The organism is Chryseobacterium joostei, from assembly GCF_003815775.1.
Classification (GTDB): domain Bacteria; phylum Bacteroidota; class Bacteroidia; order Flavobacteriales; family Weeksellaceae; genus Chryseobacterium; species Chryseobacterium joostei.
In genome coordinates this window covers 1,557,127-1,614,797 of the sequence record NZ_CP033926.1, presented here as the reverse complement: position 1 = coordinate 1,614,797, position 57,671 = coordinate 1,557,127, and the positions used below count along the sequence as shown (strand labels likewise).

Here is a 57,671-nt window from a genome sequence, read left to right as displayed (position 1 = left end):
AGCTGGATTTTCACCTTGATGAATTGAGGGTACTGAATAATAAGGAAAAGGATAACTATTACTTTAATGAGATGATCTGGCATCACTTTTCTCTGGTTATTTATGAAATAGATAATTACTTTAAAAAGATTGAAAAGCCGCATGTGGTTACCCATAGAGAGGATGAACTTACTACCAGTTTCTTTAAGCTGGTTCAGGAGCATTTCAAGGAAGAGCACAATGTACAGTTCTATGCTGACAGGTTATTTATTAGCCGAAAATATCTTACCAAGGTCATTAATAAAACAATGCTGAAAAGTCCGCGGGATATTATTCATCAGGTGTTGGCTGTAGAAGCAAGGTTGTTGCTTAAAAATCCCAATCTCAACGTCAATGAAGTTGCTGCACAACTTAAGTTCTCAGATCAGGCGTCTTTCAGTAAGTTTTTTAAAAAACATACCGGGAGATCACCTTTAGAATACAGGAAAGATGATTTGTATTGATTGTGAGGTTTTTATATTTTTAAGATGTCTTTTTGCTAAATTCATGCTATAATTTTGATTTAAAATATTGAATATTGTCATTTATATTGTCTATGAATGATATTTCTCATGTTTTTGGAAATAAGGAGTCTTTTTGACAAAACAAGGAGTTTTTTGAATAATTCTATTGAATTTTTTTCGTTCGAATTTTGTGCGGAAATTTAAAAGGACTATTGTTATGCAAAGATTTTTTATTCAGAAATCAACCATACTTTTCCTCTCGCTCATTGTCTTGGCGGGATGTAGGAAAAATAACCAAAACCAATCTTATCAACAGCAGGCACCAGAGCTTCCTGTAGACATAGTAAAACAGGGAGATGCTTCTGTTTCCAGAGAATATGCTGCATCTATTGAAGGGATTTCCAATGTGGAAATAAGACCTCAGATAACCGGATATCTAAGCAAGATTTTTGTAGATGAAGGTGATTATGTAAGAGCAGGCCAACCCCTGTTCAAAATTGAGGACCAGATATTCGGGGAACAGTTGAAGAGCGCTCAGGCAGCCTTAATTACAGCACAGGCAAATCTTTCAACTTCTAAGATTGACTTGGATAGGAAAAAGGAGCTTTTTAGGAATAAAATGGTTTCCGATATTCAGGTAAAAGAGGCTGAGGCAGCATATAATGCAGCAAGAGGAGCCGTAAGCCAGTCATCATCTGCTATTGAATCCGCAAAAATTAATCTTAATTTTTCTACGATTAAAGCTCCGGTAAGCGGGTTTATCGGAAGATTCAACTATCGTTTGGGAAGCTTGATGACTCCCGGTAATCAGGAGCCGATTACTTTATTGTCAGATATTCATCAGGTGTATACCTACTTCAGCTTAAGTGAAAATGACTTTAATAATTTTCAGAAGCAATATGTAGGTAGCAATATTGATGAGGTAATTAAAAATACACCTGCAGTATCTCTGTTGCTTTCCAGTGGTGAAAAATATGCTGAAACAGGAAGGATTGATGCGGTGGAAGGACAATTCAACAAAACGACAGGTTCCATTACCCTAAGGGCAAAATTCAATAATCCAAACAATCTTTTGAGAAGCGGAAATACAGGAAAGATCTTACTGGATCAGTTCTACAGCAATGTTGTATTACTTCCGATTGCTTCTACCAGAACCATTCAGGATAAAGTTTTTGTGTTCACCATCAAAGATGGAAAAGCAGCAATGCTACCCGTGGAAATTAACGGAAAAGCAGGAGATAACTTCATCGTATCCAAAGGGCTTAAAGCTGGTGATCAATACATTGTTTCCGGCTTCGACAGATTACAGCCTGGAACTCCTGTAGTGGCACAAAAGAAGAATGCTCAACAGAAAAAATCGTAAGAAGAAATCATGTTAAAGAAAATTATAAAAAGACCCGTACTGGCAACGGTTATTTCCGTGTTGCTGGTTATTCTCGGGATTGTCGGCATGGTCAGTCTGCCGATTACAAAATTTCCGGACATTGCGCCGCCTACCGTTATGGTAACAGCTGCGTATCCGGGTGCTAATGCTGAAACAATTGCAAGATCTGTGGCACCACCATTGGAAAACGCAATTAATGGAGTGGAAAATATGGATTACATCACTTCTACAGCAAGTAACGATGGTACATTAAGCATCACCGTGATCTTTAAGCTGGGAACTGATCCCGATCAGGCAGCCATTAACGTTCAGAACAGGGTAGCGCAGGTGACCAATCAGCTTCCTGCTGAGGTTATTCAGGCAGGAATTACCACCGTGAAGAGGCAGAATAGTATGATTGCGATGGTTTCCCTGACCAGTAAAGACGGTTCAATGAATGATCTTTTCCTTGAAAACTATGCAAAGATCAATATTGTACCAGAGCTGAAAAGGGTGAAGGGAGTAGGAGATGCCATGGTTTACGGAAACAAGGACTATTCAATGCGTATCTGGCTGGATCCGAATAAACTGACTTCATATAACCTTACGCCATCCGATGTTTCCCGTGCGATTCAGACTCAAAACCTTGAAGCGGCACCCGGAAGATTAGGAGAAAGAAGTAAGGAGGTAATGGAGTATGTTCTTCGATACAAAGGAAAGTTTACCGAACCTGAACAGTATGAAAATATTACCATTAAAGCACTGAACGATGGTTCTGTTTTAAAATTAAAAGATATTGCAAAGGTAGAATTTGGAGCTTACAGTTATACGGTTTCTTCCAATTTCAATAAAAAAGCTTCAGTAACGATGGCAATATTTCAGATGGCAGGATCAAATGCCAATGAAGTACAGATTGCTCTTCAGGAAAGAATGAAGGAGCTTGAAAAATCGTTTCCGGAAGGAATGAGCTATGAAATTCCGTATGCAACGAAAGAAGCATTGGATCAATCCATAGAACAGGTAATTCATACCCTGATAGAAGCATTTATTCTTGTATTCATCGTGGTATATATCTTCCTTCAGGATTTCCGTTCAACGTTAATTCCGGCCATTGCAGTTCCCGTATCTATTGTAGGAACATTCTTTTTTATGAAGATTTTCGGATTCTCGATCAATATTTTGACATTGTTTGCATTGGTACTGGCCATTGGTATTGTGGTGGATGATGCCATTGTAGTGGTAGAAGCAGTTCATGCTAAGATGGAGCACAAAAAACTGAATGCAAGGGCCGCAACTATGTCAGCGATGAGTGAGATTACAGGAGCTATTGTTTCAATTACCCTGATTATGTCTGCGGTATTCGTTCCCGTAGCCTTTATGAGTGGTTCCACAGGATTGTTCTATCAACAGTTTGCGTTAACATTGGCTATTGCCATTGTGATTTCAGCCATCAATGCATTGACTCTAAGCCCTGCTTTGTGTGCCTTGTTCTTAAAGCAAAACCATGGTAGTACTCATGAAAAGATGAACTTTAAGGACCGTTTCTTTGCCGGATTCAATGCGAGCTTTAATAAGCTGACATTCCGTTACGGGAAAGCAGTACTGTTTCTTTTAAAGAAAAAATGGATTGCATTGGCTATCATTGTAGCTTTCGGAGGATTGTTTGCATGGATGTCTATGACAACCCCCAAAGGATTTATTCCGGATGAAGATCAGAGTTTTATCATTGTTACAGCAAACCTTGCTCCCGGAGCATCAAAGGATAGAACTTCAAAAGTAGTTTCTGATACGGAAGACCTTTTGATGAAAAATCCGGCAGTGGATAAAGTAATTTCGGTAGACGGGTTGAACCTATTCAGTGGTTCCATGTCATCTTCAGCAGCTTCTATTTTCGTTAAACTGAAAAAATCAGGAGCCAGAGGAGCGGTTAACAATATTAATGACATTATCGGGCAAACGCAGGGAATGCTTTCTCAGGATAAAAGAGCCAATTTCCTTGTCATCAATACCCCAACGGTTGATGGTTTCGGAAATACCAGCGGGATGGAGCTTGTACTTCAGGACCGTACCAATGGTGAACTTCAGAACCTTGGGAATATTTCCTACGGAATGATGGGTGCTTTGATGCAGAGACCCGAAGTTGCAGTGGCTTTTACCACTTTCGATGTTACTTATCCGCAATTTGAAGTGCTTGTAGATGAAGTAAAATCTGCCCAGCTTGGAGTAAACGTTTCTGATGTTTTAGGAGTAATGCAAGGGTATTACGGAAGTATTCAGGCTTCGGATTTCAACAGATTCGGAAAATATTACAGAGTATTGGTACAGTCTACTCCGGAAACCAGACAGGATAAAGAATCCTTGAACGGAATTTTCGTGAAAAATAATTTAGGCCAGATGGTGCCTGTCAACACCTTGGTAAGCTTAAAGCAGGTAACAGGTGCTGAAGTGGTAGACCGTTTCAACCTTTTCAACTCATCTAACTTAACGGTAATGGCTGCTCCTGGTTACAGTACAGGTCAGGCCATGGCAGCAGTGGAAGAAGTCAGCAAGCAGGTACTTCCTCCGGGATATACTTATGATTATAAAGGGATGAGCCGTGAAGAAGCAGGTTCCAGCTCACAGTCAGTAATGATTTTCGGGTTGTGTATCGTATTCGTATTCTTCCTATTATCAGCTCAGTATGAAAGTTATATTCTTCCATTCGCTGTATTAATCGCTATTCCGGTAGGTTTATCAGGGGTGTTCGTGGGAATTACTTTCGCAGAGCTATCCAATAATATCTACGTTCAGATTGCTTTAGTCATGTTGATCGGACTTTTGGCGAAGAACGGTATTTTGATTGTAGAATTTGCCATTCAGAGACGTAGAGCAGGAAAAAGCCTTATCGCATCTGCAGTTGAAGGTGCTAAAGCCCGTCTACGTCCTATCCTTATGACTTCCCTTGCGTTTATTACCGGATTATTACCATTGATATTTGTGGTAGGTCCGTCAGCAATGGGTAACCATTCCATTGGATATGCTGCCATTTCAGGGATGCTTTTTGGAACCATCTTAGGAATTTTTGTTGTTCCCGTTCTTTTTGTGGTATTCCAGGCTTTACATGAAAAAATAAATGGAAGCGTGGTAACAGATGCGGATTGGGAATATTAATTCAAATGATTTTAAAAATGAAAATTAAAAATATAGCATATATCGCATTCATTTCAGGGACGGCCATTTCCTGCAAAGTTCAGAAGTATGAACAGCCTGAAGTGAAGATGCCTGAAGCTTTCAGAAGTGACAGTATTGTTGTAGAGCAAAACGAAAACATAGCCAAGATCAGCTACAAGGATTTTTTCAAGGATCCGGTTTTAGTTGGTTTGATTGATAAAGCTATGGTGCAGAATAATGATCTGCAGGTAGCCTTAAAGCAGATAGAATTTGCCTCATTGGCCTACACTCAAAGCAAGTGGGGGAATGTACCCACCATTAGTGCTTCTGCAAACGGAAATATCAACCGTCCTTCGGATAATAGTATGAACGGGATGATGGCAGGACAATTTATGGGTAAAAGGTATATGGAAGATTATACCGCAGCCCTCAATTTTTCATGGGAAGCAGATATCTGGGGCAAAATTAAAGGAAGAAAGGAGCAGGCATTAGCAGAGTATCTTAAAACCCAGGAAGCCGCAAAGGCGGTAAAAACACAAGTAGTGGCGGCTGTAGTTCAGGGATATTATAACCTATTGATGCTGGATACTCAATTAGAAATTACAAAATCCAACCTGGCTTACGCTGATAATACATTGAAATTTTTGGTAAAGCAGCAAGAATTGGGGATGACAACTGCCTTGGCGGTACAACAACAGGAAATTGTAAAAGATCAGATCCTGAAATCTATTCCGGCTATTGAAAGTTCGGTTACAACACAGGAAAACGCGTTGAGTCTACTAACCGGATCTATGCCCGGAAAAATTGAAAGAAGTGCCAGTCTGAATAATGTTCAGTCTTCGGATCATATTTCAGCGGGAGTTCCTTTGGAATTATTAAGCTACAGACCTGATGTGAAAACTGCTGAGCTTGAGGTAAGAAAAAGTGTTGCTGCCATTCATGTTGCAAAAATGAATATGTATCCGTCATTGAATATCACGGCACAAGGAGGAGTAAATGCTTTCCAGATCAGTAAATGGTTCAGTGTTCCGGGATCTCTTTTCGGGATGGTGGCCGGAGCAGTTGCTCAGCCAATTTTAAATGGAAAACAACTGAAAACCCAGTATGAACAGTCTAAGGTAATGGCTGATCAGGCTGAAATAGGCTTTAAACAATCTGTCTTAAAAGCTGTAGGAGAGGTCTCTGATGCATTGGTACAAATCCAAAAGCTGGAAGAGCAACAGAAAATTGCAGAAGGATTGGTTGTAAAGTCTAATGATGCTGTAAAGAAAGCTGATTTGTTATTCAAATATAATTCAGCAACATACGTGGAGGTAATCATTGCTCAAACCAATAAGCTTCAGATTGAACTGGAGCTTGCTTCCCTGAAAGCTCAACGATTGAATGCCATAACAGCGCTTTATCGTTCTGTAGGGGGCGGATGGCAATAAAGTAAAATTAAACCTGCTTCGTCTGTAAGGATGCAGCAGGTTTTTAATCCATAATCATTATGAAGAATACAAATATACAAGAGGGTATCATTCTAATTCCGGACTTTAGCGGATTTACCGAGTTTGTGTTCAATACAAAATTGTATACAGGAGAATATATTGTAAGACAACTACTTTCTACACTGATTGATATGAATGATCAGTATTTTGAGATTTCAGAAATTGAAGGAGATGCTATTTTATTTTATCGATACGATGAAAATCCGTCGTACCAGAGTATTTCAAAGATGCTTTGGAAAATGAGAAATGCATTCAATAAAAAAATAAAGGAACTAAGTAAAAGCTTAAGTACAACCATTGATTTGTCTCTGAAGTTTATTGTTCATTATGGGGCGTTTTCACAATACAATATCGGAAATTTCAGAAAATTATATGGAAAACCAATTGTGGAGGCCCATCAGCTTTTGAAAAACGGTTGGGCAGAACAGCCGTCCTATGCATTATTCAGTAATTCCTTTTTGGAAAGCAGCAAAAATCAGGAACCTGATTTTAATAAGGATAAGCTTCATCTGCCGGAAGTAGGTGTTATCCAATATTTTGAGAGTGTAAACTAGCATATTTTTTAATTTTTAATCCTTGTAAATTTGCTATTGCTAGCGGCCCGGGTGAGATCCGGGCTTTTTTTATGGGTAAAATGAAAAGAAATATGTTAAAGTTTGACTAACGAAAATTATTGTTTTAGTTGATTTTTTTATCTATGTTTTTAATATAAGGGTGTTTGATTGCTTATTTTGTCTTAATGATTATTGTTTTTTTAAATTATTCCTAAATGTAAAATTTGTAAACTGTTAAAACATAGATATTTATTTCCGTTCTTTAATTTTTTCGATGTAACAAATATTAGGATACAGTGGTCTTATAGATAAAACTAAGATTTCCCATGAAAGTAATATTATTTCCAATTGCATTATTAACAGGTTCTTTGTCTTTTGCACAGTCTCAGGCTCCGGCTGTGAAGGATACTACAAAAGGTAATGCAAAAGAGATTGAAGCGGTAACCATTGTGGCGAGAAAACCTACAGTAGAGTCTAAAGTAGACCGAACTGTCTTTAATGTGGCCAACAGTGCCATTGTAGCCGGAAATACAACATGGGATGTTCTGAGAATGACACCTCTGGTAAGCATTGATAACAGTGATGCTGTAAAGGCGGAAGGGCAGTCGGTAACGGTTTATATTAATGACAGAAAATCTGTTTTTACAGGAAAAGAATTAAAGGAATATCTTAAAACCATTCCCGCGGATAATCTATTGAAGATTGAAGTGATTACTAGCCCGTCTTCACGATATGAAGCTACGGGTTCCGTTATTAATATTGTTTTGAAGAAACGTGATGATGAAGGATTAAAAGGAAGTATTTCACTAAGCAACAGACAAAGTACAAAAAATACACAGTATTCTAACTTTAACCTGAATTATCATAAGAAGAAATTTACTCAGACTCTGATTGGAAGTTATGCCCATAATAATTACGTACAAAAAGGCTCCAGTAACCTTGTGTTTTATGCAGACAATACTTTGAACAGAGATTTAAGTTATGAAACCATTTCAAAAAGTGAAACCCCATCACTTTCCTCAACTTCTGAATTTGCATTGAATGATAAAAATAATATAGGGCTTGTTCTGGAATATAATCAGAGCAGAAACTTGTCATGGTCCAATACTGACGGAAGAGAGTATGATTATGATAAAAAAGACTTTGTAAATTATCATCAGGCTCAAACTGCTAATGGTTTTTATCGTAATCTGGGTACCAATGCTTTTTATAAGTATTATGATAAAGAGAAAAATAGAATTCTGGATGTAAATCTAGGGACCAATTATTCAGGAAATGATAATAATGATCTCATCAATAAAACAATAGTGAACGATCCTAAGGTTAAAGAAATAGGATCCATAAACAATGCCCAGATGCGTAATTATTACCTGAAAGTGGATTATACCCAACCTTTAGGGAAATCCTGGGGAACTATTGAGGTAGGAGCAAAAACAGAATTCAACAACCATGTTATTCCTAATAACCTTTATGGATACAGTCTTGGGACTTCTGGGTATGAAGGGCTTTCTACAGGGGATAAGTTCCATTATGAAGATAATATTACTTCTGTATATGCTAATTATAGTAGAACATTTTTCAAGAAGTTGGAAACCAGAATTGGACTTCGATATGAATATATTGATTTTAAGACAAGACAAGATGTAGCAGGAGCTGAAAGAAAAGACCGCTATGGTACTTTTCTTCCTAATTTATTGCTGAAATACAGCTTCTCAGATAAATATGATTTGAGTCTTACTTACGACCGCAAAATCTGGAGACCCTGGTATTCGGAATTCAATCCTTTTTTAACGCCATCCATTGACGGGACGTATTCCAGAGGAAATATGGACTTGAACCCTAACCCTAATGACAGGCTTTACCTGAAGTTTGGAATCCTGAAAAAGTATTTTATTTCTGCAAGATATATGTATACCAATCAGGATTACTGGACCACTTATACCAGTGAAGGCGGAAGAAATGTGTCTTATCCCGGAAACTTCAACGGAAGAGTTGAGAAATATTACATTTTTGCCAATACCAATCAGAATTTTCTTAAAAATAAGCTGAATTTAAATGTCGGATTTGGATGGTATTATATTGATAATCATGATTTCAATTTGAAGAATGATATTGATGGAAAAGCTTATATCAATTATTGGGGCGGTTCTGCCAACCTTTCTTATACCAACCTTTTCAATAAGAACATCAACCTGAGCGCTTGGATGGAAATTTCCAATCAGAACAATGGAAATACCCAGGCTAATAACACCAACGTATTCCATAATATCTCCATCACCAAAATATTTCCAAAAACACAAATGGAAGCCAGTATACAGTTGATGAATATTTTTAAACGACCTTATTCTGATGATATCACTTACAATCAGGGAGGAACAGTAAGAAGATATGAATTGTGGGATTGGTACGGAGTGAATGTTACCTTTGTAAAGCGTTTCGGAAACCAGAAAGTAAAAGAAAACACCAAAACAGATGTAGAGAAAAATGCTGGGGGAGCGAAATAGAATAAATGCTAGATCAATTAAATATAAAAAGCAGGTTTCAGTTTGAGACCTGCTTTTTACTTATTTCAATGCTCCAATTTTTATAATGATAAAATATGCACTCAAAAAAAATCTGCGTCATCAGCTTGATCTGCGAGATATTTTATAAAATTTGAACCATTAAGAGTTTTGAATAGTTAAGGAAATGGTTTAATAATTTAAGCTTACGCCAATTATGTAGATTCATGTGAAAAATCCGTGCTATCTGTATGGTCAGCGAGAGAAACAAAAAAGCAGGTCCTAAAAATGAAACCTGCTTTACAACATTTCTACAAATTAATTTCCGTCTTCATGATATCAACTTCTTGTTTAGATTATTTCAACGTAAACTTCACTTTTGTTTTAATGGCATCTGAAGAATTTCCGATCAATGCTTCAAAATCTCCAGGTTCTGCAATCCAATCGTGTTTTCCGGCATCAAAATAACTTAATGCTGTTTTATCGATTTTAAAAGTTACTTCTTTCTGTTCACCGGGGTTTAAATATACTTTTTCAAACCCTTTCAGTTCCTTTGCAGGACGGGGAACGGATGATTTTAAATCACTGATATAAAGTTGAGCAACTTCAGCACCGGCTTTCTTTCCTGTATTTTTAACCGTCACGGTAAAGGTGATGGTGTCATTTTGTGACAAGGTTACTTTATTCGCTTTTGCTTTCCCAAATTCAAAGGTTGTATAGCTCAAACCGTGTCCGAAACTGAAAAGAGGCTTAATGTTTTTGGTATCATGCCAACGGTATCCTACAAAAACACCTTCATTATAGGTGATATTGATTGGGTTTTTCTGATCTTTTCCTTTTCCTGCAGCAAATTCTTCTTTATTTCCCGGGTATTCCCCAAGTTGATGAGCTGAATTGTCTTCCAGTTTTACCGGAAATGTAAACGGAAGCTTTCCTGATGGATTGGCATCTCCTGCTAAAACAGAAGCGATGGAGTTTCCGGCCTCAGAACCCAGATACCAAGATTGTAAAACAGTTGGAACTTCTTTGATCCAAGGCATAGCTACAGCATTTCCTGAAACTAAAACCACTGCAAGGTTTTTATTCGCTTTTGCAAGAGCTGTAATAACGTTATCCTGATTGTAAGGTAAACCATAGCTTTTTCTGTCGTTCCCTTCGCTGTCCTGGAAGTCTGCCTTGTTGAGTCCACCCACAAAAATTACATAGTCAGATTTTTTTGCTAATTCTACAGCCTCATTCAATAGTTCAGCTTCAGAACGGGTGTCTTTTAGATCCTGTCCGGATTTTACCCCGTTATATTCTCCTCCAATATCTCCTACATAGCCTCTTGCATATTGTACATCGGCTTGTTTTCCGAATCTGGATTTAATGCCGTCTAAAGGAAGCGTTTCATATTTTACTTTCAATGATGATGAACCACCACCTACAGTCATTATTTTAATGGCATTTTCACCAATAACGGCAATTTTTTTAGCCTTGTTGATGTCTATAGGAAGTACATTTCCCTGATTTTTAAGCAAAACAATTCCCTCTTCTCCAATTTCCTTTGCTACTGCCTTATGTTCTTCAGAAGCTACATTCCCGAAAGGTTTGTTTCTGTTCATTGTGGTTTTGTAGGCAAGACGGAGTAATCGTGTTACTTTATCGTCCAATTCTGTAGTTCCTACTTTTCCTGCTTTAATTAAATCGAGATAAGGTTTTGCCAGATAATAATTATCGTAGGCATTTTTTGTTCCGGCAGAAAGACCGTTTGTCCAGCTTCCAAATTCAAGATCCAACCCGTTATGAATAGCTTGTTCGGTATTATTTACAGCACCCCAGTCGGAAACCACTACGCCTTTGTAATTCCATTCTTTCTTTAAGATATCATTCAAAAGATATTGGTTCTGGCTGGCATATTGACCTTTATAAAGATCATAAGCTCCCATGATTGTCCAGGAATCGCCTTCAGTTACTGCTGCTTTGAAAGGTGGAAGATAAATTTCATAAAGCGTTCTGTCATCCACATTTACATTGCTGGTATGGCGGAACATTTCCTGATTATTTAATGCAAAATGCTTTACAGAAGTTGCCACCCCGTTAGATTGTACCCCTTTGATGTAAGGAACTACCATTTTTGAGGTCAAATAAGGATCTTCACCCATGTATTCGAAGTTTCTTCCGTTTAAAGGAGTTCTGTAGATGTTAACTCCAGGTCCTAAAAGAATATCTTTTTTTCTATAACGGGCTTCTTCTCCTAATGCCTTACCGTAGTTCCATGACATGTTCTTATTCCATGTAGCGGATAGAGCGGTTAGGGCAGGGTAGGCGATAATGGAGTCATTAGTCCATCCGGCTTGGTCCCATTCGTCCCACATTACTTCAGGGCGCACCCCATGAGGCCCATCTGTAGTCCAGAATTCAGGAATTCCTAATCTTGGAACACCTGGCGAGCTGAACTTTGATTGTGCATGAAGCATAGCTACTTTCTCTTCCAGTGTCATTCTGGAAAGGGCATCTTGAATACGCTGTTCTACCGGTTTAGATTCATCTAAATAAACGGGTAAAGTATTGTTCTGGGCCATATAAGAAACAGAAATAAAGGTGAATAAACTTACAATGGCGGTTTTCTTTAACATATTGCCTTTTTATTGGATTAAAGCAAAAATAAAGAAAATTTTTATATTATCTCAAATTGAGAAAATAAATTTTTACCGTAAAAAAAACTGTCTACAGATTTGTTGACAGTTTATTTTTATTAGAAATGAAGAAATTACTTTTTAATATTTAAGTTTTTAATTCTAAAACTTAAATTCCCTCGCACTTTAATTCCATCCTTTTACAGCACCTCCTTTAAATACTTCCAGTGCTTTCTTTTCTACTTCTTCTGACTGAAAAGCTTTTACAAAGGTCTTTACTTTCTGGCTGTTTTTATTATCCTGTCTCGTCACAATAAGATTTACATAGGGAGAGTCTTTATCCTCTTTAAAAATACCCTGTTTTTCCGAATCCAATCCAGCCTGGGCAGCGAAATTATTGTTGATAATACCTACCACAACATCTCTGTCATCCAAAACTCTAGGGATCTGTGCCCCCTCAATCTCCATGATTTTCAATTGCCTTGGGTTCTCTGTGATATCAGTAACTTTTGGCAGTAATCCAATACCGTCTTTTAATTTCAGTAAACCATTTTTCTGCAATAAAAGCAATGAACGTCCACCATTGGTAGGGTCGTTGGGAATAACGATGGTGCTTCCGTTCTGCAATTGGCTGATATTTTGAATTTTTTTCGAATAGGCAACGATAGGGTATACAAAGGTATTTCCTACAACAGCAAGATTATATCCTCTTTGCTTGGACTGCTCTGTCAAATAAGGAAGATGCTGGAAAGCATTGGCATCAATATCACCATTGGTTAAGGCTTCATTAGGAACCACATAATCATTGAAGGGAATAAGTTCCACTTCAAGGTTATATTTTTCCTTGGCTACTTTTTTAGCAACCTCAGCTACTTCCTGCTCTGGTCCGTAGGTAATTCCTACTCTGATAAAGTTAGGATCATCCTTTCTTCCTGAACAGGCACTAAAAAGTAATGCTCCGGCTGCTAATAATCCTATGATTTTTATTTTTTTCATTCTGAATTTTATTTTAAAGGTGAAAATGCTAAAAAGCAACTTGGTAAATAAGTAGAATTTATCTTATTTATACACACAGTTTCAAAGCTCTTCTCTCAAGAATTTTCAAACTTATCTATGGTCAAATTTCTTAGACAATCGGTCTCCCATAAACTGGATGATAAATACCAAAAGAACCAGTAATACCAAGACAGTGTTCATAATCACAATATCATACCCAATGTAACCATATTGATATCCAACCTGTCCCAATCCACCGGCTCCTACAGCACCACCCATTGCAGAATAGCCTACCAAAGTGATTAAAGTGATGGTGGCATTATTAATTAATGATGGGAGCGCTTCCGGAAGCAATACCTTTTTGATAATCTGAAATGGTGAAGCACCCAAGGCTCTGGCTGTTTCTATCAGCCCATGAGGAACCTCAATAAGACTGTTTTCTACCAATCTTGCAATAAAAGGAGCTGCTCCCACACTTAATGGAACCAATGCCGCATTTACCCCAATGGACGTTCCTGCCAAAATCCTTGTAAAAGGAATCATCCATACAATTAAGATAATGAATGGGATGGCACGAAAAATATTAACCAAAATAGATAAAGTCCTGTGATAGGCTACATTTTCAAGCAGTTGTCCTTTTCTTGTTAAAAACAAGAGAATTCCCACCGGAAGACCTAAAACAAAACCAAAAAAACCGGACACAAATGTCATATAAACCGTTTCCCAGGTTCCTTTTGCCAAAAGGGCAATTACCGTATCACTAAGCATATCCTTTTACTGTATTTTGAATTTTATTTTGATTAAAATAATAGATGGCCTGCTGGTTTTTCTCAGCTTCTCCCTGAAGTTGCAGCAATAGTTTTCCAAAGTTGGAGTTTCCAAAATATTCTACATCCGCTTTCAAAAGTTTGTAAGGGATTTTGTATTCATTATATAAAGTTGAAAGAAGTTGTTCAACACTTATGTTTTCGTTAAGTTCTATTTCAACCAGCGGAAATAAACCATCCTGTGGCTCTTTCTGCAGTCTGTTACTGAGTTCCTGTGGCAGGGTCATGATGTCTGAATTTATAAATTGTTGAATCACCGGATTTTTTCTATCCGAAATGATCTCACTTAAAGTTCCTTTTGCTAATAATTTTCCTTGGTCTATAACGGCAACGTGATTACAAACAGCCTTTATAACATCCATTTCATGGGTAATCAGAAGAATGGTTATACCAAGTCTTTGATTAATATCCTTTAGCAATTGTAAAATAGATTGTGTAGTCACTGGGTCAAGTGCACTTGTTGCTTCATCACAAAGTAAGAGGTGAGGATCGTTGGCTAATGCTCTTGCAATCGCTACTCTTTGTTTTTGACCTCCCGAAAGACTTCTGGGATAATCTTGGGCTTTATCTTCAAGGCCTACAATTTTCAGTAATTCGTTGACTTTCTTATTAATTTGATCCTTGCTGAGACGATCCAGCTCCAAAGGAAGCGCTATATTATCAAAAACAGTTCTTGAAGAAAGAAGATTAAAGTGCTGGAAGATCATTCCTATTTTTTTACGTTCCTCAGCCAATTGTTTAGAACTTAATTGGGTAAAGTCTCTTCCATTAATAATTACCTGTCCTTCATCTGGTCTTTCCAATAGGTTTACGGTACGGATCAGTGTACTTTTTCCTGCACCGGAAAACCCGATAATTCCTACGATATCCCCTTTATCTATAGTAAGACTCACCTGATCCAGTGCCTTGAAAGACTGTTTTTTCTGGTGGAATGTTTTTGATATGTTTCTGATTTCTATCATTCTGATGTTTATCTTTTTAAATAGGCTGATATCGCTTGCCTGTCCTGTTAAATAATCTTCTAACTCGTCTGATTTTGACCTTTGACCGTTTTGAAAGTTTGAAATACTTGGTGACATTAGTCAGAAGTACTCCCAGCAATATGACTGCCAAACCATAGAGCTGGCCGCCATTTATGCTCTGGTTGGCCACAATCCATCCAGCAATAACTGTAACAATAGGGTTAATGTAGGTATGGGTGCTTACCAATGCAGCGGGCTTCACGGACAAGAGCCAAATGTACGACAAATAAGCGACTATAGATCCAAAGAAGATCAAAAACAGGACTCCCAACCATGCTGATAATGGGATTGCTGAAACCGAAAAACCGTTCCATTCCTTTCTAAATAAAGCAATAACAAAAGAGGCTGCTCCTGCTACAATAAGTTGTTGCGCAATATTCATAAATGTAGATTGTGAAGCAGGATTTTTCTTAGAATATAAAGACCCTAAAACCCATGCAATAGAACTAAGGGCCAATACTACAAATGCCGTGATACGAATTTGGCCGTTGGCTACTGCATGTGCTGCACTTGAATTCACACTTCCTTTTAAGAATAGGATTAATCCTGCAAATCCAATAGCCAGCCCAATCGGAATGAACTTATCTGAAAAATAATATTTCCAGTTTTTTCTGTCGATGGCAATAAACCAAAACGGACCGGTAGCGATGGAAATAGCTGCCTCCGAAGCGGTCACATATTGCTCCCCCCAAGCCACAAGACCTGTTCCTCCAGTAAGGATAAGTACCCCCGTGATTGCGTTTTTCTTCCAATTAATGAGAGAGTTTGGCTTTTCTCCTTTGGATAGGAGGTACCCAATCATCAGAATTCCTGCTACCAGAAATCTCAGCCCCGAAAGAATGAATGGCGGAAAACCTTTTAAGCCAAATGAAATAGCTAAAAACGTAATTCCCCATATTACATAGATGTTTGTAAATGCCAGTGGTATCAGCCATCTGTTTTTAGAATTGCTCATTTTGTAATTTTTTAATGTATAAATTGTTGAAATGAAAAAGGCCCTACACGTGGTAGAGCCTTTAAAAATATGTCATATAAAAGTAAGGTCATCCACGAAGTTCTTTATGTATAGGCATACAATTACACATCATCATTATTTTGATGGTATGTTTCTTTATTGTATTATTCTTAGTATTTGGTTTCATTTTTTTGCTTTTCCCTAAATCCTGTTGCAAATATAGAACATATATTTCTATTAGTCCATTAAAATTATAGACTTTTTGCTATGTTTTTTATTTGTTAAATTTAACAATCAGTAAATCAGTTTTTTATGAGTATTTTAATTTTTATTAATATTCAAAAAATAGCTTAGAATTATATTTTATACAATTTTTTTATCATGATTAAAATTGAATATTAGGGTTTTTATACAAAACAGATTGCAATTATTGATGAAATAAGTACCATAAAACTCTTGATTAATGTGAAATTTCATTTTTAAGTCTTTAAATTGTCAGTCCTCATCCCATAACCAAGTTTGCAAAGTCAAAAAAAATCCCGATTTTTGCAGTCTTTCAATAATCCCGAGTTCATGAAATTATGTATTGCCGAAAAACCCAGTGTTGCCAGAGATATCGCTAAAGTATTAGGGGCTACCACATCCAAGCAGGGCTATATGGAGGGGAACGGATACTGTGTGACATGGACGTTTGGACATCTCTGTACCCTGAAAGAACCTCACGACTACGGTCCCCAGTACAAACCCTGGAACCTGTTTTTGCTTCCTATTATTCCCAGCAGCTTTGGAATAAAGCTGATCCCGAATAAAGGCGTTGAAAATCAGTTTAAAGTAATTGAAAGGCTAGTGGAAGAATGTGATGAGGTCATCAACTGCGGGGATGCCGGGCAGGAAGGAGAACTCATTCAGCGTTGGGTTTTGCAAAAGGCAAAATGCAACAAGCCTATTCAACGTTTATGGATTTCGTCATTGACGGAAGAAGCAATCAAGGAGGGTTTTGCAAGCTTAAAGCCTGCGGAAGATTATAAAAATCTTTATCTGGCCGGAAATGCAAGGGCAATAGGAGACTGGTTACTGGGAATCAATGCTACAAGGCTTTTTACAAAGAAATTTGGAGGGAATAAAGTAGTCCTTTCCATTGGAAGGGTACAAACCCCGACCTTGGCGATGTTGGTGCAGCGTCAGAAAGAAATTGATGCCTTTACCACAGAAGAGTATTGGGAGCTTAAAACAAAATACCGTGACGTTATTTTCAATGCTGCTATTGACAGGTTGAAAACATTGGAACGGGCAGAAAAAGGACTGGAATATCTTAAAGAAAATATTTTTGAGATTGTTTCCTTTGAAATCAAAGAAGGAAAAGAGAAAAATCCAAGGCTTTTTGACTTAACGGGACTTCAGGTAGAAGCCAACAAAAAATATGGATATTCAGCGGAAAACACGTTGAATTATATTCAAAGTCTTTACGAAAAGAAGCATGTAACCTATCCGCGTGTTGATACCACTTACTTATCAGAAAGTCTTTATCCGAAGATTGAAGGAATTCTTAGAAAAATGAGCTTTTATCAGGACCTGATCTCTCCATTACTGGAAGCACCAATTCCTAAATCAAAAGCTGTTTTTGATGATGCAAAAGTAACGGATCACCATGCTATTATTCCTACAGAAGTTCCACCATCTCAAAACCTGAGCAGGGAAGAAAAACTGATCTACGATTTAATTGCGAAGCGTTTTATTTCTGTGTTTTATCCGGAATGTAAGATTTCCAATACATTGGTGGAGGCCAAGGTAGGAACTATTCCTTTTAAAACAAGTGGTAAGCAGATTTTGGAGCCGGGATGGAGAGCGGTGTATGCTAAAGAACCTAAAGAAGAATCTACCGATAAGGAAAAAGATAAAGAAGAGGAACAGACTATTCCTGAATTCATTGTAGGAGAGTCTGGACCACATGATCCTATGATTCACCAGGGAAAAACTTCGCCACCAAAGCCTTATACTGAAGCAACACTGCTTAGGGCAATGGAAACGGCTGGAAAGCAGGTAGAAGATGAAGAATTGCGTGAACTATTGAAGAATAACGGTATCGGAAGACCATCTACCCGTGCGAATATCATCGAAACCCTTTTCAAAAGAAAGTATATTGAAAAGAAAAGAAAAAATCTGATTGCCACTCAAACCGGAATTCAATTGATTGATACCATTGAAGATGAGCTTTTAAAAAGTCCGGAACTAACAGGTGAATGGGAGTCGAAACTTCGTAAAATTGAAAAAGGTGAATACGAAGCCAATCTTTTTAAGGAAGAACTGATTCAGATGGTAACTGAACTTACCAAAAAGGTGGTGGATGGTAAAGGAAAAGTAATTACCCTACAGGAAGAGGAAAAAGAGGAGGTTAAGGAAAAGAAAAAAAGAGAACCCGCTCAGAAGAAAGAGCTTCAGTCCTGGGAAGAAACAAAATGCCCGAAATGTAAAGAACATAATCTGATTAAGGGTAAAACAGCTGTGGGATGTTCTGATTTCAAGAATTGTGGGTTTAAAATTACCTTTGATATTTTCGGGAAAAAACTTTCAGATAAACAACTTTTGGATCTCGTTTTAAAGGGAAAAACTTCAAAGCTAAAAGGATTCAGTACGCATTCTGACGGATTAACGGAAGGAGTTCTTTCTTTAGCAGATGATTTTCAGGTTCAGCTTTCATAAAGAGCATAGGCCACAAAAATATGTGTTGTCTGCTCGGTCATCGAGAGATAACATAAACCTCATGTTTTTTTGAAAACTTACGTTATAAATATCAGAAAACCCGCCATAATTGGCGGGTTTAATTGAATCATTATTGAGATGATATAGTATTAGAATTTGAAAGTGGCTGCAATAGACCATGTTCTTCCAAAACCTAGGAATCCTGTATTACCATTGGCAACACCCTGATACACTCTACCTGTTTCCTGATACGTTTTCCCCGCATCCGGACCATTGGCAATTTTATCACCTGCAAAAATATTGGAGCTTAATTCAGAAATATAATATTTGTTGAATAAGTTGTATACATTAGCTCTTAACGTTAAAGACTTCTTCTGATCAATGATGAACTTGTAAGTAGCACCTACATCAAATAAATTATAGCTTGGTAATTTTACAACTCCTTTTTCTCTTGCAGCTTCAGTAAGGAAGTTGATAGGGTTGAATTGTGCATATAACTTGTCATAATATTCCCAGTTCGCATCAATACTGAAAGCCTTGGTAATATTATAGTCAGCCCCGATGCTTGCTGTTGTTTGTGCAGCATCTCCAACCTTCAGGTCTTTAATGTTAATGATCCCTGTTGCTCCTGCTATTTCCTGATTGTTTTGAACATCAATAATGTTGAAGTTCGCATTTCCTTTGTACTTCCAGTTCCCTAAAGATAGCATTCCTCTCAATCTAAGGTTAGAGAAAGGTCTTGCTTTTGTTTCCAATTCAACACCTTGGTGAACCTGACCAACATTTAAGGCATTATAGTAATAAGCATTTCCAAGCTTCAGTTGAGAGAAGTTGGCAACATCTGCAGCACCTGCATTGAATGTTCTTGAAATAAATCTGTCATCCCACTGCGTTCTGTATGCATTAATATTAACATCGATATAACGGGATTTGAAACCATATCCTAGCTCCATAGAGAAGATTCTTTCATTCTTCGCATCGTTATAAATGTTTTGATTGGAAGGGAATAAAGCATTGAATAATGGCTGTCTTGAAATAACCCCTGTATTGAAAAATACATTATGATGCTGGTCTATGTTATAGTTGGCGCCCCCTTTTACAATATACCCCGTTTTATGGTACCATTTGGTTTCCTGATTTCCGGGAGTATACAGCATATAGTCTTTTCTCTTGTAATACTGTTCAGAAACTGACCCTTGAATAGATGCACTTAACTTCTCAGTGCTATATTCTACCATTCCGTATACACCAGCCCATTTTACTAAACCTTCGTTGTGGATAGACACTTTCTGAGCATCATTAAGCTTTGAAAGCGGTTCTGGCTTTACAGTTTGGTTAATATAATATCCTTTTGGAGCATTCGCTGTATTAGGAACAAATAAGGCATCCGATCCTAACATATCAGTAACAATATCATAAAGGGATCCCTTGTAAGTTTTAAGGTCAAGACCTCCGTTAAAGGTCCAGTTATTTTTTTTGTAATTAAGATCTGCAATTACACCATACCAGTCGTGGGAATTAATGCTTTGCTTTCTTACAATACCAGTGGTTCCGTTTAATGTACTTACATATCGTCCGTTATAGTCAGCTGGAGAACCTGCAGGAGCAGTAAACGCTCCTTTCTGGAAATTATTTCCATTGTAATCTGTTACCAGACCTCCTTGGTTATAACGATAAATCATATCCCAGTTGATGGTACCATCTCCGGCTGGTCCATAATTCATGAAGTTCATGGTTTGTCCGCCAGCATTTTTAATGGAACCGTTAAGTCCGGTACCACCTCCACCACGTCCCCAAGAACCATACACTACTGTAGATAATTTCAAGGCATCATTAATATTCCAGTCCCAGTTAAGAGATGCAATTGGCTTATGGTAGAAGTTAGGTGCTAAATTGAATTGAGAACCATTCAGCATTCCTGTTTGTGGATTGTATCTTCTTCCGTACGTTTCAAACTGTTGTAGTGTTGCTACATTGGCTCCCGTTGCAGAAGATCTTCTCGTGTCGTGTACCTGAGGTGCTCCGGTTGCAATTAGATTGAATGCATGTTTTTCATTCGGCTTAAATCCGGTGGAGAAAAACCAAGAGTAACCTTCACCCTTTGTACCGTTGATGTAACCATCACCTTGCCAACGAGAAAGCAATACCGTTGTTGCCCATTTATTTTTTAAACCCGAAGAGTACATAGCAGATAATCTGGAGTAGTTATCGTTACCCACTTCTCCCTTTATCATTGCTTTTTGCTCAGAATCGGTAGCCTTGGTTACAATATTGATGGTTCCTCCTACAGATGGAACTACAAATTTAGAAGCTCCCAGACCTCTCTGAATCTGAATCGTACTTGCAATGTCTGCCAATCCGGTCCAGTTAGACCAGTAAACAGTACCTCCCTGCATGTCATTAACAGGTTGTCCATTGATGATTACCGCAATGTTGGCACCATCAAAACCCCTCATGTTAATTCTACTGTCTCCAAATCCACCACCTACTTTGGTAACGTACACCGATGGGGTAGACTTCATAATTTCAGGAAATTCTCTATTTCCCAATTTCTCCTGAATTTCAGCTGCCTTAATAGTGGAAACTGCAACAGGTGTCTTTCTTTCTTTGGCTGTTTGGGAAAGGTTTCTACCCACCAACATCACCTCATCAATAGATTTGGATTTTTCTAATGAATCCTTTGTACTCTGGCCGTAATATAATGCGGCAGTAGGTAATACAAGCGCTATAAGTAGTCGCTTTTTAAAAATAATGCTCATGAAATAAACTAGCGTGTTTGATTTTAAGGCTGCAAAGATGGATATTTATTTCTTAATAGAGTGTTAAATCTTAGGTGATGGATTTCATGAATAACGCAGACTGGCATTGGCATTCATTCTTTTGATGATATTAAATTATATTAAAATTATCATTTACAGTTTGTTAAAGTGAAAAATAAGGTAAAAAGGAATTTTTTAGAATAGATTACAAACAGGTTAATTATATTTTTTCTATTTAAAAATTAGGGCATTTATGCTATCAATTTTACACATTAATTTGAAAATTTATGATTCTTCAATGAATAAAAGTGCAATTATCTAAACAACTTTTCATACCACCCATTGATATCTGTTTTGATATCCTCATGGTATTTGCATAAAATGTGCGCTAGTTCCAGTTCTGATCTTTCAGATTTATAAGTATTCAGGGTAAGAAATCCGAAAAAATTTCCGTCTTGGTCTACAATAACCGGAGGATATGAGGCATAGCTGCTCCAGGGAGAGTAGGTACTGTATGAACTCCCATAATTTCCGTAGGTATTCCAGATCGATTTTGAGCTGTATACATTTCCATAATCACTATACTTGTTCCAGATGGAGTTTTTATCAAAAGTATCACAGTTTAAACATCCCAAATATTGATCCTGATCTGCCCCTCCGTATAAGTTCAGGGTTTGTGCCTGAAATGTACAATATGCCAGAAAACTAAAGAAAAGAAATGTCTTTTTGAAATCCATGAAATAATCTCTTTATCACAAAGCTAATCTTTTTTGAAATTTTTGCAGTAAAAATTTATTGATTATTCATTTTTGAGTCTTTAAATTCTTTAGTTTTTAAATCAATCTTTAAATTTACACTTAAATTAAAAAAGCAATGACCCCAGAGAAAAGAAAACTCGTTACAGACAGTTTCAACCGTTCAGAAATTCTGAAATTTTACAAGGCAGAACTATTGGAAGTGGAAACTGATTTCGTATCCATCAAAATCCCCAAAATGGAAATGATGACCAGAAAAGCAGGAATGTTTAATGGAGCAATGATTGCCTCTTTGGTAGATGTTTCCTCGGGATATGCGGCTGTGAGCCATTATGCAGAAGATTGCTACGTGGTAACTGTTGAGTTAAAGGTAAACTATCTTCGTCCGGCAATGGGGGACGCCCTGGTTTCTAAGTCCTACGTCATCAAAGGTGGAACGAAAATCAGTGTGATAAGAACTGAGATCTATGTTCGGAATGAAAGTTCAGAATCGGAGAGCCATGTGGCAACGTCGCTGGTGACCATGATGAAAATAAGATAACAATGTAGGTTAAGTAAAATATTCCTTAAAATAAAGAGTTTTAATGAAATCTTTTTATCCGAAATGGAATGGCTTTTGCTCCATACACCCCATAACTATTAAAAAAAATAAGAAATGAATTTAATTATCCGATTGTTTGTAACTGCAATAGTTGCCTATCTTTTAACTAAAATTTTACCGGGAGTACATTTTGAAGGGTTTTCAACGGCAATTATATTTGCTATTGTACTTGGGGTTTTAAACATATTTGTAAAACCTATTCTAAGCCTTTTCGGACTTCCGCTTACCATTCTTACATTAGGATTCTTTGCTTTGGTAATTAACGCCGGGATTATTCTGATTGCCGATTACTTTATAGACAGTATGGTGGTAGATGGTTTCTGGTGGGCATTTATCTTTAGTATTCTATTGTCAATTGTTACCTCTCTGGCGAACTCCATGTTCTCTGATGGAGAGTAATTGATTTGAAAATAAAAATAAAAAGCCCGTTGGTATTGTACTGACGGGCTTTTTTGTTGAAAAACAAGAAAGTTTGAGGGGAGTATAAAATATATTGGAATTTGTGAGATGAGAAGCGGTTAGTTCCAGTAAAGATAAATTTACAAGTTTTCTTTATGTGCTATTTTCAATTTCTCATATCAACTTTTCCTACTTTATTTGTCTTCTTTACTATTTTACCATATAATATCAACTTTAGTGTTAATTCTTTCGGTAATTTTTATTTTAAATATTAACTTTGGCAATCTTTGAATTTAATAAAAGGAATTGCTGAAATCTGTAGAATTCATAATTCCGCTAAAAAATGAATATCAACATATGAAACTTAAGTACAGTCTGCTGGCTCTGGCAGCTCCGCTTTTAATGAATGCACAACAAGTAATGACGCCTGAAATTCTTTGGACTTTGAAAAAAGTGGGAGTGCAGGCAGTTTCTCCGGATCAGGCTTCTCTTATCTATAAAGTAGGACAGGTAGATCTGAAAACAGAAAAAACAAAAAACGAGAACTACTTTCTGAATGTTCTTAATAATCAGTCTTCCAAAATTGATTTTGGTAAAAAAAACCTGATTCAATGGGATAAAAACGGAATCTATGCACAAGAGGGAGATAAAATCTATCTTTCAAAAGATGCCGGAAAAACATGGGCTGAGTTCTACACCATTGGTGAAGCTGACAATGTGGTTATTTCTCCTGACGGAAAGAAAATTGCTTTCAGTAAGCAGGTTTTGGTGGAGAAGCTAATGGGTAAGGACAAATACAGTGATACTCCTAAAACTACAGCTCAGGTATATACAGATCTGAACCACAGACACTGGGATTACTTTAATGAAGGGAAATACAACCACGTATTTGTAGTGAACACTTCTGATAAAGTAGAGGTTGCTAAAGATCTGTTAGAGGGTAAAACATGGGATTCTCCGCAAAGACCTTTCGGAGGTGCCGAGGATTTCATCTGGAGTCCGGATTCTGCACAGCTTTTATATGTTACAAAACCTAAAAGCGGTAAGGAGTATGCTACAAGTACCAATACTGATATTTTTGCCTATGATATGGCAACGGGTACCACTAAAAATCTAACGGAAGCTAACAAAGGTTACGATGTTAATCCTAAATTCAGTCCGGATGGCAAATCATTGGTTTGGCAAAGTATGGCCAGAGATGGTTATGAAGCTGACAAAAATGATGTAAAAATCATGGATTGGAAGTCTGGAAAGACAACTAATCTTACTGCAGCTTGGGATGACAGTGTTTCAGGAGATGTACTTTGGGGTGCAGATTCTAAAACGATCTATTTTACAGCAGCGTACAGAGGAACAAAACAGCTTTTCTCATTAGATTCTAAATCTGGAAAGGTACAGCAGATTACTAAAGGTGATTTTGACGTTAACGAGATTTTTACAGATAATAAAACTTCACTTTTAGTAGGAAGAACAGATGTAAACCATGCTACGGAACTTTTCTCTGTAAACCTTAAAAATGGAGAAATGAAGCAGGTTACCGAAGCCAATAAAGATGCTTATGCTAAGCTGGCTCAAGGAAAATCTGAACTTAAAATGGTAAAAACTTCGGATGGTAAAGAAATGGGAGTATGGTTCCATTATCCGCCAAACTTTGATCCGAATAAAAAATATCCAACATTGGTATACTGCCAGGGAGGACCACAGTCTGCATTAACACAATATTTCAGCGTAAGATGGAACTTTGCTTTAATGACAGCAAACGATTACATTGTAGTGGCACCAAACAGAAGAGGTATGCCGGGATGGGGTACAAAATGGAATGAAGAGATTTCAAAAGATTGGGGTGGACAACCTATGAGAGACTACCTTGCGGCAACAGATTATGCAAAAACATTACCGTATGTAGACGGAGAGAGAGTGGCAGCTGTTGGAGCAAGTTACGGAGGATATAGCGTATTTATGCTGGCCGGAATTCATGAAAATAGATTCAAAACATTCATTGCACATGATGGATTATTTGATATGAAATCTTGGTATCTAACAACTGAAGAACTTTGGTTTGCGAACTGGGACATTGGTTCACCATGGGAAAAACCACAGCCAAAAGCTTATACAGAATTTAACCCAAGCAACTTCGTAGAAAAATGGAATAAGCCAATCATGATTGTTCAGGGAGGAATTGATTTCCGTGTACCTTACGAGCAAGGGCAAGAAGCTTTCCAGGCAGCGAAACTAAGAGGATTAAAATCTAAGTTGGTTTATTTCCCGAATGAAAATCACTGGGTACTTCATCCACAAAACGGATTGGTATGGCAGAGAGAATTCTTCGACTGGTTGAAAGAAACTTTATAGGAATTAAAGAACAAATTTTAATTCTGAACATTAATAGAAGCGGGCTTTAGCCCGCTTTTTTATTACAAAAGTTCCAAAGGCTTTAGCCAAAATGTATATATTTGAATATGCAAAACCGTATTTCCTCATTTCCACCGCATATTGATGATCAGTCTGAAATTTTAATTCTAGGCTCCATTCCGGGAGTAAAATCATTGGAAAAGCAACAATATTATGCCCATCCGCAAAATAAATTCTGGAAAATCATCTTGGAATTACTGAATGAGGAATTTACCGAAGATTATAGCAAAAGACTGGAAGTATTAAAGAAACATCATATTGCCCTTTGGGACGTCATTGATTCCTGTGAAAGAAAAGGAAGCCTGGATTCTGAAATTAAAAATGAAGAAGCCAATCAAATTGCTGAACTGCTGGATGAATATACTAACATTAAAGCAGTTTTCAGTAACGGAGGAAAATCTTATAAAAACTTACAAAAACTTTTAGGAAAAAACTATAGACTGCCTATTTTTCTGTTGCCATCTACAAGTCCACTCCACACCATCTCCTTTGAGAGAAAGTTTGAAGAATGGAAGAAAATTCTTGAATTTCTGAAATAATTTTTTTCCAAAATGATACAATATAAGTAAGTTCACTTTAGAAGAAAATCAGAGATTTTCAAAAACTTATGTGTACTTATGATGCGTAAATTCTGTAACTTGAAATAACTAAAGTGTTAAAAAACTTTTGTGCCTTTTGTGGTTTAATCAATTTCCAAATACTTTTTCAATCCTTTCAATAGCTCCAGCTGATTTCTTGTTCTATCCAGGTTATGTTCAGCATAGTTGGTAGAATAATAGGTACTTCCATTCAGATAATCTGTCAGAAAACGTACCGCCTGAATGTAGATTACAACCTGTGCTGCATAATCAAGATTTTCAATTTCTTCAGAAACCAGTTTTTCTTTTAAGTCAAATAAAAAGCCCTCTTTTACAGCCTGATATATTTCAGTGTTGAAATTCTCCTTGGCAGTTCCATCATCTTCATTGGTTGTATTGGTATAAGATCTGGTAATATCACCAAAGTCATATAACAGTGTGGAAATCATTACGGTATCCAGATCGATAATAGCCAGAGGTCTTGATTCTTTGAAAAGAATATTTCTGATATTAGGATCTCCATGAATAATCCTTTTGGGAAGCAAATGACTTTTTTCCATATCAATCCATTGTTGTGGCAATGATAGTAGCTGGTTGGTAGCTTCAATTTCAGCAGAAGCATTATTGAGTAAAGTACGGTCAGCTCCATGCAAAGAATCTTTATAATCTAAAATTCTTTTTTCAAAATTGATAAAATCAGGAATTGGTGTTTGGATATCTGGTAGAGTATTGGGATTAATCGCGTTGAGAAAGCGCCCTATTGCCTTTGCTGATGCATAGGCTGTGGCGGAATCCGGTATTTTAAAGAAAGTTTTGGTATCCTCTATAAAACCGGTCATTCTCCATGATTCCATATTCTCATCTTTTACAATGAAGTTTCCGATGGAAGATGAAATGGGTTTGATGAAGAGTAACGGATAATTACTATTTTGAAGAAGGTGGTTGACCGCTAAGTGATTGTTGATGATAATTTCAGGCTGTTTGAAAACATGATGATTGATCTTTTGCAGAATAAACTTTTCTTCGTTTTCCTTATTTTCTACAAGATAAGTTGTATTAATCAATCCGTTGTTGATGGGAGAGATTATGCAATTTTCGGTGCCAATAAATTGAATGATAATATCTTTTAATTCCATAAATCTTCCGGATATCTGTTTTTTTGAATTTCGGATGTCAGAAAATCCTTGATATTCTTTTTATCATCCGCATAGGTTACTCCCATCCATTGAGATGGTGATGCCTTAACCATTACTTTAGCTCTTTTTTCATCAATCATTCTCTGTACAGCAGAAGGAATATAAAACTCTTGGGCTATCGTAGGCTTTGATGCTATGAAATCATAAAAATAATCTTCCAATGAAGTAAAAATACTCGGATGAAAGATGAAAAAATTCATTGAAACCAAGGTGTCGGGAGCAATTTCTACGCTTACCCCATTTTCAGTGTAGATGACTGAACCATTTACCCTTTGAATAGAGGTTTGTTCCTCTACATTCATCAAGAAGTTTTCAGAATCTAAGGTACATATTCCTCTTGCAACAGTTCCGTTACCACTCAAAGTAGTGTTTACGGGATAAGCCGCCATCCCCAATTGTAAATCTGAAATATGATGAAGCTCTATTTCTTTTGAAGCCAGTTGATAAGCTTCTTTGCCATAAAAATCATCTGCATTAATCATGACAAAAGGCTCCTGTACCACTTCTTTTGCACAAAGAACTGCGTGTCCTGTACCCCAAGGCTTCTGACGTTGTGAGTAATCAAAATCCTGTATCGGAATGCTGTTCATTTCCTGATATACCCAATGAATTTCGAAACCTTTTGCTTCAGATATTGCATTGAGCCGTTCAATATAACTTTGAGGAATTAATTGATTGACAATAATAACCACCTTAGAGAAACCTGCCTCCAGAGCATCATAGATAGAATACTCCAAAATCGGCGAACCATTATCGAGTATTCCATCCACTTGCTTAAGACCTTTGTAACGGCTTCCCAATCCACCTGCTAATATGAGTAATGTCTTTTTAGAATTCATCGGTCATTCCAAATACAGGTTTACGGGTTTTCCATTTTCCGTTGGTAAAATCAGGAATATCAACAACCTGTCCTCCCTTGGCAATAGACTCTTCACTCAATGGAGTAATGGAGTACCATAAGGCAAGGTCATAAACATCCATCGGGAATTCTATATTTCGCTTGATACATTCAATAAAGGTGTTCATCACAAAGAAGTCCATCCCGCCATGCCCGGCACCGGCAGCTGTATTTTCAAACCTCTTCCACATGGGATGGTCATATTCTTTCATCCATTTTTCCGTATTATCCCAACGGTGGCTGTGATTCATAGTTTTTTCAAAATAGATATTTCCCTGGTTGAAATCTCCCCAACCGAAATCCTGCCATAACCCCTCAGTTCCCTGCACACGGAATCCTAAATCATAAGGTCTCTGCAAGCTGGTGTCATGCGTTAAAAGTATGGTTTCGCCGTTTTCACAGGCAATTTGTGTAGTGACAATATCTCCCTGATTGAATTTTACTTTGGCACTCGGATGATTTTCCCCGCCCTTAGCATGTTCTACAACATATTTATGCAATCCTACAGATTTGGATGAGAACGAAGAAAGTCTTGTTAAACGGTTTCCTCTGTTGATATCCATCATCATGGCAACAGGGCCTAGCCCGTGGGTAGGATAAAGTTCTCCGTTGCGTTTTACATAATGATCGGTTCTCCACTTAGCTTCACTGAAACCTTTTTCACCAAATTCCGCTCCGGAATTGTAAGGCGTAACCCCATCATTGAAAAGCACACCTCTTAAATCATGCTGATAACCGCCTCTTCCATGAACCAATTCTCCAAACATACCCTTACGAACCATATTCAGGATAGCCATGATATCTCTTCGGTAGCATACATTTTCCATCATGAAAATAGGAACCTTAGTTTCTTCATATACTTTCACGAATTCCCAACAGTCCTGAAGCTTTATAGCTCCGGAAACCTCCATACCTACAATTTTTTTAGCACGCATAGCTTCTACACCCTGAGTAAGATGCCATTCCCAAGGAGTAGCAATGACAACAGCGTCTATTGTTTTTAATTTTAAAAGACTTCGATAGTCATAATCACCGTTTGAAAACTCCTGGGCAGCCGGTTTATTATTGTCCTTTAATATTTTTTGAGAAGCGGCCAGCATCCTTTTATCAGGATCTGCAAATGCTACGATTTCTACATCACTGCGCTTTGCCAGTAATTTGACATGCTCCTGCCCGCGAAGACCTACTCCAATGAAGCCAACACGGACTTTTTTATCTGTTTTAAAATCATTTGAATAGGCAAATAAAGAATTAGGTAAAACCAATGCCCCAAAACTTGCTAAAGCTGCTGTTTTGATAAAGCTTCTGCGGGAAGTGCTATTGTCCATCTATTTTTTTTTCTAAATATATTAAAACTTTTGCAAACAACGATGGAATGGGAGCTGTTGAGTTGGGGAGATTTAGAGTGGGAGAGCGTGTTGAAGAGTCATTTTGTTTTAGATGGGATAATTTCCAGGTCTTATATTCTCTAATTTCTTAGAAAAAAAACTGCCTCAGAAAAATCCAAGACAGCCATTTTATATTATACTACTTATGCTTATTTCTCCATAAGATAAACTTCTTCATAAGGCTGAATCAGAACCCATCCGTGTCCTGAAAACTTCATTTGAAACTCTTCACCACTTCCTCTTCCTATCAGGCTTTTAAAGGAAACATTGGTTTTAAGTTCCGGGCTGAGGTTTCCGGACCATGCGACAGTGGCATTAGGATCTGTGAAAACGGGAGTATCTGGCGTTACCAGCAAGGTAAGGGGATCTCCGTGAGTGGTAATGGCAATATGACCTGTTCCGGAAAGTTTTACCTGAAAAAGACCACCAGACATCATTCCTGCAATGCTTTTAAGCATCGTGATATCACTTTTTACACTTTGTTCATGAGCTAAAACATCATTGCCATTCACGCAGACAGACTCATTGTTCAAGTAAAGAATACGTACTTTTTTCCCGGAATCTGCAACATACAGCTTTCCGGTGCCTTCAGCTTTCATCAGCTTACTTCCTTCTCCACTGATAGCCTTTTTCAAAAGGTTTCCGATACCACCTGACAGCATGCCCTGTCTTTCGAAATTAATATTTCCAACATAGCTTACCATGCTTCCTCTTTTTGTCCATACAGCCTGATTATTCAGGTTGATTTCTAAAAGGTGTTTTGTTTCCAGCTCGAAATAATCCCTTAGTTGCGGATTTTCCTTTGTTTCGTTAATGAATGCTTCAATTGAATATTTGCTCATAGTTATAATTTTATGTATGTTGGTGTGGATATTATCCATAAAGTAAATTTTGCTTACAGATTCAACCAACTTATTTTTAATTTGGGACTAAAATAATCTTTTTTTGTCTAAAAAACTCCCGCGTAGTCAGTGTTTTACATTTGATTGTAAATAATACTTGACAAAGGGGTATTCAATGTCGTATATTTGCACTCCGAAAATTACACCATGTAATTACAATAATTTTTAAACCGTAATTTAAAAAATGAAAACATCAGATTTTAATTTTGATCTTCCTGCGGAATTATTAGCAGAACACCCATCAGAGCACAGAGACGAAGCTAGATTAATGGTTCTTGATAGAAAAACACAAACTATCGAGCACAAATTATTCAAGGATGTCGTAGATTATTTTGATGAGAAGGATTTGTTTATCTTCAACAATACTAAGGTTTTCCCTGCACGTCTTTATGGAAATAAAGAAAAAACAGGTGCTAAAATTGAGGTTTTCCTTTTAAGAGAGCTTGATAAAGAAACCAGAGTTTGGGATGTTTTGGTAGATCCGGCAAGAAAAATCAGAATTGGTAACAAGTTATTCTTCACTGAAGATGAATCTTTGGTAGCTGAGGTTATCGATAATACAACTTCAAGAGGAAGAACATTAAGATTCTTATTCGACGGTTCTTACGATGAATTCAGAACGAAATTAAAAGAACTGGGAGAAACTCCACTTCCAAAATATATTAAAAGAGCAGTAGAACCGGAAGATGCAGAAAGATACCAGACGATCTACGCTAAAGTGGAGGGAGCAGTTGCTGCACCTACAGCAGGTCTTCACTTCTCCAGACACTTAATGAAGAAATTAGAGATCAAAGGAATCGATTTTGCTGAGGTTACCCTTCACGTAGGATTAGGAACTTTCAACCCAATTGAGGTAGAAGATCTTTCTAAGCACAAAATGGAATCTGAAGAGATCATCATTGATGAAAAAAATGCTGCTATAATCAACAATGCAGTAGAATCTCACAGAAGAGTTTGCGCAGTAGGTACTACAACAATGAGAGCTTTGGAAACTTCTGTTTCTTCCAACAAAAAAATCTCTGCTTTCAATGGTTGGACAAATAAATTCATTTATCCACCTCATGATTTCGGAGTTGCTAACACAATGATCACAAACTTCCATACACCAAAGTCTACATTGATCATGATGATTGCTGCATTTGCAGGAAGAGACTTTATTATGCAAGCTTATGAAGAGGCCGTAAAAGAAAAGTATAAATTCTATTCTTACGGTGACGCAATGTTAATTCTATAAATTATGTATTGATGTAGAATGTACAAAGTACAATGTATTTTTTAATTAATATAATAAATACGTCGTTTTATTACTTTGTACATTTTACATTATACTTTTACAATAAATGAAAGATATCCGTATATTATCTCTAGATCAGCTTAAAGATTACTTTGTATCTTTAGGAGAAAAGCCGTTTCGTGCGAAACAGGTCTATGACTGGCTATGGAGTAAAAACCTCCATTCGATTGATGAAATGACGAATCTTTCGAAATCTCTTCGTGAAAGAATTGCTGAAGAGTATACCATTAACCCCGTTTCTGTAGATCTTCTTCAAAAAAGTTCTGACGGAACCATTAAAAATGGGGTGAAGCTTCACGACGGACTGTTAGTAGAATCAGTTCTTATTCCAACAGAAACAAGAACTACTGCTTGTGTATCTTCACAGGTAGGCTGCTCATTAAACTGCGAATTCTGTGCTACAGCAAGACTGAAAAGGATGAGAAACCTTGAGGTTGCTGAAATTGTAGACCAGGTGGCACTTATTGACAGCCAGAGCAGAATGTATTTTGACAGACCGCTTTCCAATATCGTATTCATGGGAATGGGAGAACCAATGATGAACTACAAAAATGTAGTGGAAGCGATTAGGAAAATTACCCAACCAGAGGGCTTGGGAATGTCTCCAAGAAGAATTACCGTTTCTACATCCGGAATTCCAAAAATGATTAAAATGCTTGCTGATGATGAATTGCGTGTGAAACTGGCATTGTCCCTTCACTCAGCCATCGAAGTAAAGCGTAATGAAATCATGCCTTTCTCAGATAAATTTCCGTTAACAGACATCATGGAATCACTTCAGTACTGGTATCAGAAAACCGGTTCAGTGATTACTTTTGAATACTGTGTATGGAAAGGAATTAATGATGGGGATGAAGATATTAAGGCTTTAATAAAATACTGCAAACAGGTTCCTTCCAAGGTAAACCTTATTCAATACAACCCGATTGGGGATGGAAAGTATGACCAGTGCAACAAACAGGCAGAAGAAAATTATATCCGACAGCTTGAAAATGCAGGAATTACAGTAATGGTAAGAAGAAGCCGAGGAGGAGATATTGATGCTGCTTGCGGGCAATTAGCAAACAAAGCCACCGATTAAAATTTCCTTAAAAAGACCTAAGCTTTCGTTAGAAGATGGCTGAAAACCCTACCTTTGCACAAATTTTTTTGTGATGATGGAGAGTTTAATGAGCGAGAATGGTTTAGAACATGTATATGCATGGTCAGTTCCATTATTTGCGGCTGTTATTTTAGCTGAAATGATTTACAGCCACGTTTCAGAGGCGAAATTATATAGTGGAAAAGATCTTGCAACAAACGTTTATCTGGCGTTGATGAACTTTGGTCTTGACCTTATCATGAAGACGTTTGCCATGGGGGTGATGTTTTTCTTTTACAATCACAAACTTTTTTCATGGGATCTTAGTATTTGGTATCTGCTGGCTTGTTTTGTTATTACAGATTTTGCCTACTATGTTTTGCATTATGTTGATCACCGTTCCAGAGCATTTTGGGCAGTTCATATTACACACCATAGCTCAGAATACTTTAACATTACAACAGGATTCAGAAGTCCGGTACTACAGCCGCTTTACAGATATCTCTACTTTTCTCCATTGGCATTTTTAGGATTTAGTCCTTGGCACATTATGGTTGCTTATGCCATAGGGCAGGTATATGGAACATGGGTGCATACACAAACTGTGAAGAGCATGGGAGTTTTAGAATATGTTTTAGTAACCCCCTCTCACCACCGTGTACATCATGCTTGTAACATTAAGTATCTGGATAAAAATATGGGTATGTGTCTGATTATCTGGGATAAAATGTTTGGTACTTTCCAAAAAGAAGACCCCAATATTCCTGTGAAATATGGTATCTATCCAAAAATGCCTGACAATAGACCGGATACAGTTCTTTTTTACGAATGGAGAAAGATCTGGAAAGATATTAAGCAACCTGGACTAAAGTTTACTGATAGAGTCAACTATATTTTCAATTCTCCGGGATGGAGGCATGATGGTACCGGGAAGACGGTAAGACAATATCAGAAAGAATACTTTGAAAAACAGGCGAGAAAAGAACAAGAGAAAAATCAGAAAGAGCAAAAGACTGCTTAATCAAAAAATGAAAATCAATAAAATCTATAGGAGAGACGGGCTTTTTAGCTCGTTTTTCTGTTATATAGGAATTAGAAATGGAGAAAGTATGGAATTGCAAAATTGTACATCTGTTCTGATTCAAATCTAATATCATCAAACATAATCTACCTCGAAACTTCCATCCGAATCCTGTCTCATTTAAACATAAAACCTTATTTTTGCTCTATGAAAAGAACATTTCTGTTATTGGCTTTTCTTGCCTTTCAAACTGCGTTTTCTCAACAGGCAGATTTCCTGAAAATAAAAAAATATAGAATCAACTATTTGGATAATAAAATTCAGGAGACTTCCGGATTGAATTTCTTTAATGGAAAATTGTACACCTTTAATGATAGTGGAAATGCTCCAGAACTGTTTGAGATCAATAAAACCTCAGGAGAAGTCATAAAAACCTTAAAAGTGAATGCCAGAAATACTGATTGGGAAGCCTTGACGAATGATGGGACTCATTTTTATATAGGAGACTTTGGAAACAATGATGGAAGCAGAAGACATCTTACCATTTATAAAGTTCCTTTCCAGGGAGACAGCCTACAAAATGGGCAGGTCAAGGAAATTAAGTTTCATTATCCTGAACAAACTGATTATAAATCCACCTACTTTAATACAGATTATGATGCGGAGGCCATGGTTTATACCAACGGAAAACTTCATCTTTTCACAAAAGAATGGGCTTCAAAAGCAACTGTGCATTATGTGATAGATCCTGAATTAAATGAAAAACAGGATGCTGCAAAAGTAGAAACCTATAAAACGAATTTTATGGTAACCGATGCTGCCTATTTTGAGAAAAAACTCTATTTAGTAGGGTATACCAAGAAGACAGAAGTCTTTTTAGATGTTTTCAATGAAACTGAACCGGGAATATTCTTTAAAGAAAGACCAAGGCATTATTACTTGGGAAGTTCCTTATCAATTGGGCAGATTGAGGGAGTTGCCGTAGACCAAATGGGAATATATCTATCCGGAGAAAAGTTCAAATCTCCATTAGGTAGTACAAAGCCGGCACTTTATTTTGTTCCAAAAGAACAACTCAGGGATTAATTTTTCTTAAAATTGAGCGAAAAAAATTATCTTTGTGAGAATTAATAATTATTCACCCAGCATTCGCAGATTGTGGCAAATACCGTAGAAGAAATCAAGCAACCGATTAATGAGGAAATGAAACTTTTCGAGCAAAAGTTTTATGAATCGATGCAGAGTAAAGTCCCTTTGTTAGACAAGGTAACTCGTTTTATTGTTACTACTAAAGGGAAACAGATGCGTCCTATGTTTGTATTTCTTTGTGCCAAGCTGGTAGGGGATGTTACCGAAAAGACCTATCGTGGAGCTTCCATGATAGAATTAATTCATACTGCTACATTAGTACATGATGATGTGGTGGATGAAAGTTTTAAGCGTCGTAATTTTTTCTCCATTAATGCATTATGGAAGAATAAAATTGCGGTTTTGGTAGGAGATTATCTTTTATCAAAATCAGTCTTATTGTCCACAGACCATAAAGATTATGACTTGCTTGGAGTGATTTCAAGAACGATCCGCGAAATGTCCGAAGGAGAGCTTCTTCAATTGGAGAAAGCCAGAAAATTGGACATAACGGAAGATGTTTACTATGAAATTATTCGACAGAAAACAGCCACTTTAATTGCTGCGTGCTGTGAAATTGGAGTTCTTTCCAACAGTACAGATGAGATTCTTGCTAAAAAAATGTTGGATTTTGGAACCTATACAGGAATGGCTTTCCAAATCAAGGATGACCTTTTCGATTACTTAAGTTCCAATGTGATTGGTAAACCTGTAGGAATTGATATTAAAGAACAGAAAATGACACTGCCTTTAATTCATACCTTGAAAATTGCCAACGAAAAGGATAGAAAATACTATTTTGATACCATCAAGCGTTATAATAACAATCCCAAAAGAGTAAAGGAACTGATAGAATTTGTAAAGAATTCCGGTGGCTTGGAGTACGCGATTACCATTATGAAAGATTTTCAGCAGAAAGCAAAGGATATTCTTAATGAATTTCCGGATTCTGAAGCAAGAAGGTCTTTACATATTATGCTGGATTATGTAATTGAGCGAAAATTTTAAATTAAATAATTTTTAGGGTTACAATAATAACAGCTAGAACTATACAAAATAAAGCGATTAAAAATAAATAATCCGCAATAGTCTCAAACGTGTATTCCCGCTTTTTATTTCTCGTTCTGATAGCCAGGAACGAAAAAAAGCAGCTGCATGCAAAAAGAAGACAGGCAACGCCTGCGAATTCGTCTAAATATGTACTGCGGCTGATTTTGGTGATTTTCAGAGAGGTAATAATAATCAGTGAAAACCCTAAAAGATTACTCGATGCGTTCAGTATATGAGGTGATTTTTTTTCCATCTTTACAATTTTTTTCAAAATAAAGCACAATTTTTTTATTATCAAATTTTTAAAAAAGATTATTAAAAATTAAAATTAATTTAAAAATTGTATATTAGCAAAATACTTGAAGAATAAAAACTTTTTTACTTAGCTATGCAAACAACCTATATTGAAACACAGCAAATATCCTTTCAAGATTTTAAAAATCAGATACTTGAAGATTACAGGTTAGGAAGGATTTCTCGTGAAATGTCTTATCTCGGAAGGAGAGAAGTACTTACCGGAAAAGCTAAATTCGGAATTTTTGGGGATGGTAAGGAGCTTCCTCAGCTTGCAATGGCGAAGGTTTTCAGAAATGGAGACTTCCGTTCAGGGTATTATAGAGACCAGACTTTTGCATTAGCAATAGATGCCTTAACAGTAGAAAGTTTCTTTGCACAGATGTATGCGGATACAAGCGTGGAAAGAGAACCTGCTTCAGCTGGAAGACAGATGAACGGTCACTTCGCAACAAGAAGTTTAAATGAAGACGGAAGCTGGAAAGATCTTACGGCACAGAAGAACATTTCTTCAGATATTTCTCCTACAGCAGGTCAAATGCCAAGGTTACTAGGATTAGCTCAGGCATCTACCATTTATAAAAGTGTAAAATTTGAGGGTTCAGAAAAATTCTCAAAAGAAGGTAATGAAATTGCTTTCGGAACCATTGGGGATGCATCTACAGCAGAGGGTCACTTCTGGGAAACATTAAATGCTGCATGTGCACTTCAGGTTCCTATGATCGTTTCAATCTGGGATGATGGATATGGAATTTCAGTTCCTACAAAAAACCAGAGAGCAAAAGCTGATATCAGCGAAATGTTAAGCGGTTTCCAGAGAAAAGAAGGAGAAAACCAAGGATGTGAGATTATTCAGGTGAAGGCTTGGGATTATCCTGCATTATTAGATGCCTATGCAAGAGCAGAGCACTTTGCCAGAACAGAAAGCGTTCCTGTAGTGGTTCATGTAATAGACGTTACCCAACCTCAAGGACACTCTACATCAGGATCTCACGAAAGATATAAAAATGAAGCACGTCTTGCTTGGGAAGCTGAGTTTGATGGATTAGTAAAATTCAGAGAATGGATTCTTAACTATTCTATCGAAATTGAAGGAAAAGAAGAAGTTATTGCTACTGCTGAAGAGTTAGATGCAATTGATGAAGAAGCAAAAAAGAAAGCTAAAACAGGGCAGAAAGCAGCTTGGGATAATTACCAGAACGCGATCAAGGATTTAATTCAGTCAGTTTTACCTTTAGTAGAAAACCTTAAAGGACAGAATGCTGAAGTAGAAACTTATATTACTCATTTCAATAAATTAGTTTCAAAAGCTAAGAAAGATGTATTCCATTTAGCAAGAAAAGCTTTATTGGCTACAAGAGGAACAAACTCTGCAGAAAGAAATCAATTGATGCAGAAGTACAATGAGGTAGCAGAAGTTGAAAAAGACAATTACTCATCTCACCTATACTCTCAATCTGAGTGGAAAGCTGAAAACATTCAGGAAATCAAGCCTGTATATTCTGATAGTTCTGAAGATGTAGACGGAAGAGTAGTTATCAGAAATAACTTTGATAAAATCTTTGAAAAATATCCTGAAACATTAATCTTTGGTGAAGATACCGGAAACATCGGTGACGTAAACCAAGGATTGGAAGGAATGCAGGAAAAATACGGTGCTTTACGTATCGCCGATACAGGAATTCGTGAAGCTACAATTCTTGGACAAGGGATTGGTATGGCAATGAGAGGATTGAAACCTATTGCTGAAATCCAATATCTGGATTATGTTCTTTACTGTTTACAGGGAATGAGTGATGATTTGGCAACCGTACATTACAGAACTAAAGGAGGTCAAAAAGCTCCATTGATTATCAGAACAAGAGGTCACAGATTAGAAGGAATCTGGCACTCAGGTTCTCCAATGGCAGGAATTCTTAACCTTTCAAAAGGTATTTTAGTATTGGTTCCAAGAAGTTTAACTAAAGCAGCTGGTTTCTACAACACAATGCTTCAGGCAGACGAGCCGGCAATCATTGTAGAATGTCTGAACGGTTACAGATTAAAAGAAAAACAGCCAGATAACCTAGGTGAATTCACTGTGCCTGTAGGTAAAATTGAAGTTACAAAAGAAGGAAAAGATGTTACCTTAGTAACTTACGGTTCTACATGGAGAGTGGTAACTGAAGCAGCTAATGAATTAGAAAAACTAGGAATTTCTGCAGAAGTTATTGATATCCAGTCATTAATTCCTTTCGATTTATCTCACGAAATTGCTGAAAGCGTTAAGAAAACTAACAGGTTAGTAGTGATTGACGAAGATGTGGAAGGAGGAACAACAGGATTTATCCTACAGCAGATTCTTGAAAAGCAAAAAGCTTTCAGATACCTGGATTCAGATCCGTTGACAATCTCTGCAAATGATCACAGACCTGCCTATGCAAGTGATGGTGATTATTTCAGCAAGCCGTCTACAGACGATATGGTAGAAAAAATCTACGCAATGTTTAATGAAACAAATCCTCAGAAATATCCTGCGATATTCTAATTAGGATTAAAATAATATCAACTAGGGCTTTCAGATTTCTGAAAGCCCTAGTTTTTTAATCTTCTTCAGCCAACGTAATCCTCAGTTTATTCAAAGTACTCATTAAAGTGATACTGGCAGTTAATTCTACAATTTCCCGTTCAGAAAAATGTTCTACAAGTTTTTTCTTGATTTCATGCCAATTATCAGTATTGTTGGTTATAGCTTCAGCCCAGCTTAAAACAAGCGTTTGTTGATTATTGAAGACTTTGGTGTGCTTCCAGCCTGGAAGCCTATTAATAATGTCCTGTTCAAGGCCAAAGTTGGACAATTCTTTTGCATGATAACTACAGCAATACGCACATCCGTTGATTTGAGATACACGTAGTTCTGCCAAGGCAATAAGCTTTTCATCAATACCCGATTTTCTAATGCTTGTGTGAGCTTTATACAGGTTCCCAATGGTTTCTTTAGCGATGTCTTTATAGTTCATAATGAAAAATTTTTATGCAAAGTTGCATCAGAAATAGTTGAGAAGCCATATACTTACTTTTTGGTTCTATACTTACCTTTTTGAAAGTACTTTTTAAAATAAAGTGAATTTTATTGCAGAATAAGTTTGTAAATTTGAAATCAAGAGACAACAAAAACTACCATGAAAATTACCAAATTAGTTATTCTATTCAACTATAAAAAGATTCTGCTTGGAGTTGTTGTCTCCATTCTTCTTTTGATATTATCATTTCAGCTTCATTCAAGTGTTTTTAGCCTGTTGCTATGGGGACTGAGTGGTCTTATTGTTTTAAATATTATAGCATCTCTGGTAGCATCTTATTGGCTTTATGATAATTCCGATCTGTATGAACTGAATAATTTAGAAAACACTGTTAACTGGAACACCATTGAAAGCGCAGTCCTTATTCATGCTAGTTTTGACCCTTTATCTAGGAGATTGGAAGAAAAATATCCTCATTTGAAACTTACGGTTTGTGATATTTATGGAAACAGACATGAACATGAAAGCGGTATTGAAGTTTCTAAAAAAACGTTTCCTCCAAATCCCAAAGAAATAAAAATAGCTGTAGAGGCATTACCATTTGAAGACGAATCTCAGGATGTAATTCTTGCCGTGACCGCTCTCCATGAAGTTCTAGACCATCAGAAAAGAGTTTTGTTCTTTAAGGAAGCTAAAAGAGTCTTGAAGAAAGGAGGGATAATTATTGTTTCAGAGCAATTTAGAGATACTACCAATTTTATCTTTTTTAATATCGGAGCATTTCATTTTTTAAGCTGGAAACAATGGAAAAATGCCATTGCACCCTCCGGATTAAAGATCGTGGAGAATAAAAAGATTACCCCTTTTGCCAATATGCTGATTATAAAGAAATAATATATAAGCTAATTTTACATTTAAAAATATTCCATGAAAAACCCTAGATGGCATAGAGATGAATTAATTTTAACTTTAAATCTATACTATGAGCTTGACTCTAATTTATTCACCAAAACTAATTTTCAGGTTATAGAGCTGTCAGAAAAATTAAATAAACTACCAATATATTCTGAAGAAGAAAGGAAGTTGAATTTCAGGAGCCCGAGCGGTGTAGCAATGAAATTAAGTAATTTTATGGCTATTGATGCAGATAATGAAAATCAAGGACTATCCAGTTATTCTAAGCTAGATGAAGAAACTTTTAATGAATTTTATAAAAAAGGAAGTGAATTGAAACGAATTGCTAATTTGATTTTAGATTCAATCCATGAAAAAGAAACATTAATTAAACTTTATAAAATTGAAGATGAGATTGATAGCTCTGTTAAAGAAAGTTTTGAAGGTGAGATTTTATATAAATTACATAAACTAAAGGAGAGAGATAGTGGATTGATAAGGACTAAAAAGAATAACGTGCTAAAGGAGAAAGGAAAATTAGAATGTGAAGTTTGTAATTTTGATTTTCATGAAAAATATGGAGAAATTGGATATGAATTTATTGAATGTCATCATATAAAACCTTTGTCAACTTATGAATCTAGACAGAAAACGATATTGGAAGACTTAGCAATTGTTTGTTCAAATTGTCATAGAATGCTTCATCGAAATGTAGAAGATATGTCAATTGATAAATTAAGACAAATTATTAAAAATAAGATTATATAAAAAAAGCTGTCAAACATTGACAGCCTTTTTTATTTTATTATCTACCAGGCTACAATCCTTATCATATAGTCCTTTTACTTGATATTTTGCCTCCCATTCTTCCAATAAATATAAAATTGGAAGCAGTGCCAATCCTTTTTCAGTAAGAGAATATTCTACCCTTGGAGGAAGTTCCTTAAATTCTTCACGGATAATCAATCCATCGCTTTCCATTTCCCTCAATTGATCAGTCAATACCTTTCTGGAGATTACGTTAATGCGTACAGCAAGCTCTCCAAAGCGTAATTTTCTGTCCTTGATAACCAGAACAATGATGGGTTTCCATTTGCTTCCCAGCGCGGCCATTGCCTTGCCCAGAGGACAGCTGTATTGCATTAATTCATTCTTTTTCATAGGGATACATTTTCTTAAGCCATATGAAACCAAAATCTCATACGTTACTTTTATGTTACTAATGTAAGTTACTGCGAAGTTACCACTATTTTTTCAATGAAAGATACAAAAACGAACTATTATTAGTTACTTTGTGTAACAATTATAAAATACAATTTTAAATTATGAGTACATCATTATTTAAACCGTTTCAATACAAGAATCTAGAGCTTAAAAATAGAATCGTAATGGCTCCAATGACCAGAGCACAATCTGACAATGGAGTTCCTACACAGAACATAGCAGACTATTACGGAAGAAGAGCTGCTTCAGAAGTGGGGCTGATTCTTTCTGAAGGAACTGTTATCAACAGACCCGGGTCAAAGAATGTACAAAACATCCCGGATTTCTACGGAACAGAAGCTTTAAACGGCTGGAAAAACGTAATAGACACCGTACATCAGAATGGTGGTAAAATGGGACCGCAGATCTGGCATGTAGGAGATACAAGAATGTCTGAAGACTATCCTTTAGTTCCAATGGAAAAGGCTTCAACAATGACCATTGAGGATATTCAGGATACAATTGCACAGTTTGCAGCTTCTGCAAAATCCGCAAAGGATCTTGGTTTTGACTGTCTTGAAATTCATGGTGCACATGGGTATCTTATCGATCAGTTTTTCTGGGAAGTAACCAATACAAGAACAGATGAATACGGCGGGAAAACCTTAAAGGAAAGAAGCCGATTTGCTGTGGATGTAGTAAAAGCTATCAGAGCAGCGGTAGGAGAGGACTTTACCATTATTCTTCGTCTTTCGCAATGGAAACAGCAGGATTATAAGACTAGACTTGCCTTTACACCTAATGAAATGGAAGACTGGTTGTTGCCATTAAAAGAAGCCGGAGTAGATATTTTCCACTGTTCACAGCGTCGTTTTTGGGAGCCGGAATTTGAAGGTTCTGATTTAAACTTTGCAGGTTGGGCTAAGAAAATTACAGGCCAACCAACCATTACCGTGGGTTCTGTAGGTTTAAACGGAGATTTCTTAAATGCTTTTGCAGGCCAGGGAACAGAAAAAACAGACCTTACAGAGTTAATAAGAAGACTTGATAATGAGGAGTTTGATCTTGTTGCCGTAGGACGTGCTATTTTGCAGGATTATCAATGGGTAAAAAAGATCAAAGATGGAAACGTTGAGGAACTTTTAGACTTTTCAGCAGAAAGTATGAGCGTATTATTTTAATATGAATTGGGAAGAATGAGATAAGCTTTACGGGTAATTTTTTACAGCATAATTTATTCACTTGTAAAGCGAAATTAACGTTTCACCATTCATATTAATCAGCATAATTCACTTTATTTTATATTTAATTTTCACCTATTTATTAAAAACCGGTCTTCAGAATCTCTGAGGACCGGTTTTGTTATTTTAGAATCTACCTACATCCCAGTGCGGCTGGTTCGCAGGTCCAGTAAGCAGGAAAGCCATCCTCAGCTTTATGACGGCAGGCAATTTGTCCACCTTCGCAGGCAGGAGCATTTCCACCATTAATTTTTCTCAATTCTGATTTTGCTAGTTTCTTTAGATTTTTCATTTGTAATAATTTGTTGGTTGCTACAAATGTAATATTTTTTGATAATTAAGCAATATTTTTCGCTAATTAGTGAAATTATTTTAAATTTTATTTTAATCTATTTTTCCCTTTATTTGTAGAGTCATTATCTTGAAAGAAGTTTGCAGTGATGTCAGACAAATTTTAAGAATGAAAAAATTAAAAACTATGAGGAAAACCTTGTTGACAATAGGGATGTCATTATTCTTATTTTCTTATGATGGCCAACGAAAAGAAAAGCAACCATCTTTACCGCTGGAAAAAAAGGCAACTTCCGAGATTTCCGTAAAGACAATTGAGGGAGTATGGTCTTCAAGTTGTAAAGCAAGAAATCGGGTGTACATTTCATCAGTAATTACCAGTGCACAATTTACCGTATTGGAAAGATTCTCTATGAATGCTGATCTTAAAAAGATGGGAACTAATAAATATGAACTTTATTTCACCGATTTTCCTCCCATTATCCCTTTACCAAAAGAGATGAAAAATTGGGACAATATGGATAGGAAAAAACCAGTCGGGTACTTTGAAGTTATTGATGAATCCAGAATAAACTTAACATGGTTTGGTTTCTATTATAAAAAGACTGGAAAATATATTCAAACAGAAAATCCATTTAATCATAAAGAAAAAACGGTTCATCTTATCAAATGTCCGGATACAATTACATTATAAATACACAATTTTTAATCATTTAAATGAAGCCCATGAAATATTTCGTAAGCCTATCTTTTTCACTATTAACCTGCTTATTATCGTGTCAAAAAACAGAAAGGAAATCATCATTGACTCAAAATTCAAATCAGAAAGTAAAGGCGGATACTATAATCACTAGCTCTACAATATTGATGCTGAGCCCTGATGAAGCGGAAATTGCAGATATTAAGAAAAAACAGGGAGAAGACAATTTCTATACAATTGCTGATGATGCTAATTATTATTCTGCAGAAATAAATGAAGCAGCTCCCGATAAGATTATTTTTACAGATCATAAAATAATTGAGTTTCCAAAGGAGAAATATGTTTTTGATAAAAAAGAATCTCAGAATAAATGGTTGATCATTGATTATAAAGCAGGTTCTAAGCCTAAAATATATTCTCTGTCAGATTACTTTCTCCATCTGACAGGAAAATAATTTATAAGACATATTCATAAAAATAAACGCGCTTCCAAAATGTTGGAAGCGCGTTTTTAACAGATTTAAATATCTAAAACTGTCATCAAAAATGACAGAAGTGATTTCTTATAAACCAATATTCTTGGTTGGCTTTAATTGTTTAAGGATGCTCTTTGGAATTGCATTCTTATGAACCAAAATAGCCGTTGATTTGTACTCAACATATGGTTTTGTTACATAAAGATATCCTGCGAAGTCATTCGTTACTCCCCAAGAATTTTTTACCATATAATATTCTTTACCAGTTTGATCTTTTGCCAAACCTACAATGTGCATACCGTGGTCATCTGTTGTAGAAAGGTTGTTAAGAGCTTTCTGACGCATATCTTCAGTGATGGTTTTATCTTTTTTAGGCTCTGTAAACAAAGTCTGCTTATTTTCTGCATTAATCTGGTCCAGATCCATGTCAGGAACATATGCTACTCCATTTTTATATGAGAAATACGGCTCAGAAACGTCTGTTGCCCAACCAATAGAATATCCTTTGTTTACTGCGTTGTCAACAATTGCAGTTAGGTCCTTCATAGGAACGTTCCAATCAGAATCGTGGCTCCAGTTATCAGGAATTGGAACTACAAATTTCTGGTAGTATGGATAGTCTTTATAAGAAGATAATTCTACATAATCTTCAGGATTAACTCCCACTACTTCTTTAGCAAATGTTTTAGGAGTGTAATTTTTTCCTTCATAAGTGAAGTTAGCTGGTACTTTTCCTAAATATTCATCAAGAATAGCATCTACAGAATCCATCCAGTTGTCAGAAAGTTTTCCTTTAGAAGAAGCCTGAACAAGGCTGTCAAGAACAGGTTTTAATTTTCCCTGCATCTCCTTGAAGTTGTTGGTTGTTTGACCTGCTTTCAACCCTGAATACGCATCCTGAGGAACCGCACCATATTTTTTGTACATATTGATAACGTCGTGAAGTTCTCCACCGTCACCCCAACTGATAGCTCCATTATTTAAAACGTATAACTTCGCTTTATCATGATAAGAATTTCTTGCTGTAAAAATTTCAGCAAGATCCACAGGCTTTTTACCCATTCTCTGCATTTCAGATTCAAGGAATGAATTCCCGGAGTAACTCCAGCAAGTTCCTGATGAACCTTGGTTCTTTACAGAAGTTGCACCAACGTCTTTTAGTGTGGTGAACTGAAAATTAGCATTTTGTGAGTGGTTGTTTTTTAACTTATTGATTAAGTCATCTTGGGCAAACATCATACTTCCTGCAGACAAAACAAAAAGTAATGATGCAATTTTCGCATTTTTCATTACTATAAAAAGATTATTTCATTAATAGTCGTTACTAGTAGAGATTTGTTACAAGAGGAAAAGTTAAATTTGAAATTAAAAAAAGTTAAAAAATAAAAGTATTGACAGGCAAAATCTTATAGAAATTAGAAAGTAAAATTTATTTGTTCTTTTGTGATTTTACAATTTTATTTCAAAAAAAGTTCACTATGTTTCCAACCCCAACCAAAGTTCCTGCATCTTTACTACTATAACTCCTGACTATGGAACGAGAATTATTACTAGAATGCCAACGTAGCGACCGCAATGCACAGCGGAAAGTTTATGAGAAGATGGCAGGCAAGCTGTACTCAGTCTGCAGACGCTATTTAAAAAACGATGAAGATATAGAGGAAGTATTGGCCGATACATTTTACAAGATCTTTACAAAGATTGACCAGCTTCAGAATGCTGAAACCTTTGAACCTTGGGCAAAGAAAATTGCAGTTAATGAGTGTCTTCAGAAATTAAGAGCGAATAAAGCTCTTCATATTTCTCTGGATGAAAACTTTATGGGTGGTTCAGAAGGAACGGTAGAAAATATTTCTTTTGAAAAAGATATTCTAAATCTTCTAAATTTTCTTCCAGAGGGCTGTAGAGCTATATTTAATCTTTTTGCCATTGAAGGATATCCGCATAAGGAAATAGCTTCGATGCTTTCTATCAGTGAGGGAACATCAAAATCCCAGCTCAATTTTGCCCGAAAAAAACTACAGGAACTTTTGCTAAATCAACACATTTAAAACTTTTACAACAATGGAAAATAATCATATAGATCAAAAATTCAATGAAGCTTCTAAGCTTTCAGATGAGCCAACAGTTTTTCCTGGTTTTGATAAAGTTTGGGGGAAGATTGAAGAAAAACTGGATAAAAAAGAGGAGAAAAAGAGAATCATTCCTGTCTGGTTTCCGTACGGGATTGCAGCTAGCTTGATGATTGGTTTGGGTGCCTTTTACTTTCTGGACAAAAAAAATACTGTAGAGTCTGTAAAATCGGAAATATTAGAGCAGAGAAGCTTACAGGAATCTGTTGAAAGCAACCATATAGTATCAATAGACAGTATAACAAAAGAGAATATTCAAAAAGAAAAAGAGAAAAACAAGTCTAATTCTATTGTAGAGAAATTAGCGGTTAATGGTAATCCTGTTCCCATACCATTAAAAGCACCAAGTGCTCAATCTGTATTTCTACCGCCGCCTATTCAACACCATTTAGAAACTTCAGATAAGGCTATTGAAGAGGTTGTAATCACTGGATATGGGAGTAAAAAGAAAGAACCGATAAGTATTGCTTCTAGTGAGGTAAACATAGCAAAAGAACTAGGTGGGTATGTTGCAGGAATATCCATTTCTAGACCAGAAAAAGATGGAAATGTATGTATTAGGGGACTAAGCAGTATAAATGAAAGCAGTCGCAAACCTTTGGTTGTGGTGAATGGTTTACCTGTAAATCCAGAAGCTTTAAGTGTTATAAAACCGGAAAGGATTAAAGATATAAAAGTTCTTAAAAATGAAGAGGCATCAGCATTATTTGGAAGCAGAGCTGGCAATGGGGTAATTATTATAAGAACAAAACGTTTACGAGGAGCTGAAAAAGCAAAATTTGAAGAACTATCTTCAAAAAGTATCGAGGAATTACCAAAGAAACCCATAGAAAAAGAAAAAGAGTTCCCAAAAGCAGGGCTACTTACCGCTGGAGAGGTGAATGATTTTTCTAAATGGAACTATTGGAAAGATATAGCAGTACCAAGCCTTGATCAATATAAAAATATCTGGAAGTTTTTTGCTGACAGGAGAGTTTCTGTACAATTGGTAAATAAGGATAGAAAACCGGTTGTAGGAGAAAGAATAAAGCTATTGGATGATAAGAAAAATGTAATCTGGGAGGCTGTTTCAGATAATTTAGGAAATGCAGAATTATGGATCAATCCGATGACTAACGAAAATTCAGATTCCCAAAAGTATTATTTATCTGATGCCGCAGGCCAGATTTTAAATAACGATGTCACGGAGTTCAAAAACGAACAAAACCTGATTGTTATGAATAAATCATGTCTGGAAAAAAGGATATTGGATTTGGCTTTTGTAGTAGATGCAACAGGTTCTATGGGGGATGAGATTTCTTATTTACAATCTGAATTGTTGGATGTCTTAAGAAAAGTTGAAACTAATTTGAAAAATACAGAAGTAAGATATGGCTCTGTATTTTATAGAGATAAAGGAGATGAATATATTACCCGAAAATTTGACTTTTCTGATAAAGCAGAGAACTTAATAGAATTTATCAAGCAACAAAAAGCTGCTGGGGGAGGAGATACTCCGGAAGCTGTAGTAGAAGCAATGCAGGTTTCCATTGATGAATTGAAATGGAGCAGTACAAATTCCACCAAGATTATGTTCCTCATTTTGGATGCACCTCCACACCAGTCAGAAGAAAATGTCCGGAAATTATATAATAAAATAAAAGATGCTGCTAAAAAAGGGATTACCATTATTCCTTTGGCAGCAAGTGATACCGATAAGGAAACCGAATATTTAATGAGAAACTTTGCGTTACTCACAAACGGAACCTATACATTTCTGACGAACGATAGTGGAATAGGAAATAATCACATTAAACCTACTATTGACTCCTATGAAGTTGAAAAATTGAATGACTTGTTACTAAGATTAATCCTTCAAAGAGCCACTCTTCCGGAGTGTAGTAAAGGAATTTCCAATGAAAATATCAATAAAAAAATGGAAAAAGAAATAAGCAATCAGCTTGATTTCAAAACGGTAATTTTTCCGAATCCGACAAAGGGAATGATTAAAATAAAATCACCGAATGTGATTGATGAATTGTTTGTTTATGATCTTGCAGGGAAAATTATCATGAGAAAGGAAAGTTTAGAGGAAAGTAAAAATACTATTGATATGACTTCATATCCTGAGGGAATCTATTTGATTAGAATCCGGACTAATACCAGCTGGGAAACCTTTAAGATTATTAAAAAATAATAATAAATAAAGAAAAAGAAATTTCTCCGGGAATTTCTTTTTTACTTATTTTGAGAAACATTACCATGAAGATGAAAAAAAACTATTTATTGCTGTTGCCGTTTACGATTACGGCATTGCAGGCACAAAACTCGAATTTATATTATTCAGGAAAGTTTTTAAACCAAAAAAATAAAGCAGAGAACTTCCTAAAAGTTTATAATAAAAATAGTGGCGTCTACGAATTGACTGATGCTGAGGGATTTGCTATTATTGCAGCTAAACCCTATGATACTTTAGTATGGAATCAAGGTAAGAATACAGAAGTAGTTCCATCATATAGGTTGAACGAATTGAAAAATATTCTCAAAAATCAGGTAGACAATAAAAAGGTTGGAAATATTTATAGCAAGGCATACGACAGCCTCGTTTCAAATAAAGACCGTGACGAATTTAGTATAGATAATGCTAAAACAATTTTAAGCAAACATTCTGACAAAGATTTTAATGGCATAAGAAAACTGAAGCTAAGAAAAGATAGTACTTATACCCTGAAAAAACTAAGTCAATGGACACTAGTTGTGAATGGTAACTTTACTTCTTCTATGGATATTAAAAGTCATAATGCTTTTCCAGCAACCCAGCGCAGATACGTTCAAGGAAGATCAGAAAACGGCAACCTTGCCTGGAAAGGACCTGAAACAGGTGAAATGTTTAGTTTCGGACCGGATATTTCTACACTTGCATTTGACGGTCAGCCTTACAAGTATGATCAGAATGGAAAGCTAATTTCTTTGACTTACGGGCTTAAACAGGCAAAAGGATATAACAATAATCTGTTTAAAGTTATGGTTGGGAATAGCAATCAACTGAGCATAAATACCATCATTAAACGAGATTATGCCGAGAAGCTTAGGCTTACACTTGATCTTAGACAGCAAAAAAGTCAATTATATTTCATCGATCAGTTTAACCTGACTAATTCTTTTAAAACAAAACTTAAGACAAATTTTGGAGGCTATATGGTAGATTTTTCATTTAAATATGAAGAAAATAAGGCTACAAATACCAATAGAATTGGACTTTTCAACAGGATATATCAAAATTCATTACTGACTCCCATTTCGTTTTCAAACGGGCAGCAGATATTGCTAAATGATGGATCACAGAGGAGGTACAGTCAATATTCGGATAATCCATCTTTTCTTTCTATGCAGAATGATAAATACCGCTATCAAAATCGTCAAAGGCAGTTTGGTCTTAATGCTAATAAAAGCTGGGGAGATTTTAAGCTAGATATAATTCAATCCTATGAAAATAATTTTCTTTGGAATCTGGATCAATATCAGGCATCTACCTATGGTTTCATGGGAGGAATATCCAATGAAAGAACTCAGAATAATAGCTTGTATCACTCCAATATAAAGGCAAGCTATGAGTTTGGAAGCTATAGTTTTAATAATATGTTTAATCTTAATTTTATTCTAAATGATATAAAATCTGATGTTTACAATAGTTTTGTAAATAAAAAGTATATCTATCAAAGAACTTCTCAGGATTATATTTTTAATTATAATATGGAAATTCAGGATGGTGATTTTAGAGCTAATTTCAATCTTGGAAATTCATTTTACATTTCCAATACTTCAAATAGGAATAATTATTGGCTTCCAAAAGCTGCAGGTTATATAAGGTTTGATAATATTTTTAATTGGAGAAATTATGACTTTAAAGTTTCAGGAAGCTATATTCATCAGAGTACGGAACCTGAGGTTACAAAATCATATGCTTCCTATGGAACTACTTTGTTGAAAGCAGAAAATTATTATCAATATTTTCCAGTAAAGGAAGCTGAAAGTTTCAAAGGGCTATCTAACATCAATACAAAAGAATGGAAGATTGGAGGTAGACTAAACTTTGGGTATTATATGAGTCTTGAGGGTGAGTATTTCAATAAAAAAATCACAGATGATGTTTTTCCGGTATTTGAAAACAATCAATTGAAAATAAAAAATATGGCGGACCATACCTACAGTGGGTATGAATTCAACTTTGCATATGATCGACTGCGTCTAGGAAACTATTTTTTTATTACCAATAAAATTTCATTTTTTAAATATAATGATATTGTAAATCAGGTTACTTCTGGTTATAATAATAATGCAGTCTCTGGTTTTCAGGATATTTATAAAACCCTTACAGAGGGGCAGGTTTTGGGAGCTGTAATGGGAAGCTATTTTGAGAGAAACTCTGATGGACAATTGATTATTGATGATTCCGGTTTTCCTAAAAAAGCAGATGGTATGAAGATTATCGCAGATCCTAGTCCTGATTTTGTCATGAAGTTTAATCACAGTTTATCTTACAAAAATTTTTCACTGGATATCAATTGGGAGTGGAAAAAAGGAGGTGATCTTTGGAATGGGACACAGGCTGTTCTTGATTATTATGGCCGCTCTTATGATTCCGGAGAAGAAAGAAATATAAAAAATTATATTTTTCAAGGGATTCATGCTAATGGAAATACCAATCAAACTCCGGTAGATTATTATGATCCTCATCGAAGTGTTCAGGAAAACAAATGGTCTAGATATGGCTATTTGGGAGTGGCAGAAAACTATGTGCAAAAAGCGGATTATGTAAGGGTCAACAATATTTCCTTATCTGCCAATTTTCCTATCAATAATACCCAAAGGTCTTTGAAGCTAACATTGTATGTAGATAATATAGTGCTTTGGCAGGCCAATAAAGGAGTAGACCCTAATCAGAACTTCTATGATATGGATAATGGAAAAGGATTGGATTTTTTCAATCTGCCGTCCTTTAAAACATTTGGTTGCATTGTTTCATTTAAATTTTAACCTATGAATCTCAAATTTACATCATATATCATGTTGCTGAACCTTTTGCTTTCATCAGTGTTTTTGAAAGCTCAGCAATCATTTCAGGATTTTAAAAAAGAGAAAACCTATATTCAGACCAATCATGTATTCTATAAACCTGGTGAAGAAATGTACTTTAAAATATACGTGGTAAAAGGTACAGACAATCTTCCCGCAGAAGACAGCAAGATTGTTAATTTTGAAATCATTGATCCAGGAGGAAGTGTCCTGAAAAAAGCAAAGTATGAAGTTATCAACGGGTACGCGCAAGGGTATTTTTCTTTCACGGATGATATGAAAGGTGGAATTTACAAGATCAGGGCTTATACTAACTGGATGCAGAATGAAGACGGTAAAAATGCCTTTGAAAAAGAAATTACCCTACAGAAAATTGTATCGCCCAGAATTTTAATGAAGCTTGATTTTCCTAAAAAAGGATATGGTCCCGGTGATGAGGTGACAGCAGATTTTTCCATGAGAAGTTTGAGCAATCTGCCTATTCCTTTCTATGAGGCAGATTATATGGCGATGCATAATGGAGAAACCGTTTCAGAAAGAAAGATTGTCACAGATAAAGAAGGAAAATTTCTATTAAAGTTTAAACTTCCTAAGATTATAAAATCTTCAGATGCACTTCTGAATATTAAGGTCAATTTTGATGGGTTTACAGAATCTATTTCAAGAAATATACCTATTGTTTTGAATAATCTAAATGTGAAATTCATGCCTGAGGGAGGTCCCTTTATCAATGGAATAGAGCAGAACATAGCCTTTAAAGTTCTGGATGAATTTGAAAAACCGGTAGATGCTGTCTTGGGTATCTACAATCAGAATCATGAAAAAATAGAGGAGGTATCTGCTTATAATTTCGGAATGGGAAGTTTCCTTTTTACCCCTAAAAAAGGAGATAATTATTACGCAAAAGTAATAAGACCGGAAAACATAACTCAGGTTTATAATTTTCCTGTAGCTAAAAATGATGGTCTAACGTTAAACATCAAGGCAGAACATAATTTGCTTTTATTTAAAATAGCTTCTATCCAGGAAAAGAAAGTTGTTCTACAGGGAACTTTCCGCGGAAAAGAAGTTTACAGCAAAGAATTTACATTAAAAAACGGGATCAATTCATTTGAATTACAGGAAAAAGAACTTCCAATTGGAATTTGCAGATTTACTATACTGGAAAATAATATTCCTCTTGCAGAACGTGTTGTTTTTACCAATAAAAACCAACAAATGAATGTAAGGATAGTACCAATAAAGAAATTTTACCAGCCAAGGGAAAAAGTAATTCTGGATATTGAAACTACAGATGAAAACAATAAACCTTTGCCGGCAAACCTAGCAATCAGCGTGGTAGATGATAAGCTTTGGACATATGCTGATGATAAGCAAAATCATATCCTTTCTTGGCTGCTGATGGATTCCGAATTGAGAGGAAAGATTGAAAGACCACAGTTTTATTTTGACAAAAAAGAAGAAAAAGCAGATAAAAGTTTAGATCTTGTTATGTTAACCAACGGGTACAGATATTTTGAACCTATTCCTGAAGTCCTTAAAACAGGTAAATACAAATTTCTTCCTGAAAAAAAAGGAACAGTGTATGGAGTTGTAGAGGATGAAAATAAAAAGCCTGTAAAGGCCAATGTTTTTCTTGTAGAAACATCCCACGGAGAGATTCTTAAACAAACAACGGCCGAAAATGGTAAATTCTACTTCTCAGGCATGGGGGATAATGATTCATATAAAATAATAGCTAAATCTTTTCAGCCAAAGCATAAAATAAATATCAAAATTCTGTCTTATAATCTGGATATTAACCCTTTGGTTAAACAGAAGCTTAGCAATATAGATGTAGAAGAGATCATAAAAGAAGCTGAAATCAAGGAGAAACCAAAGGAGGTACTAACAAAAAATTCTACACAATTTAAGAAATCTGACTCTTCTTATTATAAGGATAGTGACAAAATGATTGAAGAAGTTGTTGTTGTAGGGTACGGTATGAATAAAAAAGCTACTATAGCATCTGTAAGCGTTGTCAAAAACTCTGAAATCAATGAACCTAATTTAGGATCTTTATTACAAGGGAAAGTAGCTGGTGTCACAATAACACCTACAGGAGGTGAACAGGCTGGAAATATTAGGATCAGAGGAATTGGTTCATTAACCAACAAAAGTCCATTGTATATTTTAGATGGAATACCAGTAGAAAATTTTAATACAATGATCAATCCCAGTGACATTAATAGTGTTACCGTATTAAAAGATGCTGCAGCCACATCCATCTACGGAAGCAGGGCTGCCAATGGTGTTATTATCATTAATTCTTTTATGAATAGTCTTACACAGATGAAATTAGATATCACTCCCAAGTCGTATTTTGCAATTATGGAAATACCAAGCAATAAGATTGCCGGCTATGAAACAAGTCGTCAATTTGCTTATCCTGAATATAAAACTACCAATACTTCTTACAGATTTGATTATAGAGAAGCCATTTACTGGAATCCGGTAGTAGAAACAGACAAAAATGGTAAAGCAAAAATTGAATTTTATAACTCCGATGCTAACACTACATTTAGAATCATTACAGAGGGAATTGCAGCATCCGGGCTTTTAGGAAGAGATGAAACTACGTATGCGGCACAAAGTCTTATTTCAATTGATGCTAAAATCCCACAATATCTTACAAGAACTGATGAAATCACCATTCCTGTTGTTATTAAAAACAATTCCCAGCAAACACGAACAATGACGATGGATGTTATTGTTCCCAACTATGTAAAACTGATGAAAGCCGATAGTTTGATTACTCTGAAACCCTTGGAGTCAGGAAGATTGTTCGTCAAAATGCAGACCGATGAAGTTGTGAATTCCAATATTCAGTTTACAGTAAGAGCAGGAGAATTCCGGGAAACCATGATTCTTCCATTGAAAGTAGAAGAAAAAGGCTTTCCACATTACTTTTCAAAAATCAATAATAATACTGAAGATATAAAGTTCAGCATTCCGGAATATATCAACGGTAGTTTCTATTCATCCTATTATGTATTTGAGAATTCTGCCCTGCAGATGTTTGAAGATCTGGAAAGATTGAAAAAAGAGCCATATGGCTGTTTTGAGCAGCTTTCGTCCACGGTTTATCCTAATATCTTTATTCTGGATTATTTAAAATCAAGCAAGAAAATTGATAGCTCTACAGAAAGTCTGGTAATTAGAAATCTTAAAAAAGGATTTCAAAAAATGCTGAGCTACAAAAATAAGGATGGTGGCATCGGATATTTCAATACTGCCGAATCAGACGTAAGTCTTTCCGCATTTGCTCTAATGGAGTTTACAGACCTGAAAAAGTATGTAGTTGTAGATCCAAAGCTTATTCAGGGACTTTCCTCGTTTATTTTGTCAAAGAAAAATGGGAACGGGCTTTTCGAAGTACGAAAGGAGTATGAGTCAAGAACCACTCCTTATTCTGAACGTTCTTGGTCCAGAAATATGTATGTTGTGTATGCATTGTCAAAGCTTGGCTTTAAAAATGAAATTGAAGATACTTATCAGGTGACGTTAAAAAGAGCTTTATCAACAAAGGACTCTTATCAATTGGCTTTATTGGCTAATGCTTCTGCTCACTTAGGGAAATCTAAAGAATACAGCGATTTAATGATAATTCTGAATAAACAATTTGAAGATGAAAATTTTAAAACAGAAACAACATTTACGGGTTCCGGTGGAATATCTGCCAATGCAGAAACCCTTTCTCTTTATATGATGGCACTCCAGAAAGATGAAAAGCTAAACCAACCGAGAATTATCGAAACCGCTGATAAGCTTTTGAGTAATAATGGACATTACGGATTTGGTTCCACTCAGGCAACTAGCTTAGCAATACAGACCCTATCCGAATTCTTTTCAAAAAATGAAAAACTTTATGGAAATGATAAGCCTATTATTAAAATAAATAATGTAGCTGTATCACCCAATATAAGTATTGCATCTGCTTATAAATCTGGTGAAAACCAGATGAGTATACATTATTATCCACAGAAAAAAGGGCTTCCTTACAAATTAGAATATGAATATTACACCTTACAGGCTCCTGCAAGTTCTGATATTCCCTTAGTATTGGAAACAAAGCTTAAATCTGAAAAGTCTATCGTGGGAGAGACAAACAGGATGACAGTGACTGTTAAAAACAAAATCAATGGTCAACTGCCAATGACGGTTGCGAAGATTGGTATTCCTGCAGGATTAACATTACAGAATGCTCTATTAAAGGACCTAATTGATAAAAAACAAATTTCTTATTATGAGATTTTTGACAATTATCTTGTGCTATATTGGGAACATTTTAATGCTGAAGAAACCAAAACCATTCATCTTGATTTAAAGGTAGAATTTGCAGGAACCTATACCGGAAAATCGAGTAATGTATACCTTTATTATATGCCGGAATCAAAATATTGGAATCAGGGAATAACCACGAAAATTGATCCATAAATAATATTCATTAATATAAGCAAAGCCATTTTACAACCTGTAAGATGGCTTTATTCTTTTTGTTGAATATATTGAAACCCTTTATTATAGGAGATTGAAAGATTAATTTTGGAAAGAGAATACATCATTTTAAATTAATTTTCAAAAATTATTGAAAATTCAAAAAATATAATTACATTTGTATCAGAATCTTAAAAAGTATACAAAATGCAACTTTCAGAAGCAAAAGAAAAATACATTCAAACCTGGGGAACCTTTGCTACCAATTGGGGGATCAATCGTACCATGGCACAGGTGCATGCTTTGCTTTTGGCAAGTGGTAAAGCACTATCTACTGATGAGGTAATGGAACAGCTTGAAATTTCAAGAGGAAATGCTAATATGAATCTTCGTGCCTTGATAGATTGGGGGATTGTAAGAAAAGAATTTATAAAAGGAGATAGAAAGGAGTACTTCGTCGCTGAAAAAGACGTTTGGTATCTTTTTAAGCAAATTACCAAGGAACGTAGAAAGAGAGAGATTGAACCGGTAATTTCCTTTCTGGAAGAATTAAGAAATATTGATGATGACGAATCAGAGGAAGCCAAGGAGTTTATCAAATTGATGAATGACTTCAGCTCTGTAACCGGAAAGATCAACAATATTATGGATTTGGCCATAAAGAGTGATGATCACTGGCTGGTAGGAAAGATTACCAACCTGTTGAAATAGATGAGAAAGGATGAAAATCCTTTTTTATTTCAATTTAATTTTCAAAAATTACTGAAAGTTTTAAATTAATAATAATTATGAGAAATTTTATTATCCATTTATTTCTGATCCTTTACTTTAGAAATAGAAGAACCTAAAATAATCACCTATGAAAACACTCAAAAACCACACATTAATCTATGACAATGAATGTCCGATGTGTAACATATATTCCAAGGGATTTACAAAATCCGGAATGCTTGATGAAGATGGTAGGGAAGCTTTCACGGAAATATCATGCAGAAATAAAAGTCTAATAGATTTTAACAGGGCAAAAAATGAGATAGCCTTGGTAAATTATAGACAAAATAAAGTAACCTATGGTTTAGACAGTTTGCTTTTAATCATTGGAAATTCATTTCCATTGTTGGAAAAAATAGCCAGAATACAACCTCTATATTGGTTTTTCAAAAAAATGTATTCTTTTGTTTCTTATAATCGAAAACAGATCATTCCCTCAAAGAAAGATAATACACCACAATCTTGTGTACCGGATTTTAATTTAAAGTACAGACTGGGTTATATGGCATTTGTAGCAATTTTTTCAGCCTATATTTTAAGTATGTTTTCAGGAAAACTCGGGATGAATCTAACTCCGAATTTCTTCAGAGAATTTGGTGTATGTTTAGGACAGATCCTTTGGCAAACACTATTTTTAAAAGCTTATTTAAAGGAAAAAATTTGGGATTACCTTGGAAATATGATGACGGTTTCTTTAATAGGTACGCTGCTTTTAATTCCAGCCTTGATAACAAGCTTTTCTCCTGTTTTCTACCTTATTTACTTTGGAATAGTAGTATTCATTATGTTTCTGGAACATATAAGAAGATGTAAGATGTTACAACTGAACTATTTTCCAACCATTTCATGGGTTTTATTCAGAATAACAGCCCTAGTCATTATTATTTTAACAACCATTTAAATAGTAAAGTCATGAATCATATTGAACTCATAAAAGCAGTAGAATGGAAAGACCTTAAGAAACTTTCTTTGAAAGAAATGCTGATTGAAAATAATATCAGCCTGCCATGGCTTCT

44 protein-coding genes (2 of these 44 only partly in view) are annotated in these 57,671 nt (G+C 35.9%); 29 read left to right on the top strand and 15 right to left on the bottom strand.

Annotation, left to right across the window (positions count from 1 at the left end):
- From EG359_RS07385 to EG359_RS07360, 6 genes are all read left to right on the top strand, one after another.
- On the top strand, nucleotides 1–482 hold the 3' portion of the coding sequence (locus EG359_RS07385) for a helix-turn-helix domain-containing protein (protein ID WP_076352231.1). It extends 433 nt beyond the left edge of the window; 482 of the gene's 915 nt are visible here — the last part of the coding sequence; the start codon falls outside the window, past its left edge; its stop codon occupies nucleotides 480–482.
- A 217-nt stretch (nucleotides 483–699) separates the two neighbouring features.
- Nucleotides 700–1,845: an efflux RND transporter periplasmic adaptor subunit gene (locus EG359_RS07380; RefSeq protein ID WP_076352230.1), complete on the top strand. Its 1,146-nt coding sequence runs from the start codon at nucleotides 700–702 to the stop codon at nucleotides 1,843–1,845.
- A 9-nt stretch (nucleotides 1,846–1,854) separates the two neighbouring features.
- Nucleotides 1,855–4,995, top strand: a complete 3,141-nt coding sequence (locus EG359_RS07375) for an efflux RND transporter permease subunit (RefSeq protein ID WP_076352229.1) — start codon at nucleotides 1,855–1,857, stop codon at nucleotides 4,993–4,995.
- Between the two features lie 17 nt (nucleotides 4,996–5,012).
- Nucleotides 5,013–6,425: an efflux transporter outer membrane subunit gene (locus EG359_RS07370; protein ID WP_228434927.1), complete on the top strand. Its 1,413-nt coding sequence runs from the start codon at nucleotides 5,013–5,015 to the stop codon at nucleotides 6,423–6,425.
- 59 nt (nucleotides 6,426–6,484) lie between these two features.
- Nucleotides 6,485–7,039, top strand: coding sequence for a DUF2652 domain-containing protein (locus EG359_RS07365; protein ID WP_076352227.1), 555 nt, complete (start codon nucleotides 6,485–6,487; stop codon nucleotides 7,037–7,039).
- A gap of 326 nt (nucleotides 7,040–7,365) precedes the next feature.
- Nucleotides 7,366–9,543, top strand: a complete 2,178-nt coding sequence (locus tag EG359_RS07360; RefSeq protein ID WP_076352226.1) for an outer membrane beta-barrel protein — start codon at nucleotides 7,366–7,368, stop codon at nucleotides 9,541–9,543.
- A 353-nt stretch (nucleotides 9,544–9,896) separates the two neighbouring features.
- Here the strand turns inward: EG359_RS07360 and EG359_RS07355 are convergent, their stop codons facing one another.
- The 5 genes from EG359_RS07355 to EG359_RS07335 form a co-directional block, all read right to left on the bottom strand.
- Nucleotides 9,897–12,158: a glycoside hydrolase family 3 C-terminal domain-containing protein gene (locus tag EG359_RS07355; protein ID WP_076352225.1), complete on the bottom strand. Its 2,262-nt coding sequence runs from the start codon at nucleotides 12,156–12,158 to the stop codon at nucleotides 9,897–9,899.
- A 186-nt stretch (nucleotides 12,159–12,344) separates the two neighbouring features.
- Nucleotides 12,345–13,154 (bottom strand): methionine ABC transporter substrate-binding lipoprotein MetQ, encoded by an 810-nt coding sequence (gene metQ, locus EG359_RS07350; RefSeq protein ID WP_076352224.1) that lies wholly within the window; start codon nucleotides 13,152–13,154, stop codon nucleotides 12,345–12,347.
- Between the two features lie 111 nt (nucleotides 13,155–13,265).
- Nucleotides 13,266–13,922, bottom strand: a complete 657-nt coding sequence (metI, locus tag EG359_RS07345) for a methionine ABC transporter permease MetI (protein ID WP_076352223.1) — start codon at nucleotides 13,920–13,922, stop codon at nucleotides 13,266–13,268.
- Nucleotides 13,915–14,943 carry a methionine ABC transporter ATP-binding protein gene (locus EG359_RS07340; RefSeq protein WP_076352222.1) on the bottom strand — a complete coding sequence of 343 codons (1,029 nt, stop codon included), beginning with the start codon at nucleotides 14,941–14,943 and terminating at the stop codon, nucleotides 13,915–13,917. The genes metI and EG359_RS07340 overlap by 8 nt, the downstream gene beginning before the upstream one ends.
- A gap of 16 nt (nucleotides 14,944–14,959) precedes the next feature.
- Nucleotides 14,960–15,958: an EamA family transporter gene (locus EG359_RS07335; protein WP_076352221.1), complete on the bottom strand. Its 999-nt coding sequence runs from the start codon at nucleotides 15,956–15,958 to the stop codon at nucleotides 14,960–14,962.
- Between the two features lie 573 nt (nucleotides 15,959–16,531).
- Here EG359_RS07335 and EG359_RS07330 point away from each other — a divergent pair.
- Nucleotides 16,532–18,658, top strand: coding sequence for a type IA DNA topoisomerase (locus tag EG359_RS07330; RefSeq protein WP_076352220.1), 2,127 nt, complete (start codon nucleotides 16,532–16,534; stop codon nucleotides 18,656–18,658).
- A gap of 149 nt (nucleotides 18,659–18,807) precedes the next feature.
- On the opposite strand, the gene EG359_RS07325 is transcribed toward EG359_RS07330, so the two are convergent.
- Both EG359_RS07325 and EG359_RS07320 read right to left on the bottom strand, forming a co-directional pair.
- The gene (locus EG359_RS07325) at nucleotides 18,808–21,417 is read right to left on the bottom strand and encodes a TonB-dependent receptor (protein ID WP_076352219.1); all 2,610 of its coding nucleotides are present in this window, start codon (nucleotides 21,415–21,417) and stop codon (nucleotides 18,808–18,810) included.
- A gap of 314 nt (nucleotides 21,418–21,731) precedes the next feature.
- A complete protein-coding gene (locus EG359_RS07320) occupies nucleotides 21,732–22,154 on the bottom strand; it encodes a hypothetical protein (protein ID WP_076352218.1) in 423 nt (140 codons plus the stop codon).
- Between the two features lie 136 nt (nucleotides 22,155–22,290).
- On the opposite strand from EG359_RS07320, the gene EG359_RS07315 reads away from it, so the two are divergent.
- The 4 genes from EG359_RS07315 (at nucleotide 22,291) to EG359_RS07300 (ending at nucleotide 26,123) form a co-directional block, all read left to right on the top strand.
- Nucleotides 22,291–22,713: a PaaI family thioesterase gene (locus EG359_RS07315; protein WP_076352217.1), complete on the top strand. Its 423-nt coding sequence runs from the start codon at nucleotides 22,291–22,293 to the stop codon at nucleotides 22,711–22,713.
- Between the two features lie 114 nt (nucleotides 22,714–22,827).
- Complete coding sequence (locus EG359_RS07310; protein WP_076352216.1) at nucleotides 22,828–23,172, top strand: phage holin family protein; 345 nt, start codon at nucleotides 22,828–22,830, stop codon at nucleotides 23,170–23,172.
- A gap of 357 nt (nucleotides 23,173–23,529) precedes the next feature.
- Complete coding sequence (locus EG359_RS07305; protein WP_076352741.1) at nucleotides 23,530–25,524, top strand: S9 family peptidase; 1,995 nt, start codon at nucleotides 23,530–23,532, stop codon at nucleotides 25,522–25,524.
- 107 nt (nucleotides 25,525–25,631) lie between these two features.
- A complete protein-coding gene (locus tag EG359_RS07300) occupies nucleotides 25,632–26,123 on the top strand; it encodes a DNA-deoxyinosine glycosylase (RefSeq protein ID WP_076352215.1) in 492 nt (163 codons plus the stop codon).
- Nucleotides 26,124–26,266: 143 nt separating this feature from the next.
- Here the strand turns inward: EG359_RS07300 and EG359_RS07295 are convergent, their stop codons facing one another.
- The 4 genes from EG359_RS07295 to EG359_RS07280 form a co-directional block, all read right to left on the bottom strand.
- The gene (locus tag EG359_RS07295; protein ID WP_076352214.1) at nucleotides 26,267–27,298 is read right to left on the bottom strand and encodes a phosphotransferase enzyme family protein; all 1,032 of its coding nucleotides are present in this window, start codon (nucleotides 27,296–27,298) and stop codon (nucleotides 26,267–26,269) included.
- Nucleotides 27,289–28,197: a sugar phosphate nucleotidyltransferase gene (locus tag EG359_RS07290; protein ID WP_076352213.1), complete on the bottom strand. Its 909-nt coding sequence runs from the start codon at nucleotides 28,195–28,197 to the stop codon at nucleotides 27,289–27,291. The genes EG359_RS07295 and EG359_RS07290 overlap by 10 nt, the downstream gene beginning before the upstream one ends.
- Nucleotides 28,187–29,584: a Gfo/Idh/MocA family protein gene (locus EG359_RS07285; protein ID WP_076352212.1), complete on the bottom strand. Its 1,398-nt coding sequence runs from the start codon at nucleotides 29,582–29,584 to the stop codon at nucleotides 28,187–28,189. The genes EG359_RS07290 and EG359_RS07285 overlap by 11 nt, the downstream gene beginning before the upstream one ends.
- A gap of 209 nt (nucleotides 29,585–29,793) precedes the next feature.
- Nucleotides 29,794–30,486, bottom strand: coding sequence for an AIM24 family protein (locus EG359_RS07280; RefSeq protein ID WP_076352740.1), 693 nt, complete (start codon nucleotides 30,484–30,486; stop codon nucleotides 29,794–29,796).
- 244 nt (nucleotides 30,487–30,730) lie between these two features.
- Between EG359_RS07280 and queA the strand changes: the two genes are divergently transcribed.
- From queA to EG359_RS07245, 6 genes are all read left to right on the top strand, one after another.
- On the top strand, nucleotides 30,731–31,780 hold the full coding sequence (gene queA, locus EG359_RS07275) for a tRNA preQ1(34) S-adenosylmethionine ribosyltransferase-isomerase QueA (RefSeq protein WP_076352211.1): 1,050 nt from the start codon (nucleotides 30,731–30,733) through the stop codon (nucleotides 31,778–31,780).
- A 106-nt stretch (nucleotides 31,781–31,886) separates the two neighbouring features.
- Nucleotides 31,887–32,921, top strand: a complete 1,035-nt coding sequence (gene rlmN / locus EG359_RS07270; protein WP_076352210.1) for a 23S rRNA (adenine(2503)-C(2))-methyltransferase RlmN — start codon at nucleotides 31,887–31,889, stop codon at nucleotides 32,919–32,921.
- A gap of 76 nt (nucleotides 32,922–32,997) precedes the next feature.
- Nucleotides 32,998–33,942, top strand: coding sequence for a sterol desaturase family protein (locus tag EG359_RS07265; RefSeq protein WP_084180314.1), 945 nt, complete (start codon nucleotides 32,998–33,000; stop codon nucleotides 33,940–33,942).
- A 207-nt stretch (nucleotides 33,943–34,149) separates the two neighbouring features.
- Nucleotides 34,150–35,028 (top strand): hypothetical protein, encoded by an 879-nt coding sequence (locus tag EG359_RS07260; protein WP_076352208.1) that lies wholly within the window; start codon nucleotides 34,150–34,152, stop codon nucleotides 35,026–35,028.
- Nucleotides 35,029–35,100: 72 nt separating this feature from the next.
- Nucleotides 35,101–36,078 carry a polyprenyl synthetase family protein gene (locus EG359_RS07255; RefSeq protein ID WP_076352207.1) on the top strand — a complete coding sequence of 326 codons (978 nt, stop codon included), beginning with the start codon at nucleotides 35,101–35,103 and terminating at the stop codon, nucleotides 36,076–36,078.
- Between the two features lie 430 nt (nucleotides 36,079–36,508).
- The gene (locus EG359_RS07245) at nucleotides 36,509–38,941 is read left to right on the top strand and encodes an alpha-ketoacid dehydrogenase subunit alpha/beta (protein WP_076352206.1); all 2,433 of its coding nucleotides are present in this window, start codon (nucleotides 36,509–36,511) and stop codon (nucleotides 38,939–38,941) included.
- Nucleotides 38,942–38,996: 55 nt separating this feature from the next.
- On the opposite strand, the gene EG359_RS07240 is transcribed toward EG359_RS07245, so the two are convergent.
- Nucleotides 38,997–39,413 (bottom strand): carboxymuconolactone decarboxylase family protein, encoded by a 417-nt coding sequence (locus EG359_RS07240; RefSeq protein ID WP_076352205.1) that lies wholly within the window; start codon nucleotides 39,411–39,413, stop codon nucleotides 38,997–38,999.
- Between the two features lie 162 nt (nucleotides 39,414–39,575).
- On the opposite strand from EG359_RS07240, the gene EG359_RS07235 reads away from it, so the two are divergent.
- Nucleotides 39,576–40,310 (top strand): class I SAM-dependent methyltransferase, encoded by a 735-nt coding sequence (locus EG359_RS07235; RefSeq protein WP_076352204.1) that lies wholly within the window; start codon nucleotides 39,576–39,578, stop codon nucleotides 40,308–40,310.
- A gap of 33 nt (nucleotides 40,311–40,343) precedes the next feature.
- Entirely contained in the window at nucleotides 40,344–41,078 is a 735-nt protein-coding gene (locus EG359_RS07230; RefSeq protein ID WP_076352203.1) for an HNH endonuclease, read from the top strand.
- A gap of 9 nt (nucleotides 41,079–41,087) precedes the next feature.
- Here the strand turns inward: EG359_RS07230 and EG359_RS07225 are convergent, their stop codons facing one another.
- Nucleotides 41,088–41,471, bottom strand: coding sequence for a winged helix-turn-helix transcriptional regulator (locus EG359_RS07225; RefSeq protein WP_076352202.1), 384 nt, complete (start codon nucleotides 41,469–41,471; stop codon nucleotides 41,088–41,090).
- 164 nt (nucleotides 41,472–41,635) lie between these two features.
- Here EG359_RS07225 and EG359_RS07220 point away from each other — a divergent pair, with 164 nt between their 5' ends.
- Nucleotides 41,636–42,694: an NADH:flavin oxidoreductase gene (locus EG359_RS07220; protein ID WP_084180313.1), complete on the top strand. Its 1,059-nt coding sequence runs from the start codon at nucleotides 41,636–41,638 to the stop codon at nucleotides 42,692–42,694.
- A 193-nt stretch (nucleotides 42,695–42,887) separates the two neighbouring features.
- Here the strand turns inward: EG359_RS07220 and EG359_RS22400 are convergent, their stop codons facing one another.
- Nucleotides 42,888–43,046, bottom strand: a complete 159-nt coding sequence (locus EG359_RS22400) for a bacteriocin-like protein (protein ID WP_164463050.1) — start codon at nucleotides 43,044–43,046, stop codon at nucleotides 42,888–42,890.
- A 168-nt stretch (nucleotides 43,047–43,214) separates the two neighbouring features.
- Here EG359_RS22400 and EG359_RS07215 point away from each other — a divergent pair, with 168 nt between their 5' ends.
- Together EG359_RS07215 and EG359_RS07210 are read left to right on the top strand one after the other, a co-directional pair.
- Complete coding sequence (locus tag EG359_RS07215) at nucleotides 43,215–43,739, top strand: hypothetical protein (RefSeq protein WP_076352200.1); 525 nt, start codon at nucleotides 43,215–43,217, stop codon at nucleotides 43,737–43,739.
- 32 nt (nucleotides 43,740–43,771) lie between these two features.
- Nucleotides 43,772–44,200, top strand: coding sequence for a hypothetical protein (locus EG359_RS07210; protein WP_076352199.1), 429 nt, complete (start codon nucleotides 43,772–43,774; stop codon nucleotides 44,198–44,200).
- A 108-nt stretch (nucleotides 44,201–44,308) separates the two neighbouring features.
- On the opposite strand, the gene EG359_RS07205 is transcribed toward EG359_RS07210, so the two are convergent.
- Nucleotides 44,309–45,511 carry a C1 family peptidase gene (locus EG359_RS07205; protein ID WP_076352198.1) on the bottom strand — a complete coding sequence of 401 codons (1,203 nt, stop codon included), beginning with the start codon at nucleotides 45,509–45,511 and terminating at the stop codon, nucleotides 44,309–44,311.
- A 242-nt stretch (nucleotides 45,512–45,753) separates the two neighbouring features.
- Here EG359_RS07205 and EG359_RS07200 point away from each other — a divergent pair, with 242 nt between their 5' ends.
- The 7 genes from EG359_RS07200 to EG359_RS07170 all read left to right on the top strand — a co-directional run.
- Nucleotides 45,754–46,272 carry an RNA polymerase sigma factor gene (locus tag EG359_RS07200; protein ID WP_076352197.1) on the top strand — a complete coding sequence of 173 codons (519 nt, stop codon included), beginning with the start codon at nucleotides 45,754–45,756 and terminating at the stop codon, nucleotides 46,270–46,272.
- A 13-nt stretch (nucleotides 46,273–46,285) separates the two neighbouring features.
- Nucleotides 46,286–48,529, top strand: a complete 2,244-nt coding sequence (locus tag EG359_RS07195; RefSeq protein WP_076352196.1) for a T9SS type A sorting domain-containing protein — start codon at nucleotides 46,286–46,288, stop codon at nucleotides 48,527–48,529.
- A 71-nt stretch (nucleotides 48,530–48,600) separates the two neighbouring features.
- On the top strand, nucleotides 48,601–51,369 hold the full coding sequence (locus EG359_RS07190; RefSeq protein WP_123867300.1) for a hypothetical protein: 2,769 nt from the start codon (nucleotides 48,601–48,603) through the stop codon (nucleotides 51,367–51,369).
- A gap of 3 nt (nucleotides 51,370–51,372) precedes the next feature.
- Nucleotides 51,373–55,884: a TonB-dependent receptor plug domain-containing protein gene (locus EG359_RS07185; RefSeq protein WP_084180312.1), complete on the top strand. Its 4,512-nt coding sequence runs from the start codon at nucleotides 51,373–51,375 to the stop codon at nucleotides 55,882–55,884.
- Between the two features lie 207 nt (nucleotides 55,885–56,091).
- Nucleotides 56,092–56,595, top strand: coding sequence for a GbsR/MarR family transcriptional regulator (locus tag EG359_RS07180; protein WP_076352193.1), 504 nt, complete (start codon nucleotides 56,092–56,094; stop codon nucleotides 56,593–56,595).
- 148 nt (nucleotides 56,596–56,743) lie between these two features.
- Entirely contained in the window at nucleotides 56,744–57,556 is an 813-nt protein-coding gene (locus EG359_RS07175) for a DCC1-like thiol-disulfide oxidoreductase family protein (protein WP_076352192.1), read from the top strand.
- 11 nt (nucleotides 57,557–57,567) lie between these two features.
- A protein-coding gene (locus EG359_RS07170) for a fatty acid desaturase (RefSeq protein WP_076352191.1) crosses the window boundary here: on the top strand, nucleotides 57,568–57,671 show its 5' end (the start). The gene runs 679 nt beyond the window's last position; 104 of the gene's 783 nt are visible here — the first part of the coding sequence; it begins with the start codon at nucleotides 57,568–57,570; the stop codon falls past the right edge of the window.

What these genes read in the sequence shown, in the direction of transcription:
- EG359_RS07380 (WP_076352230.1), top strand. Translation starts at nt 700, where the DNA reads ATGCAAAGATTTTTTATTCAGAAATCAACCATACTTTTCCTCTCGCTC.
- EG359_RS07375 (WP_076352229.1), top strand. Translation starts at nt 1,855, where the DNA reads ATGTTAAAGAAAATTATAAAAAGACCCGTACTGGCAACGGTTATTTCC.
- EG359_RS07370 (WP_228434927.1), top strand. Translation starts at nt 5,013, where the DNA reads ATGAAAATTAAAAATATAGCATATATCGCATTCATTTCAGGGACGGCC.
- EG359_RS07365 (WP_076352227.1), top strand. Translation starts at nt 6,485, where the DNA reads ATGAAGAATACAAATATACAAGAGGGTATCATTCTAATTCCGGACTTT.
- EG359_RS07360 (WP_076352226.1), top strand. Translation starts at nt 7,366, where the DNA reads ATGAAAGTAATATTATTTCCAATTGCATTATTAACAGGTTCTTTGTCT.
- EG359_RS07355 (WP_076352225.1), bottom strand. Translation starts at nt 12,158, where the DNA reads ATGTTAAAGAAAACCGCCATTGTAAGTTTATTCACCTTTATTTCTGTT.
- metQ (WP_076352224.1), bottom strand. Translation starts at nt 13,154, where the DNA reads ATGAAAAAAATAAAAATCATAGGATTATTAGCAGCCGGAGCATTACTT.
- metI (WP_076352223.1), bottom strand. Translation starts at nt 13,922, where the DNA reads ATGCTTAGTGATACGGTAATTGCCCTTTTGGCAAAAGGAACCTGGGAA.
- EG359_RS07340 (WP_076352222.1), bottom strand. Translation starts at nt 14,943, where the DNA reads ATGATAGAAATCAGAAACATATCAAAAACATTCCACCAGAAAAAACAG.
- EG359_RS07335 (WP_076352221.1), bottom strand. Translation starts at nt 15,958, where the DNA reads ATGAGCAATTCTAAAAACAGATGGCTGATACCACTGGCATTTACAAAC.
- EG359_RS07330 (WP_076352220.1), top strand. Translation starts at nt 16,532, where the DNA reads ATGAAATTATGTATTGCCGAAAAACCCAGTGTTGCCAGAGATATCGCT.
- EG359_RS07325 (WP_076352219.1), bottom strand. Translation starts at nt 21,417, where the DNA reads ATGAGCATTATTTTTAAAAAGCGACTACTTATAGCGCTTGTATTACCT.
- EG359_RS07320 (WP_076352218.1), bottom strand. Translation starts at nt 22,154, where the DNA reads ATGGATTTCAAAAAGACATTTCTTTTCTTTAGTTTTCTGGCATATTGT.
- EG359_RS07315 (WP_076352217.1), top strand. Translation starts at nt 22,291, where the DNA reads ATGACCCCAGAGAAAAGAAAACTCGTTACAGACAGTTTCAACCGTTCA.
- EG359_RS07310 (WP_076352216.1), top strand. Translation starts at nt 22,828, where the DNA reads ATGAATTTAATTATCCGATTGTTTGTAACTGCAATAGTTGCCTATCTT.
- EG359_RS07305 (WP_076352741.1), top strand. Translation starts at nt 23,530, where the DNA reads ATGAAACTTAAGTACAGTCTGCTGGCTCTGGCAGCTCCGCTTTTAATG.
- EG359_RS07300 (WP_076352215.1), top strand. Translation starts at nt 25,632, where the DNA reads ATGCAAAACCGTATTTCCTCATTTCCACCGCATATTGATGATCAGTCT.
- EG359_RS07295 (WP_076352214.1), bottom strand. Translation starts at nt 27,298, where the DNA reads ATGGAATTAAAAGATATTATCATTCAATTTATTGGCACCGAAAATTGC.
- EG359_RS07290 (WP_076352213.1), bottom strand. Translation starts at nt 28,197, where the DNA reads ATGAATTCTAAAAAGACATTACTCATATTAGCAGGTGGATTGGGAAGC.
- EG359_RS07285 (WP_076352212.1), bottom strand. Translation starts at nt 29,584, where the DNA reads ATGGACAATAGCACTTCCCGCAGAAGCTTTATCAAAACAGCAGCTTTA.
- EG359_RS07280 (WP_076352740.1), bottom strand. Translation starts at nt 30,486, where the DNA reads ATGAGCAAATATTCAATTGAAGCATTCATTAACGAAACAAAGGAAAAT.
- queA (WP_076352211.1), top strand. Translation starts at nt 30,731, where the DNA reads ATGAAAACATCAGATTTTAATTTTGATCTTCCTGCGGAATTATTAGCA.
- rlmN (WP_076352210.1), top strand. Translation starts at nt 31,887, where the DNA reads ATGAAAGATATCCGTATATTATCTCTAGATCAGCTTAAAGATTACTTT.
- EG359_RS07265 (WP_084180314.1), top strand. Translation starts at nt 32,998, where the DNA reads ATGGAGAGTTTAATGAGCGAGAATGGTTTAGAACATGTATATGCATGG.
- EG359_RS07260 (WP_076352208.1), top strand. Translation starts at nt 34,150, where the DNA reads ATGAAAAGAACATTTCTGTTATTGGCTTTTCTTGCCTTTCAAACTGCG.
- EG359_RS07245 (WP_076352206.1), top strand. Translation starts at nt 36,509, where the DNA reads ATGCAAACAACCTATATTGAAACACAGCAAATATCCTTTCAAGATTTT.
- EG359_RS07240 (WP_076352205.1), bottom strand. Translation starts at nt 39,413, where the DNA reads ATGAACTATAAAGACATCGCTAAAGAAACCATTGGGAACCTGTATAAA.
- EG359_RS07235 (WP_076352204.1), top strand. Translation starts at nt 39,576, where the DNA reads ATGAAAATTACCAAATTAGTTATTCTATTCAACTATAAAAAGATTCTG.
- EG359_RS07230 (WP_076352203.1), top strand. Translation starts at nt 40,344, where the DNA reads ATGAAAAACCCTAGATGGCATAGAGATGAATTAATTTTAACTTTAAAT.
- EG359_RS07225 (WP_076352202.1), bottom strand. Translation starts at nt 41,471, where the DNA reads ATGAAAAAGAATGAATTAATGCAATACAGCTGTCCTCTGGGCAAGGCA.
- EG359_RS07220 (WP_084180313.1), top strand. Translation starts at nt 41,636, where the DNA reads ATGAGTACATCATTATTTAAACCGTTTCAATACAAGAATCTAGAGCTT.
- EG359_RS22400 (WP_164463050.1), bottom strand. Translation starts at nt 43,046, where the DNA reads ATGAAAAATCTAAAGAAACTAGCAAAATCAGAATTGAGAAAAATTAAT.
- EG359_RS07215 (WP_076352200.1), top strand. Translation starts at nt 43,215, where the DNA reads ATGAAAAAATTAAAAACTATGAGGAAAACCTTGTTGACAATAGGGATG.
- EG359_RS07210 (WP_076352199.1), top strand. Translation starts at nt 43,772, where the DNA reads ATGAAATATTTCGTAAGCCTATCTTTTTCACTATTAACCTGCTTATTA.
- EG359_RS07205 (WP_076352198.1), bottom strand. Translation starts at nt 45,511, where the DNA reads ATGAAAAATGCGAAAATTGCATCATTACTTTTTGTTTTGTCTGCAGGA.
- EG359_RS07200 (WP_076352197.1), top strand. Translation starts at nt 45,754, where the DNA reads ATGGAACGAGAATTATTACTAGAATGCCAACGTAGCGACCGCAATGCA.
- EG359_RS07195 (WP_076352196.1), top strand. Translation starts at nt 46,286, where the DNA reads ATGGAAAATAATCATATAGATCAAAAATTCAATGAAGCTTCTAAGCTT.
- EG359_RS07190 (WP_123867300.1), top strand. Translation starts at nt 48,601, where the DNA reads ATGAAAAAAAACTATTTATTGCTGTTGCCGTTTACGATTACGGCATTG.
- EG359_RS07185 (WP_084180312.1), top strand. Translation starts at nt 51,373, where the DNA reads ATGAATCTCAAATTTACATCATATATCATGTTGCTGAACCTTTTGCTT.
- EG359_RS07180 (WP_076352193.1), top strand. Translation starts at nt 56,092, where the DNA reads ATGCAACTTTCAGAAGCAAAAGAAAAATACATTCAAACCTGGGGAACC.
- EG359_RS07175 (WP_076352192.1), top strand. Translation starts at nt 56,744, where the DNA reads ATGAAAACACTCAAAAACCACACATTAATCTATGACAATGAATGTCCG.